We start from the raw sequence: 43,921 nt of genomic DNA on the forward strand, positions 1-43,921 counted from the left end.
GGCTCGGCGTACACGGCCACGCTGCCGATACCGGCGTCGCGGCACGCCCGCGCCACACGAACAGCGATTTCGCCACGGTTGGCGATGAGCACCTTACGCACGACGGCTCCTCATACCTGTCTCACCACATATTCGAACAGGACTCGTGCAACGAGATGTGTCCCCGGCTCACGGCCACCGGCCCCCGGTTCACGGTTCACGGCCACCGGCCCGCGGTTCGCGGCCGGCAGCCGCCGGTTCACGGTTCCCGGCTCACAGGAGGGACGGTCCCGTCCGTGTCCCGTGCCGGTGGGCCTGGAGCGGCAGATGTGCCTCCACCTGGGTCCCGTGCCCCTGCGAACTGCTGACGGTCAGCCGGCCACCGGCGTCCTCCATCCGCTCCGCCATGGAACGGAACCCCTGGTGGCGGTGGCCCGGCCGCAGGACCCGGTCGACGTCGAAGCCGCGGCCGTCGTCCTCGACGCTCGCGTACGCCCACCAGCGGGTCGAGCGCACCGAGACCTTCACCCGGCGGGCCCTGGAGTGCGTGAAGCTGTTGCGCAGCGCCTCCCGGACCGTGAGGTACAGGTCCCGGCGCCGTACGTCGGGGAGCAGGCCCTCGTCGCCCGTCACCTTCACGGTGACCTGGACGCCGTCCGGGGCGGACCCGGCCAGGAACTCGCGCAGGGCCACGTCGAGCGGCGGAACGACGGACCGTTCCCGCACCCCGCCGACCAGGTCCCGCAGCCGTGTGTCGGTGCCGCGCAGCGCGTCCCTGGCCGCGGTGATCCGGCCGGCGGTGACCGGGTCCAGTTGTCCGTCGCACTCCTCCAGGGCCTCCCGGGCCGCGGTGACGCCGTCGGCGACGTCGTCGTGCAGCTCGCGGGAGATCCTGCGCTGTTCCTGCCAGCAGCACTCGGACTGCTCGGCGGGCCCGCCGCTCTCGCCCGCCCGCCGGGCCGCCTCGCCGAGGACCCGCACAGATCCCTCGTCGAGACGGCCCGTCTCCATCATCTGCAGCATGGCGCACTCCATGAGCAGGACCGCGGCGGCGGCATTGTGGTGGGGCGCCAGGCTCACCGGCGGGGCGGGACGCGCCCCGGCCTCGGCGCCGTGCCCGGCCTCGGCGCCGTGCCCGGTCTCGGTGCCGGGTCCGGCGCCGAAAGCGGCGGTCAGCACGGCACGGGCCCGGTCGTTGAGGGCCTGGCGCACCGCACTGTCCCAGCGCACCGCCTTGTTCAGCGTGGCCGGGAGGGCCGACTCGAAGCGGCGCAGCACCGCGTCCAGGCACTCGGGCCCCGGCCCCTGCTGGGCCGGGCGCACCGCTTTCCGCGGCGCGAACTGCCGGGCGATCCGGGGCTCGGAGGGTCCGGCGGACGCCTGCCGCGCCACCCGGACGAGCCCTTGCTGAAGGGCCTCGGCGAAACCGGGGCCGATGACGGGTTCCCAGCCGCCGGCCGCGGCCTGGGCGGTCATCGGACGGGGGCGTCCGCGCGATGGAACGCGCCGCCGAAGAAGAGCAGCCCGTCCGCACCGTCGCCACGGCTCGAACCGACCACGTCACCGATGAACACGGTGTGGTCGCCTATGTCGTGGGCGCCGGAGAGCTCGCACTCCAGCCAGGCCAGCGCCCCCTTCAGGAGCGGTGCGCCCGTGCGGGGGCCGGGGGCCCAGTCCACGCCGGTGAACTGGTCGGGCCCCAGGGGGCGCTTCTTGTCGGCGAAGAAGCGGGCCAGGCCCTCCTGGCCCGCCTCCATGATCGAGACGCCGAAGTGCCCCGCGGAGGTGATCGCCTTGTACATGACCGCGCTGTGCGCGACACAGCACAGGACGGACGGGGGGTCGAGGGAGACCGAGGTGAAGGCGTTCGCCGTCATGCCGTGGATGGCGTCACCGCCGACGGACAGCACGGTGACACCGGTCGCGAACAGGGACATGACCTCGCGCAGGGTGGCGGGACGGGCCGCGGGCCCCCGGGAAACGGCGACGTCAGTGGATACGGAATTCATGCCGCGCCTTTCATGTAATCCATGGGGGGCAAATGTACGAGGGAAATCCTGTGGGTCAGGAACCGTCCAGTAACTGCCCGCTCAGCCGTGTGCGGGGGAGTGCCCGATTACCGTTCCGTGAGCGTGCGTTCACGAGGCGGTGAGTGCTCCGTGGCTAGGATCTGGGCGTTTCGGTCAAGGCACTGTCCATAAGGGGTGACATGAATTCCGTCTCTGCTGACCCGCAGCTCGCTGAACCGTATCTGCTCGGCTGGCTGTCCTCGCTCGGCCTCGACATCGATTACGTACGGGCCGAAGGGAATACCCTCTACTACCTCGGTGCGAGCGGCGAGGAGATTCCCGTCGCCGATTTCGCGGGCGGGTACGGTTCCCTCATCCTCGGGCACAACCATCCGGAGATCGCGGCGTACGCGCAGCGGCTCCTGGCGTCCCAGACGCCGGTGCACGCGCAGTTCTCCCGCCACCCGTACGCGAACGACGTCGCCGTCGCCCTCAACCGCATCCTCCAGCGCGAGCTGGGCACGCGGGAGAACTACTCCGCCATCTTCGCCAACACCGGCGCGGAGGCGGTGGAGGCGGCCGTCAAGCACGCCGAGCTCGACCGGGGGATCCGCCTCGCCGAGCTGCGGACGCGGCTCGGCGAGAACCTGGCGGCCGCCCGCGCGGCGGTGGACGCCGGAGCCGTGGTCGCGCCGGAGGCGTACCGCCTGGTCGGCGTCGGCGTCGGCGTCGGGGCCGGGGCGGCCGGGTTCGAGGCGCTGGCCGAGGCCGTCGTCCGGCACAACGCCGCCCAGACCGGCCGGCCGCCCGTGTTCCTGACCCTGGAGGGCGGGTTCCACGGCAAGCTGGTCGGCAGCGTCCAGCTCACCCACAACGAGGGCTACCGGGCCCCCTTCGCCGCGCTGGCGGCAGCCGCCCGGTTCATCCCCTCGGAGAGCCCGCAGGCACTCAAGGCCGTCCTGGAGAGCGAGCGGGCGACCGTGTTCGACCTGGCCGTCGAGGACGGCACGGTGACGGTCGTCGAGCGGAACTCCCCGGTGTTCTGCGCCTTCGTCCTGGAGCCCATCCAGGGCGAGGGCGGCATCCGTGTCCTGTCCGAGGAATTCGCCCAGGAGATCCAGCGGGCCTGCGCCGAGGTCGACTGCCCCGTCATCGTGGACGAGGTGCAGAGCGGAATGGGCCGCAGCGGTGACTTCCTGGCCAGTGCGGCGCTCGGCCTGCGCGGCGACTACTACGCGCTCGCCAAGAGCCTGGGCGGCGGAATAGCGAAGACGTCCGTCATGCTCACCCGCCAGTCCCGCTACCGCTCCGAGTTCGAGCTGGTGCACAGCTCGACCTTCGCCAAGGACGCCTTCTCGTGCTTCATCTCGAAGAAGGTCCTGGAGATCCTGGAGGCCGACGACGGCGCCGCGTACCGGGCGGTGCGCGAGCGCGGCGCGAAGCTGCTCGGGATGCTGGAGGCGGTCCGCGCCGACTTCCCCGACGTGGTGAAGGACGTACGGGGGCGGGGCCTGATGCTCGGCCTGGAGTTCCACGACCAGTCGGGCTCCGGCTCCGAGGCCATCCGCGAGGCCGCCCCGCTGCTGGGCTACACGGTCGCCGGATACCTGATGCGCGAGCACCGCATCCGTACCTTCCCGACCGCGAGCGCCGTCAACACGCTCCGGTTCGAGCCCTCGCTGTACCTGACCGACGCCGAGATCGACCAGCTGGAGCGGGCCCTGCGGGGCACCGCCCAGCTCTTCCGCACCCACGACGGGGCCGGTCTCACCGGCACCGCGACCGACGCCTGACGCGGGGCGGTCCCCGGCCGCCCGGTACCTGAGGTACCGGGCGGCCGGGGACCGGCACGTCAGTCGATGCCCCGGACGATGTGCGGCTCGCCGTACTCGTCGTCCGTCCCGGCCAGCTGGAGCGGCGGGTAGCGCAGGATGTGCGCCAGGCCCTTGGGGAAGGCGTGGCTGATGAGGTCGGTGTCGTACGGGTCGTCGCGCATCATGTCCTCCGGTCGTCGAATGGAACGGCTCCGCCGCCCACCGGCCCGGACCGGCCGGTCGTCACCGACCGGTCGGACGCCGTGTGCCGGTCGGTCGTCGTGGTCATGGGTCGGTCGGACGCCACGGGCCGGGCCGCGGACGCCGCTGCCGGGCCCGCCGCCGAGGGCCGGGCGGACGGCGCGGCCCTCGGCGGCGTGGTGGCCCGGGACGGTGTGGCGGGCCGTACGGGCCGCAGGCCCACGGCGGTCACCACCAGCCCGTTCCCGGTACGCCACCGTCCCTCGAAGGCGGTGATCCGTACGCCGTCCACCACCGGTCCTGGCACCAGGAGTTCGGCGCGGAAGGTGCCCGCCAGCGGATCGGGTGTGATCACCGCCTCGTCGAAGTCGAGAGGCCGCCCGGTGAGCGGGAACCAGGTCTTGTAGACGCTCTCCTTGGCGCTGAACAGCAGCCGGTCCCACGCGACGGACGGCCGCCGCGCGGCGAACTCGCGCAGCCAGACCCGCTCCTGGGGCAGCGAGATCAGATCGAGCGTCCCCGGCGAGGGCAGCGGCGCGTTCGGCTCGGCGTCGCAGCCGATCGCCAGCAGATCCGTGCCCAGGGCCACGGCCGCCGCACGGTAGCCCCGGCAGTGCGTCATGCTGCCCACCACGCCCCGCGGCCACCGGGGCGCCCCGCCCGTGCCGGGCAGCAGCGGCCCCGGCACCAGCCCGAGACCGCCCAGGGCCCGCCGGGCGCAGATCCGGACCGAGGCGAACTCCCTGCGGCGTCCCTCGACCGCTCCCGCCACCACGCGTTCCTCCTCGGGGAACAGGCCGTGGGGTCCGGGCGGATCGTGGAACAGCTCGGCGGTGACGGCCGGCGCGGGCAGCAGCGAGGCGATCACGGCCGTCCCCCGGCGGGCACCGGCGCCGAGAAGCCGGGCACCGGCCGCGGGGCGTGGCCGGGGTCCGAGCGCCCGCGCCACTCGCGCGGATAGCCGAGGGACACCTCGTAGTGCGGCACCCCCTGGTTCCGTATCAGCCGGGGGATGTGCAGATGCCCGTAGACGACGGCCGCGGCCCGGTACCGGACGGGCCAGTCGGCGGTCTCCTCCGTGCCGCACCACAGGGCGAAGTCGGGGTACCGCAGCACCTCCGTGGGCTCGCGCACCAGCGGGAAGTGGCTGACCAGGACGGTCGGCAGACCGGCGGGGAGCGCGTCCAGGCGCTCGGCGGTCCGCCGCAGACGGGCCCGGCACCAGTCCCCGACGGTGGGGTACGGGTCGGGGTGCAGCAGGATCTCGTCGGTCGCGACGATCCCCGCGTCCTCCGCGCGCCGCAGCGCCTCCTCGACGCTGTGCACCCCGGGCCGCCGGAAGCTGTAGTCGTACAGCAGGAAGAGCGGCACGACCACCGCGGGACCGCCCCTGCCGTGCCACACCGGGTAGGGGTCCTCGGGAGTGGTCACGCCCAGGCTCCGGCAGAGGCGGACCAGCACCTCGTAGCGGGCGGTCCCGCGTGCCCGGACCGGATCGTCCGGAGGGGTCCACAGCTCGTGGTTGCCCGGGACCCACACGACCTTGCGGAACCGGGCGGCCAGTGTGGCCAGCGCCCATTCGACATCGGCCATGTACTCCCCGACGTCCCCCGCGACGAGCAGCCAGTCCTCGTCCGAGGAGGGCCGCAGCGCCTCGACGACCGCGCGGTTCTCCTCGTACCGCACATGGAGGTCACTGACCGCCAGCAGACTCCCCGGAGAAGGACGGCCGCCGTCGGCGCCTCCGCCGACAGCCTCCCGCCCGCCGGGAACACAGCCGTCAGGAACACAGCCGTCAGGAACACAGCCGTCGGGAACACAGCCGTCGGGAGAACACACGCCGGAAGAGCGCCCGTCAGGAGCCCGGCCCTCAGGAGCCCGGCCGTCAGGAGGCGGCGGGAACACGCCCGATCACGCCGCGGAGCCCGCGACGAGCAGGCTCGTCGTGATGATGTCGCGGACCTCGTCGGTACGGTCGTCCAGGTAGAAATGACCACCGGGCAGGATCCGCAGATCGAAGTCGCCGGTCGTGTGGTCGTGCCAGGCCGCGGCCTCCTCGACCGCCACCACCGGGTCCGCGTCACCGATCAGGACGGTGACGGGAGAAGCCAGCGGAGAGCCGCCGTTCCAGTGGTACGCGCCGAGGGCCCCGTAGTCCGCCCGCAGCGCCGGCATCACCATCGCGAGCAGCTCGGGGTCGTCGAGCACCGTGTGCCCGGTCCCGCCCAGACCCCGCACCGCCGTGAGGATCTCCCGGTCCCCGCCGAGCCGGTCGTGCGCACTGGGCAGCGGCGAGGGCGCCCCCCGCCCGGACAGGAACACCCGGCAGGGCCCCGGCCGCCCGGCCTCCACGAGCCGCCGGGCCGTCTCGTAGGCCAGGACCGCCCCCATGCTGTGCCCGAACAGGGCATAAGTACCGTCGGTCAGCGGAGCCATGACCTCCGCCAGGGCGTCGGCGTGCGCGGCGATACTGCCGTACGGCTCCTCCCGCCGCCGGTCCTGGCGGCCCGGGTACTGGACGGCCAGCACGTCGAGGTGCCCGCCGAGCGCCCGCGACAGCGGGAGGAACGCGCTGGCCGCGCCCCCCGCGTGCGGGAAACACACCAACCGCACGGCGTCCTCACGGGGCGCTCCGAAGCGTCTGAACCACGTGCTGTCCACTACGTCCCTTTCTGCGGGCCGGTACCCGGTGGCACCAGTCGGGGGAGCAAGAACTGCCAGAACTGGGCGAGCCGCTGCTCCGAGAGCCAGGTGGGATCCTTGCGGCCCAGGGCCTCGAAACCGACGGTCGACGCGGCGACGACGGTGACGACGTCCTCCGGCTCGGTCCCGGCGGCGAGCGCGCCGGTCTTCGCCGCGTACCGCAGGGTGTCGCCGATCCAGTCCCGCCACTGGCCGTGCAGGTCGACCAGGCTCGACCAGGACGGCTCACAGCCGAGAGTGAACCCGGCACGCAGGATGACATCGCTGTTCAGCCCGTCGAAGAGCTGGTGGGAGGTCTCCACGAGGTTCTGGATCAGGTCGACATCACCCCGCGCCCCACCACCCCCGGACCCGTCCGGCGCCGGGCCGGTGATCCGCCACAGCCGCTGCTCGGCCGCCTTCTCGATGGCCTCCGCGAGCGCGCCCTTGTTGGCGAAGTGGAAGTGAAGGGCACCGCTGCTCACCCCGGCCCGGTGCGAGATGGAGGAGAGGGAGGCCGATACGAAACCGTCCGTGTCGAAGATCTCCGCCGCGGACCGGAGCACTGTCGCTCGCGTACGGACAGCGCGTTCCTGTTTTGCCATGTGCACTCCGTGGATGCCTGGGGGCGCTGCTGGCGACCCCTCAAAAACGTCCAGCGTAATGAACCGCAGTGGCGGTTTCCTGTCGGCCCTGGTCGAAGTCGTCTTGAAAGGACTGTCGTTCGGACGGTCCGTCGTCCGGAGCCTGGCCCGCCCGAGCGGGGGGAAGGGATCGGGCAGGCCAGGAGCGGGGGAGACCTACTCCGGGAGCAGGGTGCCGGCCACCGGACGGTCGATGGACATGAGCCAGCGGCCGTCCTCGCCCAGGCGCAGCACGTCGGTGCAGTTGCCCTCGATACGGACCGGCTCGCCGTCGGGACCCGTGCTGTCGACGCTGAACCGCACGCCGATCAGGGCCACGTCACCGGCGACGTACGCGTGCGTGATCTCCGCCTTCAGGAACGGCTTCGGCGCGAGGAACTCCTTGAAGAACTCCAGACGCTCCTTGCCGGTGAGCGGGGAGCCGGAGAAGTTCGATATCGCGTCCTCACGGTAGAGGAGGTCGAACAGGGCCCCGTCACCGGAGTTGAAGAGCTGGATGAAGATCTCGTTCTGAGTATCCGCGTCCGCCGTCAGGTCGGGATTGTCGACATCGAAGTCGACCGTGATACCGGGAATGCTGCTCATGGTCTGCGACACCACTTTCTTGGGTCATGGGACGCCTCCGTGCCCGGCACGGAGGCACACGGATTACTTCTGCTCGCCGTACGGCTCGTCGATGGCGTAGCGCCAGTTGCCGTCCACGCCCTTGCGCAGCACGTCGACACCGACACCCGTCAGCAGCTCGGGGCTGCCCGAGTCGTCCACGGTGGCGATGGACCAGTCCACGATCAGGAGCGCGGTGTCTCCGGTCACGAACGTCTGGCGCGGCTTGGCGCTCATCTTCGGCGAACGGGCCAGGAACTCCTTCACGGCGTCCCTGCGGGCCTGGCCCGTGAGGGGCTTGCCCGGCTCCCAGACCGCGACGGCCTCGTCGGTGTACATCTCGTTCACGGCATCGGCGTCGCCCGCGTTGAAGGCCGCCTCGTACAGCGCGGTGTGCTGAGCGACGTCATTCGTCAGATTACTCATGGTGAGACCGTTCCTGCTTTCTTCCGGCATGACACCCGGGAATTCGAGGAGTTTCACGCAGATCTGTCCAGAACATAACCGGCCGTCCTCACCGGCCACCCACCGACAAGTAACGGACCGGCCACCCCCCGCCCGAACCGGACGGTTACCCGTGCATGACCAGAGGTTGAGAAAAAACAGGGCCGCCGATCTTAAGGTCGACAATGCGGGGTTCCATATCCGGGATACTCAGGCCGCTCCGATATCAGTCAGGAAAGGGCAGTCGAGCGCCATGACGACTAATCGCATTTCTGTGGAGAACCGTGCGCCGCGAGGCGACGAGGGGGCCATCGCCGTCATCGGCATGTCCTGCCGGCTTCCCATGGCGCCCGGTCCGGCCGACTTCTGGCGGATGCTGCGCGGCGGCACCGACGCGATCACCGACGCACCACCCGGACGCTGGGACACCACCGGGCCACAGGACGGAGCGGGGATCCGCCGCGGCGGATTCATCGACGGCATCGGCGATTTCGACGCCGGGTTCTTCGCGATCTCGCCCCGCGAGGCCGCCGCCATGGACCCGCAGCAGCGCCTCGTCCTCGAACTGGCCTGGGAGGCCCTGGAGGACTCCGGGACCGTGCCCGCCCGGCTGCGCGACTCCCGCACCGCCGTCTTCGTCGGCACTCTCCGTGACGACTACACCAGCCTCGCCAACCAGTACGGCGAACAGACCATCACCCAGCACTCCATGACGGGCCTCAACCGGGGCGTCATCGCCAACCGCGTCTCCTACCACCTGGGTCTGCGCGGACCGAGCCTCACCGTCGACGCCGCCCAGTCCTCCTCGCTCGTCGCCGTGCACCTGGCCTGTGAGTCGCTGCGCTCGGGGGAGTCGGCCACCGCGATCGCCGCCGGCATCAACCTGAACATCCTCGGCGAGAGCGCCGTGACCGAGGAGCGGTTCGGCGGCCTGTCGCCGGACGGCACCGCCTACACCTTCGACGCCCGCGCCAACGGCTTCGTACGCGGCGAGGGCGGCGGAGCCGTCGTCCTGAAGCCCCTGGCGCGGGCACAGGCGGACGGCGACCGGATCTACGGCGTCATCCGCGCCAGCGCGGTCAACAACGACGGCGCCACCCCCGGACTGACCGTGCCCAGCCGCGACGCACAGCGCCAGGTGCTCCGCGAGGCCTACGAAAAGGCCGGAATCAGTCCCTCCGATGTTCAGTACGTCGAGCTCCACGGCACCGGCACCCCCGTCGGCGACCCCATCGAGGCCGCCGCCCTCGGCGACGTCTTCAGCTCCCACCGCGCCCCGGGCGACCCCCTGGTCGTCGGCTCGGCCAAGACCAACGTCGGGCACCTGGAAGGCGCCGCCGGCATCGTCGGCCTGCTCAAGGCCCTGCTGAGCCTGACGCACCGCGAGATCCCCGCGAGCCTCAACTTCCAGACCCCGAACCCGGCCATCGACCTCGACGGCCTCGGCCTCTCCGTACCGCGCGGCCTCACCGCCTGGCCGCACCCCGACCGCACCCTGGTCGCGGGCGTGTCCTCCTTCGGCATGGGCGGCACGAACTGCCACGTCGTCCTCACGGAGGCCCCGGCCACCGAGCGGACCGCCCCGGACTCCGGGCGGACCGCCCCGGACTCCGGGCGGACCCCCGCGCCTTCCGGGCGGACCCCCGCCGCCGACACCCCCGCCGCCGACGCCCCGGCCGTCCTGCCCTGGGTGCTCTCGGGCCGGGACGCCGACGCACTGCGCGCCCAGGCGGAGAAACTGCGTGCCTTCGCCGCCACGAGCGAGGCGGGGACCGCCGACCTCGGCTGGTCCCTGCTGACCACCCGCACCACGTTCGACACCCGCGCGGTCGTCCTCGCCGACAGTGCGGAAACGTTCCTCGCGGGCCTCGACTCCCTCATCGAGGGCGCCCCCGGCACCGGCGTCGTCACCGGAGACGTCCAGGACGGCCGCACCGGCTTCCTGTTCACGGGCCAGGGTGCGCAGCGGGCCGGAATGGCCCGGGAGCTGTATGAGGCGTTCCCGGTGTTCGCGGCGGCCTTCGACGAGATCACCTCCCTCCTCGACCCTGCTCTGGGTGGTTCTCTGCGTGAGGTGATCGCCTCGGGTGAGGGCCTGGACGAGACGGGGTGGACGCAGCCCGCGCTGTTCGCGGTCGAGGTCGCTCTCTTCCGCCTGGTGGAGTCCTGGGGTGTGCGTCCGGACTTCGTCGCGGGTCATTCGATCGGCGAGCTGGCGGCGGCGCATGTGGCGGGGGTGTTCTCGCTGGAGGACGCGGTCCGTCTGGTGGTGGCGCGTGCCGGTCTGATGCAGGCCCTGCCCCGGGGCGGCGCGATGGTCGCCGTGGAAGCGACCGAGGCGGAGGTCACCGCGCTCCTGGAGGGCCAGGTGGCGATCGCCGCCGTCAACGGCCCCCGCTCGGTCGTCGTCTCCGGTGAGGAGACGGCGACGCTCGAAGTGGCCCGCAAAATAGGGGAGTTGGGTGGCCGGACCCGCCGCCTGACGGTCAGTCACGCTTTCCATTCGCCTCTGATGGATCCGATGCTGGCCGAGTTCAGGGCCGTCGCGTCGGACGTCACGTACGAAGCCCCCCGTATTCCCGTGGTCTCCACCGTGACCGGACGGCTCGCCACCGGCACCGACCTGCGCACGGCCGACTACTGGGCCGGTCAGGTCCGTGGCACCGTCCGCTTCGCCGACGCCGTGGAGACGATGACGGCCCAGGGAGTGACCTCCTACCTGGAGGTCGGCCCCGACGGTGTCCTGTCGGCTTTGGCCGAGGGCGCTGTTCCGGCGCTCCGCCGGGGCCGTGACGAGGCGGTGACACTGCTGTCGGCGGTGGGCGCGCTCCACACCCGGGGTGTTCCCGTCGACTGGCGCACCCTCTACGCCGGGACCGGTGCCCGCCAGGTCCCCCTGCCCACCTACGCCTTCCAGCGCCGCCGTCACTGGCTCGAACCCCGCCCCGCCGACAAGGCCGCCCCCGCCCTTCCGGCCCTCACCACCAGCACACCCGCCCAGGCACCCGCCCCCCGGGGCGCCCTCGGCCACCGGCTCGCCGCCATGTCCCCGGCCGAACGCTCCCGCTCCGTCAACGACCTGACGGCCACCCACATCGCCGCCGTCCTCGGATACGACAAGGGCCGCCGCGCCGACGCCCGGCAGTCCTTCAAGGACCTCGGCTTCGACTCGCTGATGTCCGTCGAACTCCGCGACCTGCTCGCGACCGCCACCGGTCTGCGCCTGCCCGGCGGCCTCCTCTTCGACCACCCCACCCCCACCGCGCTCGCCGCACACCTCGAAGCCGAGCTGACCGGCGCGGCCACCACCGACGAGCAGCACCCCACCGCACCGCTCCAGGACGACGAGCCGATCGCCATCGTCGCCATGGCCTGCCGCTACCCCGGCAAGATCTCCTCGCCCGAGGACCTGTGGCGGCTCGTCGCCGAAGGCGCCGACGCCATCTCCGGCTTCCCCGCCGACCGGGGCTGGGAGAGCGACCTGTACGACCAGGACCCCGAGCGCTCCGGGAAGAGCTCCGTACGCGAAGGCGGGTTCCTGCACGACGCCGCCCTCTTCGACGCCGGGTTCTTCGGGATCTCACCCCGCGAGGCCCTGGCCATGGACCCGCAGCAGCGCCTGCTCCTGGAGACCGCCTGGGAGGTCGTCGAACGCGCGGGCATCGCCCCCGACACCCTCAAGGGCAGCCGCACCGGCGTCTTCGTCGGCGCCACCGCACTCGACTACGGCCCCCGCCTGCACGAGGCCCCCAAGAGCGTCGAGGGCCATCTGCTGACCGGCTCCACCAGCAGCGTCATGTCGGGCCGCATCGCCTACCAGCTCGGACTCGTCGGCCCCGCCCTCACCGTCGACACCGCCTGCTCCTCCTCGCTCGTCGCCCTCCACATGGCCGTACGGTCACTGCGCCAGGGAGAGACGACCCTCGCGATCGCGGGCGGCGCGACGGTCATGTCCGCCCCCGGCATGTTCGTGGAGTTCTCCCGGCAGCGCGGCCTCGCCGCGAACGGCCGCAGCAAGTCCTTCTCCGCCGACGCCGACGGCACCTCCTGGGCCGAAGGCGTCGGCCTGCTCCTCGTGGAGAGACTCTCCGACGCCCGCCGCAACGGCCACCAGGTCCTCGCCGTCATCCGGGGCTCCGCCGTCAACCAGGACGGCGCCTCCAACGGCCTGACCGCCCCCAACGGGCCCTCCCAGGAACGCGTCATCCGCCAGGCCCTCGCCGACGCCCGCCTGACCACCGCCGACGTCGACGCCGTCGAAGCACACGGCACCGGCACCCGGCTCGGCGACCCCATCGAGGCCGCCGCGATCCTCGCCACCTACGGCAGCGACCGCAGCGACCGCAGCCCGGTGTACCTCGGCTCCCTGAAGTCGAACATCGGCCACGCCCAGGCCGCCGCCGGTGTCGGCGGCGTCATCAAGATGGTCCAGGCGATCCGCCACGGCGTGCTCCCCAGGACCCTGCACGTCACCGAGGCCACTCCGCACGTCGACTGGGCGGCCGGCGGCCTGGAACTGCTCACCGAGGCCCGCGACTGGCCGGACACCGAGCGCGCCCGCAGGGCGGCCGTCTCCTCGTTCGGCATCAGCGGCACCAACGCCCACGTCATCATCGAACAGGCACAGGACGAACCCGCACCCCGCCCCGGGACCGGCCCGTCCGGCACCGAAACCCCCACCGCCCCTGCCGGGTCCGCGCCCACCGCCCCTGCCGGGTCCGCGCCCTCCGCGCCCGTCGGGTCCGCGCCCGTCGCTTCCGCGTCCGGAGCCGGCGCCACCGCGGAAACCACCCCCGCACCCGCCCCCGCGCTGTGGGCCCTCTCCGCCCCCGACCGTACGGCCCTGGCCGCCCAGGCCCAAGCACTCCGCACCCGGCTGCAGGACGGCCCCGAACTGAACGCCCGGGACATCGCCGACATCGGCTTCTCCCTCGCCACCACCCGCGCCACCTGGCCCGAGCGGGCCGTCGTCACCGGCACCACGGCGGTGGAACTCCTCGCGGGCCTCGACGCGCTGCGCCGCGACACCGACGCCCCCCAGGTCGTCACCGGCTCCGCCGCCCGCGCGGGCCGCACCGCGTTCCTGTTCACCGGCCAGGGCGCCCAGTACCCGGGCATGGGACGCGAACTGTACGACACCGAACCCGTGTTCGCCGCCGCCCTCGACGAGGTGTGCGCCGCCCTCGACCCCCACCTCGACCTCGGCCGCCCGCTGCGCGCAGTGATGTTCCAGGACCCCGACGGCGACCACGACCGCGGCGGACCCCACACCCCGGGCGACGAGCCGACGGCCACGACACCCGGCCCCGCCGCCACCGCGCTCCTGCACGAGACACGCGCCACCCAGCCCGCCCTGTTCGCCCTCGAAGTCGCCCTCCACCACACCCTGCGGGCACACGGCCTCACCCCCGACGCCGTCGCCGGACACTCCATCGGCGAACTCGCCGCCGCCCACGTGGCGGGCGTCTTCTCCCTGACGGACGCCGCCGCCCTGGTCGCCGCCCGGGGCCGCCTGATGCAGGCGGCCGCCCCCGGCGGCGCGATGCTCGCCCTCCAGGCCACCGAGGACGAGGTCACCGAAACCCTCGCCCCCTACGCCGACCGGCTCACCGTCGCCGCCGTCAACGGCCCGGACGCCGTCGTCGTCTCCGGCGACGCCGACGCCGCCGACGCGCTCGCCGCACTCTGGCGCGAACGCGGCCGCAAGACCCGCCGCCTGACGGTCAGCCACGCCTTCCACTCACCGCACATGGACACCGTCCTCGACGCGTTCCGCACCGTCGCCGAAGGCCTGACCTACCACGCCCCGCTCCTCCAGGTCGTCTCCACCGTCACAGGCCTGCCCGCCACCGGCGACGACCTCGTCACCCCCGCCTACTGGGTACGGCAGATCCGCGAGGCCGTACGGTTCCTCGACGCCACCCGCACCCTGGAGGACGAGGGCGTCACCCTCTTCGTCGAGGTCGGCCCCGACGCCGTCCTCACCGCCATGGCCGCCGGCTCCTTCCGGGCCGACACCTCCCGGGCCGTCGCCCTCCAGCGGTCCGGCCGCCCCCAGCACGCCACCCTCACCACGGGACTCGCCCGCGCCCACACCCTCGGCGCCCCCCTGGACCTGGCATCGTTCTTCCCCGGCGCCACCAGCGTCGACCTGCCCACCTACGCCTTCCAGCGCGCCCACTACTGGCTCCGGCCCGAGACCCGCACCGACGCCCGGGGCCTCGGACTCGACCCGGCGGGCCACCCCCTGCTCGCCACCAGCGTCGACCTCGCCGAGGCCGAGGGCCTGGTCCTCACCAGCAGGCTGTCGCTGAACGAACACCCCTGGCTCGCCGACCACCGGATCCACGGCACCGTCCTGGTCCCCGCCACCGCGTTCATCGAACTCGCCTCCGCGGCCGGCCGGACCGCGGACGCCGAACACCTCGTCGAACTCACCCTCGAAGCCCCCCTCGCCCTGCCCGAACAGCAGGCCGTCCGCGTCCAGGCCACGGTCTCCGCGCCCGACCCCACCGGAGTCCGCACCTTCGCCGTGCACTCCCGCCCCGACACCGACGACGAACCGACCGCCTGGACCCGCCACGTCTCCGGCGCCCTCACCGGACCTCCCCCCGCCCCCGCCGGCCCCGCCTTCGACACCCTGCGCACCTGGCCGCCGCAGAACGCCGAACCCGTACCGCTGGACGGCACCTACGAACGCCTCACCGACCTCGGCTACGAATACGGCCCCGTCTTCCAGGGCCTGCGCGCCCTCTGGCGCGGCACGGACACCACCACCTACGCCGAGGTCGCCCTCCCCGCCGACCAGCACGAGGCCGCCGCCGGATACGGCATCCACCCCGCGCTCCTGGACGCCGTCCTGCACCCGGTCGTCCTCGACGCCGCCGAAGGCGCCGACCCCGACACCATCCGGCTGCCGTTCGCCTGGAGCGGGATCACCACCCACGCCGTCGGCGCCACCACCCTGCGCGTCCGCGTCGAACGCACCGGCCCCGACACCGTCGCCCTGCACCTCGCCGACGCCACCGGCGAACCCGTCGCCACCGTCGACTCGCTGCTGCTGCGGCCCCTCGCCAAGGACCGCCTCACCCCCGCCACCACCACCGACGGCCTGTTCACCGTCGCCTGGACCCCCCTCACCCCGGCCGGCGGCCCCGCACCACGCCTCGCCGAACTCCCCGACGACACCACCACCCTCCCCGACCCCCGGGACCTCGAAGCCGACATCGTCCTCGTCCGCGCCGCCCCCGACACCACCCCCACCCCCACCCCTGCGGCCGCCCACCAGGCCACCGCCCGCGCCCTCGCCCTCACCCAGCGCTGGCTCACCGACGAACGCTTCGACGCCACCCGCCTCGCGTTCATCACCACCCGCGCCGTCGCCACCACCCCCGGCGACCCCGTCGACGGCCTGTCCGCCGCCCCCCTGTGGGGCCTGCTCCGCGCCGTCCAGAGCGAACACCCCGACCGGATCGTCCTCCTCGACATCGACGGCACCCCCCAGGCCGAGGAACAGCTGCCCGCCGCCCTCGCCACCGGCGAACCCCAGCTCGCCCTGCGCGGCACCCGGCCCTACGCCCCCCGCCTCAGCCGCGACCGCGCCCCTGCCCCCGCCACCCCGACCCGCCCCGACCCCGAGGGCACCGTCCTGCTCACCGGCGGCACCGGCGGCCTCGGCGGCCTCCTCGCCCGCCACCTCGTCACCACCCACGGCATCCGCCACCTCCTGCTCACCAGCCGACGCGGACCCCACACCCCCGGCGCCGACCTGCTCACCGCCGAACTCACCGCACTCGGCGCCCGGGTCACCACCCTCGCCGCCGACGCCGCCGACCCCGACGACGTCGCCGCTCTCCTGGCGGCCGTCGACCCCGCCCACCCCCTCACCGCGATCATCCACACCGCCGGCGTCCTCGACGACGCCACCGCCACCTCGCTCACCCCCGCCCAGCTCACCAAGGTCCTGCGGCCCAAGGTCGACGCCGCCTGGCACCTCCACGACCAGACCCGGCACCTGGGCCTCGCCGCCTTCGTCCTGTTCTCCTCCGTCTCCGGCATCACCGGCACCGCGGGCCAGGCCAACTACGCCGCCGCCAACACCTACCTCGACGCCCTCGCCGCCCACCGCCGGGCCCAGGGCCTCGCCGCCACCTCCCTGGCCTGGGGCCTGTGGGACTCCAGCCACGGCATGGGCGCCCAGCTCGGCGAAGCCGACCTGGCCCGCTGGAACCGGGCCGGCGTCGACCCGCTCGACCCCACCACCGGCCTCGCCCTGTTCGACGCCGCCCTCACCGGCGGCGACGCCCTCCTCGTACCGGCCCTGTTCGACCTGGCCCGGCTGCGCACCGCCTCGGCCGGGAACCCGCCCGCCCTGCTGCGCGGCCTCATCAGGCCCCGTACCACCACCCGCGCCGCCCAGGGCGCCACCGCCGCCGGAACGGACGGCACCACCGCATGGGCCCGCGGCCTCACCGGTCTCTCCGAAGAGGAGAGCAAGGCCGCCGCCGCCGACCTCGTCCGCGGCATCGTCGCCGCCGTCCTCGGCCACCCGAGCCCCGAAGGCATCGACCCGGAACGCGCCTTCAAGGACATCGGCTTCGACTCGCTCGCCGCCGTCGACCTCCGCAACCGCCTCAACACCGCCACCGGACTGCGGATGCCCGCCACCGCCGTCTTCGACCACCCCTCACCCGCCGCCCTCGCCGCCCACCTGCACCAGCAGGCCGCGGGCCGCAAGCCCGCCGCGAACACCACACCGGCCCGCCGGCCCGCCACGCCCGCCGACGAGCCGATCGCCATCGTCGGCATGGCCTGCCGCTTCCCCGGCGGAGTCTCCTCGCCCGAGGACCTGTGGCGGCTCGTCGCCGAAGGCACCGACGCCATCAGCGAGTTCCCCGACAACCGCGGCTGGGACCTGGACTCCCTCTACCACCCCGACCCGGAGAAGACCGGCACCTCCTACACCCGCCACGGCGGCTTCCTCCACGACGCCGACCGGTTCGACCCGGCGTTCTTCGGGATGTCACCGCGCGAGGCCACCGCCACCGACCCGCAGCAGCGCCTCCTCCTGGAGACCGCCTGGGAGACCTTCGAGAACGCGGGCATCGACCCCGCCGTCCTGCGCGGCACCAGCACCGGCGTCTTCACCGGCGCCATGTACGACGACTACGCCTCACGGCTCGCCAAGAGCCCCGAGGAGTTCGAGGGCTTCCTGCTCGCCGGAAACCTCTCCAGCGTCGTCTCGGGCCGCCTGGCCTACACCTACGGCCTCGAAGGCCCGGCCGTCACCGTCGACACCGCCTGCTCCTCCTCCCTGGTCGCCCTCCACCTCGCGGCGAGCGCCCTGCGCCAGGGCGAATGCGACCTCGCCCTCGCGGGCGGCGTCACCGTGATGTCGGGCCCCAGCACCTTCGTGGAGTTCTCCCGGCAGCGCGGCCTCTCCGAGGACGGCCGCTGCCGCTCCTTCTCCGCCGACGCCTCCGGCACCGGCTGGGCCGAAGGCGTCGGACTCCTCCTCGTCGAGAAACTCTCCGACGCCCGCCGCAACGGCCACCGGGTCCTGGCCGTCATGCGGGGCTCCGCCGTCAACCAGGACGGCGCCTCCAACGGCCTGACCGCCCCCAACGGCCCCGCACAGGAACGCGTCATCCGCCAGGCCCTCACCGTCGCCGGACTCACCCCCGCCGACGTCGACGCCGTCGAAGCGCACGGCACCGGCACCAGCCTCGGCGACCCCATCGAGGCACAGGCCCTGCTCGCCACCTACGGACAGGACCGGCCCGAAGGCCGCCCGCTCTACCTCGGCTCCCTGAAGTCGAACATCGGCCACGCCCAGGCCGCCGCCGGAGTCGGCGGCGTCATCAAGATGATCCAGGCCATGCGCCACGGAGTCCTGCCCAAGACCCTGCACGCCGAGAACCCCTCCCCCCACATCGACTGGGACACCGGCGCCGTGGAACTCCTCACCGAAGCGACCCCCTGGCCCGCCACCGGCCGCCCCGCCCGCGCCGCCGTCTCCTCCTTCGGCATCAGCGGCACCAACGCCCACGTCGTCCTGGAACTGGCCGCCGACCCCACCACCCCGGCACCGGCCACACCCCCCACCCAGACCCCCACCCAGACCGGCACCCCGGCGGACACCCTGGCCGACACCCCGCCCGGCGCAGCACCCGACGCCGTCGTCCTGCCCTGGATCCTCACCGCCAAGGACGACAACGCCCTGCGCCGCCAGGCCGACCGGCTCCACCGCCACCTCACCGACCACCCCGAGATCACCGCGGGCGACGTCGGCCTCACCCTGGCCACCACCCGCGCCACCCTCGAACACCGCGCCGCCGTCCTGGGCACCGACCGCACCGCACTCCTGGACGCCCTCACCGCCCTCGCCACCGGCGAACCGGCCCCCTCCACCGTCCGGGCCACCCCCGGCCGCCGGGGCAAGACCGCGTTCCTCTTCACCGGACAGGGCAGCCAGCGCCTCGGCATGGGACGCGAACTGTACGAAACGTCCCCCGTCTACCGCCACGCCCTCGACGAGGTCTGCAGGCACCTCGACACCGAACTCTTCCGGCCCGTCAAGGACGTCATCTTCGCCCCCGAAGGCTCGGCCGACTCCGCCCTGATCGACCAGACCGCCTTCACCCAGGCCGCCCTCTTCGCCACCGAGGTCGCCCTCTTCCGGCTGGCCGAACACCACGGCATCACCCCCGACTACCTCCTCGGCCACTCCATCGGCGAAGTCACCGCCGCCCACCTCGCGGGAGTCCTCGAACTCAGCGACGCCTGCGCCCTCGTCGCCGAACGCGGCCGGCTCATGCAGGCAGCCCGCGAAGGCGGCGCGATGGCCGCCCTCCAAGCCTCCGAGGAAGAAGTACGCGCCACCCTCACCGACTACGAAGGCGTCGCCATCGCCGGGATCAACGGCCCCCGGGCCACCGTCATCTCCGGCGACCAGAACCTCGTCGAAGAACTCAGCACCCTCTGGCGCACCCGGGGCCGCAAGACCAAACGCCTCCCCGTCAGCCACGCCTTCCACTCACCGCACATGGACGAGGTCCTCGACGAGTTCCGGTCCGTCGCCGAATGCCTGACCTACCACGAGCCCCGCATCCCCATCGTCTCCAACGTCACCGGAATCCTCGCCACCACCCGACAGCTCACCTCACCCGACTACTGGGCCAACCACATCCGCGAGGCGGTCCGCTTCCACGACGGCATCCGCCACCTCGAAGAACTCGGCGTCACCGACTACCTCGAAATGGGCCCCGACGGCATCCTCACCGCCATGGCCCAGGACTGCCTCACCCGCGAGGCCGGCTACCTCGCCCCGCTCCTCCGCGCGGGCAGGCCCGAGGCCACCACCGTCGCCACCGCCCTCACCGGCGCCGTCCTGCGCGGCGCCCGCCCCCACTGGCAGACGTACTTCCCCGGCGCCCACCGCGTCGACCTGCCCACCTACGCCTTCGCACACGACCGCTACTGGCTGGAAGGCGCCGCCACCCCCGGCGACGCCGAAGGCTTCGGCCTCGCCGCCGTCGGCCACCCCCTGCTCAGCGCGGCCGTACGAATCGCCGACCGGGACGCCTACCTCCTCACCGGCCGTGTCTCCCGCCGCACCCACCCCTGGCTGGACGGCCACGCCGTCGCCGGAACCGTCCTCCTGCCCGCCACCGCCCTGCTCGACCTCGCCTTCCGCGCCGCCGAACAGACCGACCGCGACACGGTCGACGAACTGACCCTCGCCGCACCCCTGATCCTGCCCGAACGGGGCGCCGTCCAGCTCCAGCTCGTCGTCGGCGAACCCGACACCACCGGCGCCCGCACCCTCGCCGTCTACGCCCGCCCCGACCAGGACACCCACACCGACCAGCCCTGGACCCTGCACGCCGAAGGACGCCTCACCGACGGCGCCGCCACCCCCGAAGGACTGCTCGCCTGGCCCCCCGCCGGAGCCACCGAGATCGACCTCGACGGCGTCTACGACCGGCTCGCGGACGCCGGATACACCTACCAGAACGCCTTCCAGGGCCTCAGCCGCCTCTGGAAGACCGACGACGAACTCTTCGCCGAAGTCGCCCTCGGAGAGGAACACCGCACCCAAGCACCCCTCTTCGGCCTCCACCCCGCCCTCCTCGACGCCGCCCTGCACCCGCTGCTCCCCGGCGTCGCGGAACCCGAAGGCACCTCCTGGCTGCCGTTCTCCTGGTCCGGAGTGAGCCTGTACGCCACCGGCGCGACCGTCCTGCGCGTCCGGCTCTCCCCCGACCGGTCCGGCGACGACTCCCTGCGCGTCGCGCTCACCGTCGCCGACGGCGCGGGCGCCGCCGTCGCCCGAGCCACCTCGCTCCTGCTGCGCCCGCTCTCCGAGGAGGCGCTCCGCAGCGCCGGCACCGCCGCCCGCGACGGACTGTTCGGCCTGGGCTGGACGGCTCTGCCCGCCACCGGCACGGCCCCGGCCCGCACCGGCTGGACCCTGCTCGCCGACGCCGACGCCGACGGCGACGCGGCACTCGGCGGGCTGCGGTCCCTCGGCGCCGCACTCGACGCGGGGGCGGCGGCCCCCGCCGTCCTCCTCCTGCGCACGGACGCCCCGACCGGCGACCCCGGCCCGGCGACCGCCCCCCACGACACCGGGACCGGCGACCGCGCCACCGCCCTGCCGGAGCGGGCCCGTACCGCCGTCCGCCAGGTGCTCGACACCGTGCAGGGCTGGCTCTCCGACGACCGGCTCTCCGAGACCCGGCTCGTCGTCACCACCCGGGGCGCCGTCGCAGCGGGCCACGAGGACGTCACCGACCTGGCCCACGCCGGAGTCTGGGGCCTCCTCAGGTCCGCACAGACCGAGAACCCGGGCCGGATCGTCCTCGTCGACCTCGACCCCGCCACCACCACGGACCCCACAGCCGCGGACACCGCCGAGGACCGGCTCCTCGACCTCGCCGTCGCCAGCGGCGAAGCCCAGATCGCCGTCCGGGGCGGCACCCTCACCGTCCCCCGGCTCACCCGCACCACCCCGGCCACCGAAGAAGACCGGGCCACCCCCCACTGGGACCAGGGAACCGTCCTGGTCACCGGCGCCACCGGAGCCCTCGGCACGGTCCTCGCCCGCCACCTCGTCACCACACACGGCGCCCGCCGCCTCCTCCTCCTCAGCCGCCGCGGCCCCGACGCACCCGGCGCCGCCGAACTCCGCACCGAACTCGAAACACTCGGCGCCCACACCGACACCGTCGCCTGCGACGTCACCGACCGCGACTCCCTCGCCGCCGCCCTCGCCGCCATCCCCGACGAACACCCGCTCACCGCCGTCGTCCACACCGCCGGAGTCCTCGACGACGGCATCACCGCCCAACTCACCCCCACCCAGCTCGACACGGTCCTCCGCCCCAAGATCGACGCCGCCTGGCACCTGCACGAACTGACCCGCGACCTCGGCCTCACCGCCTTCGTCCTCTACTCCTCCGTCGCAGGCCTCATCGGCACCGCGGGCCAGGCCAACTACGCCGCGGGCAACACCTTCCTCGACGCCCTCGCCGCCCACCGCCGCGCCCACGGCCTGCCCGCACTCTCCCTCGCCTGGGGCCTGTGGGCCCAGGCCAGCACCCTCTCCGGCAGCCTCGACGAGACCGACCTGCGCCGCCTGGCCCGCGTCGGCCTGCGACCCCTCGCCTCCCAGGAAGCGATGGACCTCTTCGACGCGGCCCCCGCCACCGGCGAAACCGTCCTCGCCGTCACCCGCCTCGACACAGCGGTCCTGCGCGGCGGCGGCGAACTCCCGCCCGTCCTGCGGGCCCTCGCCGGACCGGCCAAACGCCGCACCACCACCGCCACCGGCACCACCACCGAAGAGGCCCCGCTCGCCCAGCGGCTCGCCGCCCTCGGCCCCGCCGACCGCGAACGCGCCCTCACCGACCTCGTACGCGCCCAGGTCGCCGGAGTCCTCGGACACGGAGACCCCGGCCGCATCGAAGCCGACCGGGCCTTCCAGGAACTGGGCTTCGACTCCCTCACCGCCGTCGAACTCCGCAACCAGCTCGGCCGGGCGACCGGACTGCGCCTGCCGACCACCCTCGTCTTCGACCACCCCTCGCCACAGGCCCTGGCCGCCCACCTCCTCGGCGAACTCGCCGTCGAGGAAGCCTCACCCGCCGAACCGGTCCTCACCCCCCTCGCGGGCCTGGAGACGGCGATCGCCGCCGCACCCGACCAGGAGACCCGCGACCTGATCACCGCACGGCTCAAAGAACTCCTCAAAGCGGCCGAGACCGCCGACAGCCTCGGCCGCCCGCAGGAACCCCAGAACGAGCAGGACCTCGAAACGGCCAGCGACGAGGAACTCTTCGCCCTCCTCGACGAACTCGAATGACCACCGGGACACGCGCCGCCCACGGCGCATCCACGGTCACCGGACACACCACCACACGGGAGCTGAATTCACGTGGCTGACGAGGTACAACTCCGCGAATACCTCAAGAGGGCCATCGCCGACGCCCGAGACGCACGCAAGCGTCTGCGCGAGGTCGAGGACAAGGAACAAGAACCGATCGCCATCGTCTCCATGGCCTGCCGCTACCCGGGAGGCGTCGCCTCGCCCGAAGACCTGTGGCAACTGGTCGCCGACGGCACCGACGCCGTCTCCTACTTCCCCACCGACCGGGGCTGGGACCTGGACCGCCTCTACGACCCCGACCCCGAGAAGACCGGCACCTCCTACTCCCGCGAAGGCGGCTTCCTCTACGACGCCGACCTCTTCGACCCCGACCTGTTCGGCATGTCCCCCCGCGAAGCCCTCGCGGCCGACCCACAGCAGCGCCTCCTCCTGGAGACCGCCTGGGAGACCTTCGAACGCGCCGGCATCGACCCGGTCTCCCTCAAAGGAACCCGCACCGGCGTGTTCGCCGGCGTCATGTACAACGACTACGGATCACGCCACCACCTCCCACCGGAGGACTTCGAGGGCTACCTCTTCAGCGGCAGCGCGGGCTCCATAGCCTCAGGCCGCGTCGCCTACACCTACGGCCTCGAAGGCCCGGCCGTCACCATCGACACCGCCTGCTCCTCCTCCCTGGTCGCCCTCCACCTCGCGGCCAACGCCCTGCGCCGCGGCGAATGCGACCTCGCCCTCGCGGGCGGCGTCACCGTGATGTCGACACCGGTCGCCTTCATCGAGTTCTCCCGGCTGCGAGGACTCGCCGCCGACGGCCGCAGCAAGTCCTTCTCCGCCGCGGCCGACGGCACCGGCTGGGCCGAAGGCGTCGGACTCCTCCTCGTCGAGAAACTCTCCGACGCCCGCCGCAACGGCCACCGGGTCCTGGCCGTCATGCGGGGCTCCGCCGTCAACCAGGACGGCGCCTCCAACGGCCTGACCGCCCCCAACGGCCCCGCACAGGAACGCGTCATCCGCCAGGCCCTCGCGGGCGCGGGCCTGACACCCGCCGACATCGACGTCGTCGAAGCACACGGCACGGGCACCCGGCTCGGCGACCCCATCGAGGCACAGGCGCTCCTCGCCACCTACGGACAGGACCGGCCCGAAGGCCGCCCGCTCTACCTCGGCTCCCTGAAGTCGAACATTGCCCACGCCCAGGCCGCCGCAGGAGTCGGCGGCGTCATCAAGATGATCCAGGCCATGGAGCACGGCGTGATGCCTCGCACCCTGCACAGCGATCAGCCGACCACCCACGTCGAATGGGACACGGGCGCCGTGTCCCTCCTCAAGGAGGCAAGACCCTGGCCCGAGACCGGCACCCCGCGCCGCGCGGCCGTCTCCTCGTTCGGCTTCGGCGGCACCAACGCCCACGTCATCATCGAGGAAGCACCGGCGGCCGAGAACACCGAGGACAGGCCCCCGCTGGCGGCAGCACTCCCCGTCATCCCCTGGACCATCTCGGGCAAGACGGCCACCGCCCTCCGCGACCAGGCACGACGGCTGAACGCCCGCCTCACGGCAGACCTCGACGTCTCCCCCCTGGACGTCGGTTTCTCCCTGGCGGCGGGGCGTGCGGCCCTCGACCACCGTGCGGTGGTGACGGGCCGGGACCGTGGCGAACTGCTCGCCGGAATCCGCGCACTGGCTGAGGGCGGTTCGGCCCCGGGCCTGGTGAGTGGTGAACGGGCCGGAGGCCGTACGGGTTTCCTGTTCACGGGCCAGGGTGCGCAGCGGGCGGGAATGGCGCAGGAGCTTCATGGCACCTTCCCGGTGTTCGCGGCGGCTTTCGACGAGATCACCGCTCTCCTCGATCCCGCTCTGGGTGGTTCGTTGCGTGAGGTGATCGCCTCGGGTGAGGGTCTGGACGAGACGGGGTGGACCCAGCCCGCGCTGTTCGCGGTCGAGGTCGCTCTCTTCCGCCTGGTGGAGTCCTGGGGTGTGCGTCCGGACTTCGTGGCGGGTCACTCGATCGGCGAGCTGGCGGCGGCGCATGTGGCGGGGGTGTTCTCGCTGGAGGACGCGGTCCGTCTGGTGGTGGCCCGTGCCGGTCTGATGCAGGCCCTGCCGCGCGGTGGTGCGATGGTCGCCGCAGAAGCGACGGAAGCCGAGGTCACCGCGCTCCTGGAGGGCCAGGTGGCGATCGCCGCCGTCAACGGCCCCCGCTCGGTCGTCGTCTCCGGTGAGGAGACGGCGACGCTCGAAGTGGCCCGCAGAGTAGGGGAGTCGGGCGGCCGGACCCGCCGCCTGGCGGTCAGTCATGCTTTCCATTCGCCTCTGATGGATCCGATGCTGGCCGAATTCAGGGCCGTCGCGTCGGACGTCACGTACGAAGCCCCCCGTATCGCGGTGGTTTCGACGGTCACGGGCAAGGTCGCCACCGGCACCGATCTGCGTACGGCGGAGTACTGGGCCGGTCAGGTCCGTGGCACGGTCCGCTTCGCGGACGCCGTGGAGACGATGACGGCCGAGGGGGTGACCTCCTACCTGGAGGTGGGTCCCGACGGTGTCCTGTCGGCTTTGGCCGAGGGCGCGGTTCCGGCGCTCCGCCGGGGCCGTGACGAGGCGGTGACACTGTTGTCGGCGGTGGGCGCGCTCCACACCCGGGGTGTTCCCGTCGACTGGCGCACCCTCTACGCCGGGACCGGTGCCCGCCAGGTCCCCCTGCCCACCTACGCCTTCCAGCGCCGCCGCTACTGGCTCGAACCCCGCCCCACCGCCGAGGCCCACGACACCGGTGCCCCCTCCTCCGGCCACCCGGTCCTCGGTTCGCCCATCACCGTGGCAGGCTTCAACCAGATCCTGTTCACCAGCCGCCTCTCCCTCAAGAGCCACCCGTGGCTCGCCGACCACGTCGTCCTCGGCTCGCCCGTCCTCCCGGCCTCCGCCCTGGTCGAACTCGCCATCCACGCGGGCGACCTGATCGGCCACCCGGCACTCGACGAACTCAACCTCCAGGTGCCGCTGGTGCTCCCGGAGGAAGGCAACATCCAGCTCCAGGTCAGGGCCGGAACCCCGGACGACACCGGACGGCACTGCCTGTGCCTGTACTCCCGCCCCGACGACTTCGACGCCCCGTGGACCATGCACGCCGAGGGCTGGTACCTGACCGAGGAGCCCGAGGTCGCCGCCTCCCTCACCTGGAACGACGACACCACGGGCCGGACCACGGAGATCCAGCTCCCCGACGGACTCCAGTCCGACGCCGGACGCTACGGACTGCACCCGGTACTGCTCCAGGCCGCCCTGCCGACCCGCCCCGAGAACCCGGCCGCCGGGACGATCCCGGTCCCCGCCGACTGGTACGGAGTACGGCTCCACTCCACCGGCGCGACCGCCGTCAAGGCCCGGGTCACCGAGATCGACGAGGACTCCTTCTCGCTCCAGCTCGCCGACGCGGCCGGTGACCTGGTCGTCTCGGTGGAGTCCATCGTCTTCCGCGACATACCCAACGAGCAGTTCAGGGCCGCCGTCGGCGGCGACAGCACAGGACGCGAATCGCTGTTCCACCTGGACTGGACGCCCACCGCGCTCCCACAGCCCGCCGAGCCGCTCGCCTGGGCCGTCCTGGACACCGACAGCGGCGGACACGACGCGCGCGGCGCACACCGCTATCCGCACCCGGCGGCCGTGGCCGAAGCCCTCGCCTCCGGCACCCGCCTCGACGCCGTCCTGCTGCCCTGGACCCCCGCCGGCCCCCCGGCCGACCAGGCCGCCGCCACACACACGGCCACCCGGAAGGCCCTCACACTGGTACGGGAATGGCTGGCCGACGAGCGCCTCGGAGCGACCCGGCTCGTGGTCGCCACCTCGGGCGCGGTCGCCACCTGCGACGGGGAGGACGTCACCGACCTGGCGGGCGCCGCCGTCTGGGGCCTGCTCCGCTCGGCCCAGTCGGAAGCCCCGGACCGCATCGTCCTCATCGACACCCACACCGACACCGCCGCCGCCGACGCGGGCACCGGCACAGACCACGGCACCGGCACCGGCGCGCTCTCCGCCCTCCTCGCCTCCGGCGAACCCCAGGCCGCCCTCCGCGACGGGACCACCCTCCTGCCCCGGCTGCGCCGCGTCCCCGCCACCGCCCCGCCCTCCGGCCGTACCCCCGTCTGGAAGCACGGCACGGTCCTCGTCACCGGCGGCACCGGCACCCTCGGCGCCGAGTTCGCCCGCCACCTCGTCGCCGAGCACGGCGCCACCCGGCTCCTGCTGCTCTCCCGCACCGGCGAACAGGCCGACGGCGTGGCGGGGCTCCTCGACGACCTGCGGGGCATCGGCGCCCACGTCACCGTCGCCGCCTGCGACGCCGCCGACCGCGACGCACTCGCCCGCGTCCTCGCGGCCGTCCCGCAGGAGCACCCGCTGACCGCGGTCGTCCACACCGCGGGCGTCCTCGACAACGGGCTGATCCCCACACTCACCGACGACAGGCTCGCCGACGTGCTGCGCCCCAAGGCGGACGCGGCCTGGCACCTGCACGAGCTGACCCGCCACCTGGACCTGGAGGCGTTCGTGACGTTCTCCTCCACCGTCGGCGTCCTCGGCGGACCCGGCCAGGCCAACTACGCCGCCGCCAACGCCTTCCTGGACGCCCTCGCCGCCCACCGGCACGCCCACGGCCTGCCCGCCACCTCCCTCGCCTGGGGCCTGTGGCAGCTCGGCGGCATCAACGCCCACCTCGCCGAGAGCGACCTCAACCGCTTCGCCCGCGACGGCTTCCGCCCCATCGCCCGCGTCGAGGGCCTCTCCCTGTTCGACCGGGCCACCGGCGACGGCCGGCCCGCGCTCGTCGCGACCCCCGTGGGAGTGTCCGCCGTACGGGCCCAGGCCCGTGTCCCCGCGCTCCTGACCGAACTGGCGGCCCTGCCGGGCCGCCGCGTCGCCCGGTCCCAACCCGCCGACCCGGCGTCCGACCCGGCATCCGACATCGCCGCACGCCTGGGCGAACTGAGCGAGGTCGAACAGGAACAACTCCTGCTGACCCTCGTCCGCACCGACGTCGCCGCGGTCCTCGGCCGCACCGACGCCGACTCCATCGCCCCCGAACGCGCCTTCCAGGACCTCGGCTTCGACTCCCTCACCGCGGTCGACCTGCGCAACAGGATCGGCACCGCCACCGGGGTCAAGCTCCCCGCCACCCTCGTGTTCGACCACCCCACCCCGGCGGCCCTCGTCACGCTCCTGCGGGACCGCCTCGCCCCGCAGGCCCCCGACGCCCGCCGGACGCTCCTCGACGAACTCGACCGGATGGAGAGGAAACTGGCCGCCGTCTCGGGGGACGACCAGGACCGCTCGGCCGTCTCCGCCCGGCTGAGGGCCCTGCTGTCCCGCGTCGAGGGGACCGACGGCCCGCCCGCCGCCCCCGGCACCGACACGTCCGACGCCATCGAAGCGGCCTCCGTCGACGAGCTCCTCAGCTTCATCGACAACGAACTCGGCAGCTCCACCCCCTAGGCGCCGCTCCGCCCCCCGTGGCGGACGGCCCCCAGCGCCGGTCCGGCGGACCCCTTATTTCCGCCGGACCGGCCCCCTGCCACTCAGCCTTCGCCCGAGGAGAGCACGAACCCGATGTCCAACCCGTCGAACGAAGAGAAACTGGTCGAGTACCTGAAGCGGGTCACCGTCGACCTGCAGAAGGCGAACCGCAGGATCGCCGCCCTCGAAGCGGCCGACTCCGAGCCGATCGCCGTCGTCGGCATGGCCTGCCGCTTCCCCGGCGGAGTGGCATCCCCCGACGACCTGTGGCGGCTGGTCGACTCCGGCACCGACGCCATCACCGACTTCCCCACCGACCGGGGCTGGGACCTGGACCGCCTCTACGACCCCGACCCGGGCCGCCCCGGCACCTCCTACACCCGAAGGGCGGGATTCCTGCACGACGCCGCCCTCTTCGACGCCGGGTTCTTCGGGATCTCACCCCGCGAGGCCCTGGCCATGGACCCGCAGCAGCGCCTGCTCCTGGAGACGTCCTGGGAGGCGTTCGAACAGGCCGGGATCGACCCCGACACCCTGCGCGGCAGCCGTACGGGCGTCTTCGCGGGCATCATCGAGCAGAGCTACCTGGGCCTGGAAGGCCCCGAGGAGTTCGAGGGCTACCTGCTGACCAGCAAGCTCAGCAGCGTCGCCTCCGGCCGGGTCGCCTACAGCCTCGGGCTCGAAGGCCCCGCCCTCTCCGTCGACACCGCCTGCTCCTCCTCGCTCGTCGCCCTCCACCTCGCGATCCAGTCGCTGCGCTCCGGCGAGTCCGACCTCGCCCTCGCGGGCGGGGTGACGGTGACCGCGACCCCGGGTGGATTCGTCGACTTCTCCCGGCAGAGCGGCCTCGCGCCCGACGGCCGCATCAAGTCCTTCTCCGCCGACGCGGACGGCACCTCCTGGTCGGAGGGCGTCGGGATGCTCCTCGTGGAGAAGCTGTCCGACGCCCGCCGCAACGGCCACCAGGTCTTGGCCGTCATCCGGGGCTCCGCCGTCAACCAGGACGGCGCCTCCAACGGCCTGACCGCCCCCAACGGGCCCTCCCAGGAACGCGTCATCCGCCAGGCCCTCGCCGACGCGGGCCTGACCACCGCCGACGTCGACGCCGTGGAAGCGCACGGCACGGGCACCCGGCTCGGCGACCCCATCGAGGCGCAGGCCCTGCTCGCCACCTACGGACAGGACAGGCCCGAGGGCCGTCCGCTCTACCTCGGCTCCCTGAAGTCGAACATCGGGCACACCGTCGCCGCCGCCGGTGTCGGCGGCGTCATCAAGATGATCCAGGCCATGGAGCACGGAGTGCTGCCCCGCACCCTGCACGTGGAGAGCCCCACGCCGATGGCGGACTGGGACTCCGGGGCCGTCGAACTGCTCACCGAGGCCCGCGACTGGCCGGACACCGAGCGCGCCCGCAGGGCGGCCGTCTCCGCCTTCGGCGTCAGCGGCACCAACGCGCACGTGATCATCGAGCAGCCGCCCGCGCGGGAGCCCGCACCGGCCGAGGGGACCGGGCGGACGGAGCCGGCCGCGACCGCCGACCTGCCCGTGGTCCCCTGGCTGGTGTCGGCCAGGACCCCGGACGCCCTGCGGGAGCAGGCCCGCCGCTTCCTCGACCACATCACGGCCGACACCGCTCTCTCCCCCCTGGACGTCGGTTTCTCCCTGGCGGCGGGGCGTGCGGCCCTCGACCACCGTGCGGTGGTGACGGGCGGGGACCGTGAGGAACTGCTCGCAGGGCTAAGGACGTTGGCCGAGGGCGGTTCGGCCCCGGGCCTGGTGAGTGGTGAACGGGCCGGAGGCCGTACGGGTTTCCTGTTCACGGGCCAGGGTGCGCAGCGGGCGGGAATGGCGCAGGAGCTGTATGAGGCGTTCCCGGTGTTCGCGGCGGCCTTCGACGAGATCACCTCCCTCCTCGACCCTGCTCTGGGTGGTTCTCTGCGTGAGGTGATCGCCTCGGGTGAGGGCCTGGACGAGACGGGGTGGACGCAGCCCGCGCTGTTCGCGGTCGAGGTCGCTCTCTTCCGCCTGGTGGAGTCCTGGGGTGTGCGTCCGGACTTCGTCGCGGGTCATTCGATCGGCGAGCTGGCGGCGGCGCATGTGGCGGGGGTGTTCTCGCTGGAGGACGCGGCCCGTCTGGTGGTGGCCCGTGCCGGTCTGATGCAGGCCCTGCCCCGGGGCGGTGCGATGGTCGCCGTGGAAGCGACCGAGGCGGAGGTCACCGCCCTCCTGGAGGGCCAGGTCGCGATCGCCGCCGTCAACGGCCCCCGCTCGGTCGTCGTCTCCGGTGAGGAGACGGCGACACTCGAAGTGGCCCGCAGAGTGGGGGAGTCGGGCGGCCGGACCCGCCGCCTGACGGTCAGTCACGCTTTTCATTCGCCTCTGATGGATCCGATGCTGGCCGAGTTCAGGGCCGTCGCGTCGAGCATCGCGTATGAGGCGCCCCGTATCGCGGTGGTCTCGACGGTCACGGGCAAGGTCGCCACCGGCACCGATCTGCGTACGGCGGAGTACTGGGCCGGTCAGGTCCGTGGCACCGTCCGCTTCGCGGACGCCGTGGAGACGATGACGGCCCAGGGCGTCACCGCCACCCTGGAACTCGGCCCCGACGGGACCCTCTCCGCCCTCGCGGCCGAACTGGTCCCCACCACCGTCGCCCTCACCCGCCGCGACCGCCCCGAGGTCCTCACGGCCGTCACCGCGCTCGGCCGTCTCCACCAGCACGGCGTCCCCGTCGACTGGAACGGCTTCTTCTCCGGCACCGGCGCCCGCAAGGTCCCGCTGCCCACCTACGCCTTCCAGCACCAGCGCTACTGGGTGGAGTCGGCGGCCACCGCCCCCGACGCCGCCGGACTCGGTATGCGGGCGACCGGCCACCCACTGCTCGGCGCCGCCGTCGTCCTCGCGGGCGCCGACCGGACCGTGTTCACCAGCACCTTCTCCCCCCGCACCCAGCCGTGGCTCGCGGACCACACCGTCGCCGGAGCCGTGGTGCTGCCGCCCGCCGCACTCGTGGAACTCGTCGTCAGAGCCGGGGACGAGTCGGGGACGAGCACCCTCGACGAACTCGTCCTGGACGCCCCCTTCGTCCTCGCCGAAGGCACCGGACACCAGCTCCAGGTCGCCGTGGGCGCCGCCGACACCACCGGCCGCCGCTCCGTCACCGTGCACGGCCGCCCCGACGACCCCGACGCACCGTGGACCGCGCACGCCCACGGCACCTTGAGCACCACCGCCGAGGGCCCCGCGTTCACACCGGCCCAGTGGCCGCCCGCCGACGCCGAGGAGATCGCCCTCGAAGAGCTGTACGCCGGACTCGCCGCCGAGGGCCTCGTGTACGGGCCCGCCTTCCAGTTGCTCACCGCCGCCTGGCGCCGAGGCGACGAACTCCTCGCCGAGGCCGCCCTGCCCGACCCCGCGACCGGCACCGGGGGTTTCACTCTCCACCCCGCACTCCTGGACGCGGCGGTACGGCCCCTCCTGCCCTCCGTACGGGACGGGGCGCCGCTCGCCGGACACTGGCGCGGCGTACGGCTCCACGCGACCGGCGCCACCTCGCTCCGGGTCCGCATCACCCCCGGGGGCGCCGGTTCCGCGCGCGTCGAACTCGCCGACCCGGCGGGGCAGCCCGTCGCCCTCGTCACCGAGGCCGCGGTCCGCGCCGTCGACGACGCCACCTTCGCGACGGCCGCCGCCCGGCACGACGACGCACTGTTCCACCTGGGCTGGACGCCGCTGGGCGTGGCGGCGGCGGGGGAGACCCGCCCGGCCACGCTCGGCGACGGCGACGACTTCACGAGCCCCGCCGAGGCCGCCGAAGCCGTCGCCGCGGGCCGGACGCTTCCCCTGGTCGTGCTGCGCACCCGGCCGGAACCGGCGGGCTCGCTGCCCGGCTCGGTCCACGCCACCACGGAGAAGACCCTCATGCTGGTACGGGAGTGGCTGGCCGACGAGCGCCTCGAAGGGACCCGGCTCGCCGTGGTCACCTCGGGCGCGGTCGCCACCCGGGAGGGGGAGGACGTCACCGACCTGGCGGGCGCCGCCGTCTGGGGCCTGCTCCGCTCGGCCCAGTCCGAGCACGCCGGCCGGATCGTCCTGGTCGACACCGACCCCGGTGCGCCCTCCGGTGCCGGTGACGGGCCCGTCGTGGCCCCCGCCGTCTCCGGCGAACCCCAGGCCGCCGTGCGCGCCGGACAGGTCTACGTCCCCCGGCTCGCCCGGACCGCGCCCCCCGCCCCCGGCAGCGTCCCGGCCTGGAACCCCGACGGAACGGTCCTGATCACCGGCGGCACCGGCAGCCTCGGCGCCCTCTTCGCCCGCCACCTGGTGACCGAGCACGGAGTGCGCCATCTCCTGCTCACCAGCCGCAGCGGCCCCGCCGCCGCCGGAGCCGGGGAGCTGACGGCCGAACTGACCGCCCTGGGCGCCCGGGTCACGCTCGCCGCCTGCGACACGGCCGACCACACCGCGCTCGCCCGGCTCCTGGGCACGATCCCCGCCGACCTGCCGCTGACCGGCGTCGTGCACGCCGCGGGCGTCCTGGACGACGGCCTTCTCGCCACCCTCACCCCCGAGCGGCTGCACGCGGTGCTGCGGCCCAAGGTCGACGCCGCCTGGAACCTGCATCGCCTCACCCAGGACGCGCCGGTCACCGCCTTCGTCCTCTTCTCGTCCGTCGCGGCCGTCGTCGGCGGCCCCGGCCAGTCCAACTACGCCGCCGCCAACCAGTTCCTGGACGCCCTCGCCGCCCACCGCCGCGCCCACGGCCTGCCCGCCACCTCGGTCGCCTGGGGTCTGTGGGAGCAGTCCGGCGGCATGAGCGGTCACCTCAGCGAGACCGACCTCGGGCGCATCGCCCGCAGCGGTTTCCGGCCCGTGCCCCAGGGCCAGGGGCCCGCGCTGCTCGACCGGGCGATGGCCCTGGGGGCAGCGGCCGTCGTCGCGACCCCCCTGGACATCGCCGTCCTGCGCGAACAGCCCGGCCGCATCCCGGCGGTCCTCACCGCTCTGGCGCCCGTTCCCGCCCGCCCGGCCGCCGCCGGGCAGGGCACGGCGGCGGCCGGCTCGCTCGCCGACCTGGTCGCCGGGCTCGAAGGGCCCGCGCGCGAACAGGCCGTCCTGGACGCGGTGCTCACCGTGACCGCGGCCGTCCTGGGCCATCCCGACACCTCCGGGGTCCGGGCCGGACAGCCGCTGACCAAGCTGGGCTTCGACTCGCTGACCTCCGTCGAGCTCCGCAACCGGCTCGGTGTCCTGGCCGGCTCCAAGCTGCCCGCGACGCTGGTCTTCGACCACCCCACCCCGGCCGCCCTCGCGGCCTTCGTCTGCGGACAGCTGGCGGGCGGGTCCGGTCCCGGCACCGCCGCCGCGCCGCCCGCCGTGGACTTCGCCGCGGAGGTGAGCCTCGCCGCCGACATCCGCCCGGCGGCCGAGGCCGTCAGCTCGGTGCGGGACCCGGAGGAGGTCCTGCTGACCGGCGCCACCGGCTTCCTCGGCGCGTTCCTGCTGCGCGACCTGATGCGGACGACGAAGGCGACGATCCACTGCCTGGTCCGCGGCGCCGACCAGGAGGAGGCGAGGAAGCGGCTGCGGACCAACATGGAGTGGTACCGGCTGTGGGACGAGGTCGACGAGGACCGGCTCTCCCTCGTCCTGGGTGATCTGGCCGAGGAGCGGCTGGGTCTCACCGAGGAGCGCTTCGACGGCCTGGCGCGGACGGTGGACGCCGTCTACCACAACGGCGCCCGGGTCCACTGGCTGCACCCCTACACGGCGCTGCGCGACGCCAACGTCCGCGGCACCGAGGAGGTGCTGCGCCTGGCGGCCCGGCACCGCACCGCGCCCGTCCACTACGTCTCCACCGTCGGTGTGTTCGACGGTGTGCGGGAGGAGGGCGTCCCGCTCAGGGTGACCGACCCGACCGGTCCCGCCGAGGCCCTGCCCAGTGGCTATCTCCAGAGCAAGTGGGTCGCCGAGCAGCTCATCGGCACCGCCCGCGACCGGGGCCTGCCCGTCTCGGTCTACCGGGTGGACGTGATCTCCGGCGACACCCGCAACGGCGCCTGCCAGACCCGCGACTTCGTCTGGCTCAGCCTCAAGGGCATCCTCCAGTCGGCGTCGGTTCCCGTCGGTACGGACGGCCGGTTCCATCTGCTGCCGGTCGACTACGTCAGCGCCGCCATCACCACCCTCGCCCGGCAGGCGGACACGGCCGGGCGGACGTTCCACCTGTTCAACCAGAGCTCCCTCAGCCTCGCCGAGTGCGTGGAGCACCTGCGGGCGCACGGGTACGCGCTGGAGGAGCAGGACTGGCCGAGCTGGAACGAGAAGGTCGGCGCGAGCAGTGACAACGCGCTCCGGCCGCTGCTGCACGCCTTCGAGATGATGACCTCCGACACCGACGGTTTCTATCCGCCGATCGACACCTCCGAGACCCTCGCGTGCCTCGCGGGCACCGGTGTCGACTGCCCGCCCCTCACGGCCGAACTCTTCTCCCGGTACATCGAGTTCTTCGTCGAGGTGGGCCACTTCCCGCCCGCGCCGGGCCGCGTCCCGGCGGGCGTCTGACGGGAGGTCCGGGCCGGTGTGCCCCGGCCCGGACCTCTTCTTTCCGTCCGCCCGGACATCCCCTTCCGTTTGACGGGTTCATGACCTGACATACCTTCCCTTGACCTGACAGGAAGTGGACCGGTCGCCGGGTGCCCGGTGGCAGCATCGGCGCCATGAGCGATACGGGTGTGTTACTGAAGGGCAAGGTCATCCTTGTCACCGGGGCGAGCAGCGGAATCGGCGCGGCGGCGGCGTACCTCTTCGCCCGCGAAGGGGCGTCGGTGGTCCTCGCCGCGCGCCGGGAGGAGAGACTCACCGCCCTCGCGGCGGAACTGACGTCCAAGGGCTTCGAGGCGTCCGCGGTGGTGTGCGACGTGACGCGCGCCGAGGACGCGCGGCGCGCGGTCGCGCACGTGACGGAACGTCACGGACGGCTCGACGGCGCCTTCAACAACGCGGGCATCGGGGGGGACCGGTCCCCCCTGCACGAGATGGAGGACGGGGTGTACGACACCATCGTCGACACCAACGTACGGGGGCTGTGGAACTGTCTGCGCGCCGAGATCGGGGCGATGCTCGCGAACGGCGTCGGCGGCGCCATCGTCAACAACAGCAGTGTGGGCGGCCTGGTGGCGATCCCCACCGCGGCCCCCTACGTGGCGTCCAAGCACGCGGTGGTGGGCTTCACCCGAGCCGCGGCCGACGAGTACGCCCGCCAGGGCGTCCGGGTGAACGCGCTGGCGCCCGGTTCGACGCGCAGCGAGATCACGGCGGACTGGTACGCGCGCAATCCCGGCCTTGAGGAGGCGGTGCACGCGGTCACCCCGCAGGGCCGCACCGCCGCGCCGGAGGAGGTGGCCGAGGCCGCGGCCTGGCTGCTCAGCGACCGGTCCTCGTACGTCACCGGCACCGTGATGCCGGTCGACGGAGGATACGTCAACCGCTGAGGACGGCGGGAAGGACGAGGGGGCGGTGCCGGCCGGCACCGCCCCCGTGTCATGACCGGTGTTACTTCGGGCAGTCCATGGTGACGGAGAAGGTCCGCTCGCCGTTCTGCACGCCGGTGACCTCCAGGCGGACGGTGCCCTCCTCCTTCGGCGGCAGGACCACGGCCTCCATCAGGCAGGGCGCGTCGAACTCGACGTAGGAGTCGAAGGTGCTCATGACCCGGACGGGGCCGTGCCCGGGTCCGGTGACCGCGTGGGCGGCCTGGTAGGCCGCCTCTATCAGGACCAGGCCGGGGACGTGGTCGACCCGGTGGTCGTACAGCGCGGGGTTGGACACGTCCATGCGCAGTTCCCAGCGGCCCGGGACCTGGGCGGGGGCGAGCAGGACCTCGTGGGCGTGGGAGCGGCCCACGGTGTGCGCGGGGACGGGGGAGGGCACGGGGGCCTCGCCCCACGGGACTTCGGCGTGCGTCCCGCGCAGTCTGCGGTAGGCGCCGGGGGCGATCCAGCTGAAGTCCAGGAGCGACTCCGCCACCAGCCGCCCCTCCGACAGGATCGACAGCTCGACCCGTAAGGACCTGGGGTTGTTCGGCCTGAACGTCAGAAGAACGAACAGGTTGTCCGGTTTATTTTTCGGATCGTAAAAATCGCTGGCCACGCTGAAGTCCATCCACTCCATCAGGGTCTGGTGGGACAGCGGAACCGAGAGTTCGGCGTGCCCGATGAGCAGGCAGCTCTGCCGGATCGTCTGGGCGAGCAGCAACTGCACCGAGTCGCCGAAGAACCCGCCCCGGGGCCAGCGCGCGCTCACCGCGTAGCGCCCGGAGCCGAGGATGGACCAGTTCGTGAGGAGGACGGCTTCCGTCCTGTGCAGATGCACGAACTCCTTCGGAAGGTACTGAACGGGTGCCGCGATGCGGCGGACTACGTGGCTGTGCCTCTGACGATCCGACAGCAAAGTTTTAGGCATGATCCCCCCCTGGGTCAGGCCGAGATGAGGTGCCGGGTTCCGGCGCGAGATAATATACCGCGCAAGCGGTCCTTTTTTCGATAGCAAGAACACAAGTACTAGGGGTGACTGTGGCGCAGCAGGAGCGAGCGATCCGGACCCGAAGGGCCATCCTGGAGGCCGCCGCCGAGATCTTCGACGAACGCGGCTACGAGTCCACGACCATCGCCGAGGTCCTGGAACGAGCCGATGTGACCAAGGGGGCCCTCTACTTCCACTTCCGGTCCAAAGGAGACCTCGCACGCGGGGTCCTGGCCGCCGCCGTGACCACCGACGGCGTACGCCCCCAGACCCTCAAACTGCAGGAACTCATCGACATCGTGCTCCTGCTGGCCTACCGGCTGCCGCGCGAACCGATGCTCAGCGCCGCCCTGCGCATGGCCATCGACCTCCAGTCCCGCCGCCAGTTCGGCACCCGCTGGCCCGACTGGACCGAACTGCTCACCGGATTCCTCAAGGAGGCCAAAGACCGGGGAGAGACCCGCCCGGACATCGACGAAGCACGAACCGCCCGAATGCTCGTGTCCTGCTGGACCGGCGTCCGAGTGGTCACCGAAGGCCTACCCGGCGACTACGACCTCCCGAGCGAGATCACCTCGCTCTTCCAGCTCATCCTGCCGGCCATCGCACAACCCGACATCCTGCCCAGCCTGGAGATCTCGGCCGAACGAGCCGCCCTCCTCCACGACGACATGCCCGCCTGGCGCGCCGAGACCAGGGAGGCGGAGACCGTCGGCCTCGCCCCCTGACCACGGACGGGTGCTCACCCGGACCCGACCGACTCCCACAACGGCACCACCACGCCACCACCACGCGACGCCACGGGCGCCGCAGGCGCCACGGAGACCCGGACCGGACTGAGCACCCGCTCGTGCAGCCACTGGATGTCCGGCGACGGCTCAAGACCCAGCTCCTCCCGCAGGATGCGCCGCACCTTCTGATAAGCGTCCAGCGCCTCGGCACGCCGCCCCGCCTGGTGCAGCGCGGCGATGAGCTGGCCGTGGAACCACTCGTTGAGCGGATAGTCATGCACCAGCGTCCGCAACTCGGGGACCAGCTCACGCAGCCGCCCCAGCAACCGCATCGCCTCGATGCGCAGTTCCAGCGCCCTGATCCGTAACTCCTCCAGATGCACGATCCGCCCCGCCAGGACATCACCCGTCGGCACATTGGACAGCGCGGGACCCCGCCACAGATCCAGCGCCGTCCCCAGGGCATCGGCCGCCGCCTCGTACCGGCCCGCCCGCAGCTCGTCCTTGCCCCGGCTCACCAGCCGCTCGAAGACCTTGATGTCGATCGCCGAATCATCGACATGCATCGTGTACCCACCGAACCGCGTGGTCAGCAACGAGTGCTCGACGTCCGGACGGACATCGTCCATGAGCAGTCTGCGCGCATGATGCACATAGGTCTGCACCGTGTTGAGCGCCGAGCGCGGCGGACTGTGCTGCCACAACTCCTGGATGAAGGTGTCCGGCGTCACGAGATCGTTCGAATGCGTGAGCAGCACAGCCAGGATCTGAGAGACCTTGGGGGTGCCCACCGGCAGGACCGCCCCGTTACCGGCGATGATCTGGAACGGCCCGATGAGGTTGAATCGCATGACACACACTCCTACGGCGAGGGAAGACGGATCAGCCGGCCCCGAGCAGCAGCGGCGCCAGATCCCCCCGGCGAGCCGCCGCCGTCCCGAGAGCCGCCCGTACATGGGCGAGATGGGCCACAGAAGCCAGCGTGATGTGCCGGTGCCAGCCCTGGAAGGACCGCCCCGCGAAGTCCCGCAGCCCCACCTGAGCGGCCACCAGACGATCATCACGGTCCACGACCTCCGTCAGCCGGGCGAGCCGCAGCACATCCGCGGGCCGCATCCACATATCCGCCAGCCACAGCCGCGCCGCCGACAGGTCGGACACGGGCCACTGGGCCACCAGGAGCCGCCTCCCGGCCGCCCCACGGACACCCGGCAGCATGACGGGCACGGCCATCGACAGACTCCGGGCACCGGAGGCGAGCGGACCCCGGGGCCGCCACAGCCGCCGCAGCGCCCCGACCAGCCGGCCCGCGGTGAGCGGCAGCTCGCCGTGGCCCGGTAACGCCAGCGGGTCGACCCGCAGCCGCAGGGACGGCTCGACCCGCTGGACCAGCGGCACCCCCGCCGGCCCGAAACGCCGCCCCAGCGGCAGCGGATCGAGCCCCGGCGCGTCGAGCACCACGGGAAGGGCCGTGGTGAGCGCACGCGTGGCCCGCAGGGCCACGTCACCGGCGTTCTCCTCCGGGCTCAGCGCCCGGCTGGTCTCCGGGATGTGGGCGCGCTGCCGCCGGGAGAGATCCTCGATCCAGTCGGCGGACAGGACGAGCTGCCAGTTGACCGGCACGGCCGCGGCGGGCGCGGCCAGCCAGGCGCCGAAGGACTGCTGCCCGGTGACGGTCCGTCCGAGCTGCGGCGCGAAGTACTCCGCCACCCCGACCGAGTACCCGCCCGCCTTGGGCACGACGGTGGGGCGCACCACCAGGGCCCGGCACCCCAGCAGTTCGTCCGTCCGCAGGGCCAGTGCCCGCCGCACCGGTTCCCACTCCCACGAGGACTCGCTGATGAAGTGGTGGACGCTCTGCTTGCGCGCGCCCTGCCCGCCCAACTGCTCGGCCACGTTGCGCAGCGTCTTGCGCCCCCGGGCCCCCAGCAGCCCGGCCACGTACTCCCCGGCCTTCGACCGCTGGTCGTTCCTCGGTAAGGAGTCGAACAGGCCGAGGGGTATCTCGGCGACCGTCCGCTGGAGCGAGGGCGAATGCATGTCCATAACTCCCTGCGAATCCCTGAGGTCCTGTGTCCGGCCATGGCACGCCGAAGAAGAGCCGCGCCGAGCGAGGTTCCGCAGGCGAGCCACCCCCAAATGAAACCACACACCCGGTTTGTTGTGTGCGCCTCGTCGCCCACTGCCTCACAAAAACCGAAAGGGCATCAAGTCCCCTCCCAACACCGGCCGTACGCACGCCGAGCCAGGAAGCCCCAGCACGCCAGACCGACCCAGCACGCGTCAGCCGACACCCCAGAAGCTCACACAGCTCGCAGGCCCGGAACACCGGAGAAGAACCCCGCACCCCGAGCAACCGACCCCACACAAGCCGAAGCCCGGAAACCAGCCCGATCACACCCGGACAGCCGCCCACCACACACGAAACGAGCCGGACCGCTCCCCGTACGCACGAGGATGGCCCCAGGCACTCGGCGGCCTCCAACTGCCCGGACAACTACTCCCCGTACACATGAGGATGGACCGAACCAGGACCGTCGTCCCGGCCGTCGCCCGCGCCCCCGCCCTGGTCCGCTGTCTCGGCTTTGCCCGCCGGCCCTCTGCAGCGCCCCCGGCCCGCTGCCCCGTGCCTCGCGGTCCGGTCCTCGTAGTACGCCCCTTCCCGGCCCCGTCCCCGCCCTGTTCCCGGGTCGCGCTCCAGGGCTGTCGAGCGTGTCTTCGCGCACAGTCCGGGCCCCGCCTGCCGCGCCCCGACCCGGGGTCAGACAGGCCGTCACCGCTGCCCGACCCCCACCCGCCGCCCCGGCCCGGCGGCGCCCCTGGGGGTGTTCCGGGGTGTTCCGTGCGGTGCCCCGGCCCCCGGCGGCGGCCCGGCGGTGGTGCCTCCGGGCCCATCCCGGGACTTCGGCCGCCGTTCTGTCGGCCCGCACTGCGCCGCCCCGAGCGGCGCCCGCCCCTGCCGCAGCCTCGGGGTGCCGCGCCCCCGGGCCGTCCCCGGACCCGGGGGCGCCCTCCGCCGGGTGTTGTGCCCGTTTCGGTGAAAGTGCTCCGGGGGAGGCCGGGCGCGGGCTATGACCGCAGGTCAGGAAGACTGCTCTCCGTACGCGCGGGGATGGACTCGTCCCGGTGGACCACCTGCACTCCAGACGCAGCTGCTCCCCGTATGCACGGGGGTGGGTCTGAGTTGGCCCGGTCCGGGCTGTCCCGGGCCCGGTGGCGCTGCGCCCCCGGCTCCCGCTTCGTGATGCCCCGGCTTCCGCCGGTGTCGCGGTGGTCCGGCGGGTGACCGGGCCCGGTGGCGCCCCGTCTGCCTGTGGTACTCCGGGGTCGCAGGTGCCTGTCTGCGGACCCCGCGTCGCGTCTGGGTCTCCCGAGGGGGTGCCGAGGGAGGCTGACGGGGTGTCTGGAGGGCTGCCAACGCCCGCACGCCCGCACGCCCGCGCTCCCTCCCCGCTGGCCCTCGCGTTACGTGTGCACAGGTGTACGCGCGTGCTCGTGCACGTTCCGCCGTCCGTCTGGCGCGCTCCGGGCCCGCCGCCGCGAAACGGGCCCCGGAAGGGCCAGCGGGGCCGGCGGGGCCGGACGGCCGAGGGGCGGTGCTCGACGTCCGCTCCGTACGGCCCCGGAGTCCTAGCTCAGACACCAGCCGCAAAGTAGGTCTCGGGTAGCCGGACGAGCCCCGTTTCCCCGTCCTGGGCGTCGTCGTTGGTCTGATCGAGTGATCGAGTGATCGAGTGATCGAGTGATCGAGTGATCGAGTGATCGAGTGATCGAGTGATCGAGTGATCGAGGCCCAAGGGGCGGGCGTGCGGCAAGAGTGGTCGCCAGAAGAGCTGTTGGCGAACTGGACGCTGGTAGACGGCGACTGGGACCTGGTGGCGAACAAGAGCGGGACGACCCGGCTCGGCTTCAGCCTCTTGCTGAAGTTCTTCGGGCTGGAAGGCCGGTTTCCCGATGTGCTGGAAGAGGTCCCGCCGGCCGCGGTGGAGTACGTCGCCGGTCTGGTGAAGGTCGTGGCCACCGACTTCGTGAAGTACACGCTGGTCGGCCGGACTGCCGAGTATCACCGCAAGCAGATCCGTGAGGCCCTGGGTTTTCGGCCGTCGACGGTCGCGGACGAGAAGGCGCTGGCCGAGTGGCTGGCCGTGGAGGTCTGTCCGGTCGAGCTTGTGGAGGACCGGCAGCGCGAGGCCCTGCTGGTCGAGTGCCGGGCGCGGAAGATCGAGCCGCCGGGTCGTACCCGGGTCGAGAAGGTACTTGTCGCGGCGCGGAGCAAGTGGGAGAAGACGTTCTGTGCCCGCACGATCGGCCGCCTGGGCCAGGCGGGCAAGGCCCGGCTGCTGTCCCTGGTGGCCGAGGACAACGAGGAGGGGGCTGCCTTGCTGGCCGTGCTCAAGCGCGACCCGGGCGCGGTGGGCCTGGACTCCCTGCTCACGGAGATCACCAAGCTCAGCGACGTGCGCAAGCTCGGGCTGCCCGACGGGCTGTTCGCGGACTGCCAGATGCTGCCTCCGCTGCTGCGCACGCTGGGTTTCAGGTGCAACAACACCGCCTACCGGCCGGTGATGGACGCGATGAAGCTGCTGAAGAAGTACGCCGATGCCGACGGCAAGACCCGCTTCTACGACGCTGGCGACGAAGTGCCCATGGACGGCGTGGTGCGCAAGGACTGGCGCGAGGCGGTCGTCGACGACAAGAGCAAGGTGGAGCGCATCCCGTACGAGCTGTGCGTTCTGGTCGCACTGCGGGACGCCATACGGCGCCGCGAGATCTACGTTGAGGGCGCCGCGCGCTGGCGCAATCCGGAGGACGACCTGCCCGGCGACTTCGAGGCCACCCGCGCCGTGCACTACGCCGCGATCCGCCAGCCCCTCAACCCGAGGGCGTTCATCGCGGATCTGAAGAAGCGCATGACCGCGGGCCTGGACCAGCTGTCCGGCGCTCTCGCGGACGGTAGCGCGGGCGGGGTTAAGGTCACCACCCGCAGGGGCGAGCCGTGGATCACGGTTCCGAAGCTGGAGCCGCTGGCCGAGCCCACCGGCCTGGCGGCCCTCAAGGAGGAGGTCGCACGCCGCTGGGGCGTCCTGGACCCTCCTGGACGTGCTGAAGAACGCCGACTTCCTGACCGGCTTCACCGAGGAGTTCTCCTCGGTGGCCGCGTACGAGCGCATCGAGCGTGACGTCCTCCAGCGCTGCCTGCTGCTGGCCCTCTTTGCCCTGGGCACCAACATGGGCATCCGGGCGATCGTGGCGACCGGCGAGCACGGCGAGCACGGCGAGAGCGAGGCAGCGCTGCGGCACGTGCGGCGGCACTTCATCACCGTCGACAACCTCCGGGCTGCCGTCACCAGGCTAGTGAATGCCACCTTCGCCGCCCGCGACACCGCATGGTGGGGCCGCGGAACCGCCTGCGCGTCGGACTCGAAGAAGTTCGGGTCCTGGTCCTCGAACTTCATGACCGAGTACCACGCCCGCTACGGCGGCAACGGCGTGATGATCTACTGGCACGTCGAGCGGAAGAACGTCTGCATCTACTCCAGCTCAAGAGCTGTTCGTCGTCCGAGGTCGCCGTGATGATCGAGGGCTTGCTGCGGCACTGCACGGACGCCGAGATCGAGTCGAACTACGTCGACACCCACGGTGCGAGCGTGGTCGGGTTCGCCTTCACCGAACTGCTCAATTTCCGCCTGCTGCCGCGGCTGAAGAACATCGGCGGCATCCGCCTGTACCGCCCGGACGACCCCCCGCTCGGCTGGCCCGCGCTCGGTGCCTCGCTGACACGGCCTCCGCTGGGAACTGATCGAGCAGCAATACGACCAGATGGTGAAGTATGCGACCGCGCTCCGGCTCGGAACGGCGGAGGCCGAGCAGGTGCTGCGGCGCTTTACCGCGGCGGCCCCAAGCACCCCACCTACCAGGCCCTCGAAGAACTCGGCCGTGCCGTGCGCACGATCTTCGCCTGCGACTACCTGGCCAGCCCCGGCCTGCGTCGGGAGATCCACGGAGGGCTCCAGGTCGTCGAGAACTGGAACTCGGCGAACACCGTGCTGCACTACGGCAAAGACGGCGCCCTGACCGGCCCGGACAAGGAACACGCCGAGACCTCGATGCTCGCCCCCTGTACCTGCTCCAGTCCGCGCTCGTCCACGTCAACACCCTGCTGGTCCAGCAGGTCCTGGCCGAACCGGCCTGGGCATCGAGGCTGAGCGAGGAGGACCGGCGCGGCCTGACCGCGCTGTTCTGGTCCAACGTCAACCCCTGCGGCACCTTCCACCTGGACATGAACAAGCGCCTCGACCTGGGGCCGGCCACCGCTGTGCCTCACCCCCGCACCCCGGCCGACACCGCCGGCCGATCACGTACGGAGACACGATGAAGGACTTCCAGGACC

At 72.8% G+C, this 43,921-nt stretch carries 19 protein-coding genes and 4 pseudogenes; 10 read left to right on the top strand and 13 right to left on the bottom strand.

Translation table 11 applies throughout. The features are described from left to right. The 3 genes from ACIO92_RS33490 to ACIO92_RS33500 form a co-directional block, all read right to left on the bottom strand. Positions 1-101 (bottom strand): biotin carboxylase N-terminal domain-containing protein (locus ACIO92_RS33490; RefSeq protein WP_351796016.1); only part of this gene is annotated, 101 nt, incomplete at its 3' end. Positions 102-252: 151 nt separating this feature from the next. Beyond that, positions 253-1,455: a sensor histidine kinase gene (locus tag ACIO92_RS33495; protein ID WP_402284263.1), complete on the bottom strand. Its 1,203-nt coding sequence runs from the start codon at positions 1,453-1,455 to the stop codon at positions 253-255. Continuing rightward, positions 1,452-1,988 (bottom strand): flavin reductase family protein, encoded by a 537-nt coding sequence (locus ACIO92_RS33500; protein ID WP_366446402.1) that lies wholly within the window; start codon positions 1,986-1,988, stop codon positions 1,452-1,454. Before ACIO92_RS33500 ends, ACIO92_RS33495 begins: the two co-directional genes overlap by 4 nt. Positions 1,989-2,188: 200 nt before the next feature. Between ACIO92_RS33500 and ACIO92_RS33505 the strand changes: the two genes are divergently transcribed. Further along, positions 2,189-3,781 carry an aspartate aminotransferase family protein gene (locus ACIO92_RS33505; RefSeq protein WP_402284259.1) on the top strand — a complete coding sequence of 531 codons (1,593 nt, stop codon included), beginning with the start codon at positions 2,189-2,191 and terminating at the stop codon, positions 3,779-3,781. 59 nt (positions 3,782-3,840) lie between these two features. Here the strand turns inward: ACIO92_RS33505 and ACIO92_RS33510 are convergent, their stop codons facing one another. From ACIO92_RS33510 to ACIO92_RS33540, 7 genes are all read right to left on the bottom strand, one after another. Then, positions 3,841-3,987, bottom strand: a complete 147-nt coding sequence (locus ACIO92_RS33510) for a hypothetical protein (protein ID WP_401242345.1) — start codon at positions 3,985-3,987, stop codon at positions 3,841-3,843. Further along, the gene (locus ACIO92_RS33515; protein ID WP_402284257.1) at positions 3,984-4,871 is read right to left on the bottom strand and encodes a 4'-phosphopantetheinyl transferase; all 888 of its coding nucleotides are present in this window, start codon (positions 4,869-4,871) and stop codon (positions 3,984-3,986) included. Before ACIO92_RS33515 ends, ACIO92_RS33510 begins: the two co-directional genes overlap by 4 nt. Further along, positions 4,868-5,713: a metallophosphoesterase family protein gene (locus ACIO92_RS33520; protein ID WP_402284268.1), complete on the bottom strand. Its 846-nt coding sequence runs from the start codon at positions 5,711-5,713 to the stop codon at positions 4,868-4,870. Before ACIO92_RS33520 ends, ACIO92_RS33515 begins: the two co-directional genes overlap by 4 nt. A gap of 201 nt (positions 5,714-5,914) precedes the next feature. Beyond that, positions 5,915-6,616: an alpha/beta fold hydrolase gene (locus tag ACIO92_RS33525; protein WP_366446398.1), complete on the bottom strand. Its 702-nt coding sequence runs from the start codon at positions 6,614-6,616 to the stop codon at positions 5,915-5,917. Between the two features lie 47 nt (positions 6,617-6,663). After that, positions 6,664-7,251 carry a TetR family transcriptional regulator gene (locus tag ACIO92_RS33530; protein ID WP_402284253.1) on the bottom strand — a complete coding sequence of 196 codons (588 nt, stop codon included), beginning with the start codon at positions 7,249-7,251 and terminating at the stop codon, positions 6,664-6,666. 234 nt (positions 7,252-7,485) lie between these two features. Further along, positions 7,486-7,914, bottom strand: a complete 429-nt coding sequence (locus tag ACIO92_RS33535; protein ID WP_351795999.1) for a nuclear transport factor 2 family protein — start codon at positions 7,912-7,914, stop codon at positions 7,486-7,488. A 63-nt stretch (positions 7,915-7,977) separates the two neighbouring features. Beyond that, positions 7,978-8,358: an SgcJ/EcaC family oxidoreductase gene (locus ACIO92_RS33540; protein WP_366446396.1), complete on the bottom strand. Its 381-nt coding sequence runs from the start codon at positions 8,356-8,358 to the stop codon at positions 7,978-7,980. Between the two features lie 271 nt (positions 8,359-8,629). Between ACIO92_RS33540 and ACIO92_RS33545 the strand changes: the two genes are divergently transcribed. The 4 genes and pseudogenes from ACIO92_RS33545 (at position 8,630) to ACIO92_RS33560 (ending at position 35,769) form a co-directional block, all read left to right on the top strand. Next, positions 8,630-22,741, top strand: coding sequence for a type I polyketide synthase (locus ACIO92_RS33545; RefSeq protein WP_402284250.1), 14,112 nt, complete (start codon positions 8,630-8,632; stop codon positions 22,739-22,741). A 111-nt stretch (positions 22,742-22,852) separates the two neighbouring features. Continuing rightward, a pseudogene (locus ACIO92_RS33550) lies at positions 22,853-28,255 on the top strand (SDR family NAD(P)-dependent oxidoreductase); the annotation flags it as partial. A 114-nt stretch (positions 28,256-28,369) separates the two neighbouring features. Continuing rightward, positions 28,370-34,840, top strand: a pseudogene (locus tag ACIO92_RS33555) (type I polyketide synthase); the annotation flags it as partial. A gap of 155 nt (positions 34,841-34,995) precedes the next feature. Next, entirely contained in the window at positions 34,996-35,769 is a 774-nt protein-coding gene (locus ACIO92_RS33560; protein ID WP_401242333.1) for an SDR family NAD(P)-dependent oxidoreductase, read from the top strand. Between the two features lie 61 nt (positions 35,770-35,830). Here the strand turns inward: ACIO92_RS33560 and ACIO92_RS33565 are convergent, their stop codons facing one another. After that, a complete protein-coding gene (locus tag ACIO92_RS33565) occupies positions 35,831-36,739 on the bottom strand; it encodes a ScbA/BarX family gamma-butyrolactone biosynthesis protein (protein ID WP_366446312.1) in 909 nt (302 codons plus the stop codon). Between the two features lie 110 nt (positions 36,740-36,849). On the opposite strand from ACIO92_RS33565, the gene ACIO92_RS33570 reads away from it, so the two are divergent. Further along, positions 36,850-37,527, top strand: a complete 678-nt coding sequence (locus ACIO92_RS33570) for a ScbR family autoregulator-binding transcription factor (protein WP_366446313.1) — start codon at positions 36,850-36,852, stop codon at positions 37,525-37,527. 14 nt (positions 37,528-37,541) lie between these two features. Here ACIO92_RS33570 and ACIO92_RS33575 read toward each other — a convergent pair whose 3' ends face one another. Continuing rightward, positions 37,542-38,381, bottom strand: a complete 840-nt coding sequence (locus ACIO92_RS33575) for an AfsR/SARP family transcriptional regulator (RefSeq protein ID WP_366446314.1) — start codon at positions 38,379-38,381, stop codon at positions 37,542-37,544. A gap of 31 nt (positions 38,382-38,412) precedes the next feature. After that, positions 38,413-39,570: an IS701 family transposase gene (locus tag ACIO92_RS33580; protein ID WP_401242329.1), complete on the bottom strand. Its 1,158-nt coding sequence runs from the start codon at positions 39,568-39,570 to the stop codon at positions 38,413-38,415. Positions 39,571-41,312: 1,742 nt separating this feature from the next. Here ACIO92_RS33580 and ACIO92_RS33585 point away from each other — a divergent pair. From ACIO92_RS33585 to ACIO92_RS33600, 4 genes and pseudogenes are all read left to right on the top strand, one after another. Further along, positions 41,313-42,710 carry a DUF4158 domain-containing protein gene (locus ACIO92_RS33585; protein WP_402284246.1) on the top strand — a complete coding sequence of 466 codons (1,398 nt, stop codon included), beginning with the start codon at positions 41,313-41,315 and terminating at the stop codon, positions 42,708-42,710. Then, positions 42,682-43,214 (top strand): annotated as a pseudogene (locus ACIO92_RS33590) (Tn3 family transposase); the annotation flags it as partial. The gene ACIO92_RS33585 and the pseudogene ACIO92_RS33590, both read left to right, overlap by 29 nt. 136 nt (positions 43,215-43,350) lie before the next feature. Beyond that, positions 43,351-43,736: pseudogene (locus ACIO92_RS33595) on the top strand (Tn3 family transposase). Then, positions 43,691-43,906: a hypothetical protein gene (locus tag ACIO92_RS33600; RefSeq protein WP_402596824.1), complete on the top strand. Its 216-nt coding sequence runs from the start codon at positions 43,691-43,693 to the stop codon at positions 43,904-43,906. The pseudogene ACIO92_RS33595 and the gene ACIO92_RS33600 overlap by 46 nt, the downstream one beginning before the upstream one ends. Positions 43,907-43,921: the final 15 nt, after the last annotated feature.

Source organism: Streptomyces sp. NPDC087215, assembly GCF_044744885.1.
In the GTDB taxonomy this organism is placed as follows: domain Bacteria; phylum Actinomycetota; class Actinomycetes; order Streptomycetales; family Streptomycetaceae; genus Streptomyces.

Bases quoted from the DNA above. Each gene is read 5' to 3' on its own strand.
- ACIO92_RS33545 (WP_402284250.1), top strand. From the start codon at position 8,630: ATGACGACTAATCGCATTTCTGTGGAGAACCGTGCGCCGCGAGGCGAC.
- ACIO92_RS33500 (WP_366446402.1), bottom strand. From the start codon at position 1,988: ATGAATTCCGTATCCACTGACGTCGCCGTTTCCCGGGGGCCCGCGGCC.
- ACIO92_RS33505 (WP_402284259.1), top strand. From the start codon at position 2,189: ATGAATTCCGTCTCTGCTGACCCGCAGCTCGCTGAACCGTATCTGCTC.
- ACIO92_RS33580 (WP_401242329.1), bottom strand. From the start codon at position 39,570: ATGCATTCGCCCTCGCTCCAGCGGACGGTCGCCGAGATACCCCTCGGC.
- ACIO92_RS33540 (WP_366446396.1), bottom strand. From the start codon at position 8,358: ATGAGTAATCTGACGAATGACGTCGCTCAGCACACCGCGCTGTACGAG.
- ACIO92_RS33575 (WP_366446314.1), bottom strand. From the start codon at position 38,381: ATGCGATTCAACCTCATCGGGCCGTTCCAGATCATCGCCGGTAACGGG.
- ACIO92_RS33535 (WP_351795999.1), bottom strand. From the start codon at position 7,914: ATGAGCAGCATTCCCGGTATCACGGTCGACTTCGATGTCGACAATCCC.
- ACIO92_RS33495 (WP_402284263.1), bottom strand. From the start codon at position 1,455: ATGACCGCCCAGGCCGCGGCCGGCGGCTGGGAACCCGTCATCGGCCCC.
- ACIO92_RS33560 (WP_401242333.1), top strand. From the start codon at position 34,996: ATGAGCGATACGGGTGTGTTACTGAAGGGCAAGGTCATCCTTGTCACC.
- ACIO92_RS33510 (WP_401242345.1), bottom strand. From the start codon at position 3,987: ATGATGCGCGACGACCCGTACGACACCGACCTCATCAGCCACGCCTTC.
- ACIO92_RS33565 (WP_366446312.1), bottom strand. From the start codon at position 36,739: ATGCCTAAAACTTTGCTGTCGGATCGTCAGAGGCACAGCCACGTAGTC.